Origin of the sequence: Alcanivorax sp. (assembly GCF_019431375.1) — a bacterium.
GTDB classification, from domain to species: Bacteria; Pseudomonadota; Gammaproteobacteria; order Pseudomonadales; family Alcanivoracaceae; genus Alcanivorax; species Alcanivorax jadensis_A.
The window spans coordinates 3,029,533-3,087,203 of the sequence record NZ_CP080267.1 but is presented as its reverse complement, the minus strand read 5'-3'; the positions used below and the strand labels follow the sequence as shown (position 1 = coordinate 3,087,203).

At 60.2% G+C, this 57,671-nt stretch carries 50 protein-coding genes, 1 other RNA gene, 1 pseudogene and 1 riboswitch (2 of these 53 only partly in view); of the genes and pseudogenes, 19 read left to right on the top strand and 33 right to left on the bottom strand.

Features of this window, described 5'->3' with window-relative positions:
- The 18 genes from gcvPB to KZ772_RS14375 all read right to left on the bottom strand — a co-directional run.
- A protein-coding gene (gene gcvPB, locus KZ772_RS14460) for an aminomethyl-transferring glycine dehydrogenase subunit GcvPB (RefSeq protein WP_290537223.1) crosses the window boundary here: on the bottom strand, window positions 1-678 show its start. Its footprint begins 789 nt before the window's first position; the window shows 678 of its 1,467 coding nt (coding positions 1-678); the start codon lies at window positions 676-678; the stop codon falls past the left edge of the window.
- Window positions 675-2,048 carry an aminomethyl-transferring glycine dehydrogenase subunit GcvPA gene (gene gcvPA, locus KZ772_RS14455; protein WP_290537222.1) on the bottom strand — a complete coding sequence of 458 codons (1,374 nt, stop codon included), beginning with the start codon at window positions 2,046-2,048 and terminating at the stop codon, window positions 675-677. Before gcvPA ends, gcvPB begins: the two co-directional genes overlap by 4 nt.
- Window positions 2,049-2,204: 156 nt before the next feature.
- Window positions 2,205-2,591: a glycine cleavage system protein GcvH gene (gene gcvH, locus KZ772_RS14450; protein WP_290537221.1), complete on the bottom strand. Its 387-nt coding sequence runs from the start codon at window positions 2,589-2,591 to the stop codon at window positions 2,205-2,207.
- A gap of 184 nt (window positions 2,592-2,775) precedes the next feature.
- Window positions 2,776-3,855 (bottom strand): glycine cleavage system aminomethyltransferase GcvT, encoded by a 1,080-nt coding sequence (gcvT, locus tag KZ772_RS14445; RefSeq protein ID WP_290537220.1) that lies wholly within the window; start codon window positions 3,853-3,855, stop codon window positions 2,776-2,778.
- 203 nt (window positions 3,856-4,058) lie between these two features.
- A complete protein-coding gene (locus tag KZ772_RS14440) occupies window positions 4,059-7,010 on the bottom strand; it encodes an Ig-like domain-containing protein (RefSeq protein WP_290537219.1) in 2,952 nt (983 codons plus the stop codon).
- A gap of 14 nt (window positions 7,011-7,024) precedes the next feature.
- The gene (locus tag KZ772_RS14435; RefSeq protein WP_290537218.1) at window positions 7,025-8,383 is read right to left on the bottom strand and encodes an outer membrane protein transport protein; all 1,359 of its coding nucleotides are present in this window, start codon (window positions 8,381-8,383) and stop codon (window positions 7,025-7,027) included.
- A 603-nt stretch (window positions 8,384-8,986) separates the two neighbouring features.
- A complete protein-coding gene (locus tag KZ772_RS14430) occupies window positions 8,987-9,646 on the bottom strand; it encodes a hypothetical protein (protein WP_290537217.1) in 660 nt (219 codons plus the stop codon).
- Complete coding sequence (locus KZ772_RS14425) at window positions 9,637-12,198, bottom strand: Ig-like domain-containing protein (protein WP_290537216.1); 2,562 nt, start codon at window positions 12,196-12,198, stop codon at window positions 9,637-9,639. The genes KZ772_RS14430 and KZ772_RS14425 overlap by 10 nt, the downstream gene beginning before the upstream one ends.
- Window positions 12,199-12,210: 12 nt before the next feature.
- Complete coding sequence (locus KZ772_RS14420; protein WP_290537215.1) at window positions 12,211-13,566, bottom strand: outer membrane protein transport protein; 1,356 nt, start codon at window positions 13,564-13,566, stop codon at window positions 12,211-12,213.
- 319 nt (window positions 13,567-13,885) lie between these two features.
- Entirely contained in the window at window positions 13,886-17,062 is a 3,177-nt protein-coding gene (locus KZ772_RS14415; RefSeq protein ID WP_290537214.1) for an Ig-like domain-containing protein, read from the bottom strand.
- 10 nt (window positions 17,063-17,072) lie between these two features.
- Complete coding sequence (locus tag KZ772_RS14410) at window positions 17,073-18,437, bottom strand: outer membrane protein transport protein (RefSeq protein WP_290537213.1); 1,365 nt, start codon at window positions 18,435-18,437, stop codon at window positions 17,073-17,075.
- A gap of 259 nt (window positions 18,438-18,696) precedes the next feature.
- Window positions 18,697-19,008 (bottom strand): ABC transporter permease subunit, encoded by a 312-nt coding sequence (locus tag KZ772_RS14405; RefSeq protein ID WP_290537212.1) that lies wholly within the window; start codon window positions 19,006-19,008, stop codon window positions 18,697-18,699.
- Window positions 18,942-20,306 (bottom strand): iron ABC transporter permease, encoded by a 1,365-nt coding sequence (locus KZ772_RS14400; protein WP_290537211.1) that lies wholly within the window; start codon window positions 20,304-20,306, stop codon window positions 18,942-18,944. Before KZ772_RS14400 ends, KZ772_RS14405 begins: the two co-directional genes overlap by 67 nt.
- 3 nt (window positions 20,307-20,309) lie before the next feature.
- Window positions 20,310-21,335 (bottom strand): extracellular solute-binding protein, encoded by a 1,026-nt coding sequence (locus KZ772_RS14395; protein WP_290537210.1) that lies wholly within the window; start codon window positions 21,333-21,335, stop codon window positions 20,310-20,312.
- Between the two features lie 110 nt (window positions 21,336-21,445).
- Window positions 21,446-22,693, bottom strand: a complete 1,248-nt coding sequence (locus KZ772_RS14390) for an FAD-dependent monooxygenase (RefSeq protein ID WP_290537209.1) — start codon at window positions 22,691-22,693, stop codon at window positions 21,446-21,448.
- 226 nt (window positions 22,694-22,919) lie between these two features.
- Window positions 22,920-24,101 (bottom strand): FAD-dependent monooxygenase, encoded by a 1,182-nt coding sequence (locus KZ772_RS14385; RefSeq protein WP_290537208.1) that lies wholly within the window; start codon window positions 24,099-24,101, stop codon window positions 22,920-22,922.
- Window positions 24,102-24,167: 66 nt separating this feature from the next.
- A complete protein-coding gene (gene pepP / locus KZ772_RS14380; protein WP_290537207.1) occupies window positions 24,168-25,493 on the bottom strand; it encodes a Xaa-Pro aminopeptidase in 1,326 nt (441 codons plus the stop codon).
- A gap of 35 nt (window positions 25,494-25,528) precedes the next feature.
- Window positions 25,529-26,113, bottom strand: coding sequence for a UPF0149 family protein (locus KZ772_RS14375; protein ID WP_290537206.1), 585 nt, complete (start codon window positions 26,111-26,113; stop codon window positions 25,529-25,531).
- Between the two features lie 229 nt (window positions 26,114-26,342).
- On the opposite strand from KZ772_RS14375, the gene KZ772_RS14370 reads away from it, so the two are divergent.
- The 4 genes from KZ772_RS14370 (at window position 26,343) to KZ772_RS14355 (ending at window position 28,028) form a co-directional block, all read left to right on the top strand.
- The gene (locus KZ772_RS14370; RefSeq protein WP_035246082.1) at window positions 26,343-26,555 is read left to right on the top strand and encodes a TIGR02449 family protein; all 213 of its coding nucleotides are present in this window, start codon (window positions 26,343-26,345) and stop codon (window positions 26,553-26,555) included.
- A gap of 51 nt (window positions 26,556-26,606) precedes the next feature.
- Complete coding sequence (locus tag KZ772_RS14365; RefSeq protein ID WP_035246081.1) at window positions 26,607-26,918, top strand: cell division protein ZapA; 312 nt, start codon at window positions 26,607-26,609, stop codon at window positions 26,916-26,918.
- 279 nt (window positions 26,919-27,197) lie between these two features.
- Window positions 27,198-27,381: non-coding RNA, 6S RNA (gene ssrS / locus KZ772_RS14360), on the top strand.
- A gap of 65 nt (window positions 27,382-27,446) precedes the next feature.
- On the top strand, window positions 27,447-28,028 hold the full coding sequence (locus KZ772_RS14355; protein WP_290537205.1) for a 5-formyltetrahydrofolate cyclo-ligase: 582 nt from the start codon (window positions 27,447-27,449) through the stop codon (window positions 28,026-28,028).
- On the opposite strand, the gene KZ772_RS14350 is transcribed toward KZ772_RS14355, so the two are convergent.
- Both KZ772_RS14350 and ilvA (KZ772_RS14345) read right to left on the bottom strand, forming a co-directional pair.
- Window positions 28,012-28,158 (bottom strand): hypothetical protein, encoded by a 147-nt coding sequence (locus tag KZ772_RS14350; protein ID WP_290510286.1) that lies wholly within the window; start codon window positions 28,156-28,158, stop codon window positions 28,012-28,014. The two genes, KZ772_RS14355 and KZ772_RS14350, sit on opposite strands and share 17 nt — an antisense overlap.
- A 293-nt stretch (window positions 28,159-28,451) precedes the next feature.
- Window positions 28,452-29,969: a threonine ammonia-lyase, biosynthetic gene (gene ilvA / locus KZ772_RS14345; RefSeq protein WP_290537204.1), complete on the bottom strand. Its 1,518-nt coding sequence runs from the start codon at window positions 29,967-29,969 to the stop codon at window positions 28,452-28,454.
- A gap of 154 nt (window positions 29,970-30,123) precedes the next feature.
- On the opposite strand from ilvA (KZ772_RS14345), the pseudogene KZ772_RS14340 reads away from it, so the two are divergent.
- Window positions 30,124-30,261: pseudogene (locus KZ772_RS14340) on the top strand (ribose 5-phosphate isomerase A); the annotation flags it as partial.
- A gap of 466 nt (window positions 30,262-30,727) precedes the next feature.
- Here KZ772_RS14340 and ilvA (KZ772_RS14335) read toward each other — a convergent pair.
- Window positions 30,728-32,023, bottom strand: a complete 1,296-nt coding sequence (gene ilvA / locus KZ772_RS14335) for a threonine ammonia-lyase, biosynthetic (protein ID WP_290537203.1) — start codon at window positions 32,021-32,023, stop codon at window positions 30,728-30,730.
- A gap of 154 nt (window positions 32,024-32,177) precedes the next feature.
- Between ilvA (KZ772_RS14335) and rpiA the strand changes: the two genes are divergently transcribed.
- Complete coding sequence (gene rpiA, locus KZ772_RS14330) at window positions 32,178-32,831, top strand: ribose-5-phosphate isomerase RpiA (RefSeq protein WP_290537202.1); 654 nt, start codon at window positions 32,178-32,180, stop codon at window positions 32,829-32,831.
- Between the two features lie 78 nt (window positions 32,832-32,909).
- Here the strand turns inward: rpiA and KZ772_RS14325 are convergent, their stop codons facing one another.
- Together KZ772_RS14325 and KZ772_RS14320 are read right to left on the bottom strand one after the other, a co-directional pair.
- Window positions 32,910-33,371: a hypothetical protein gene (locus tag KZ772_RS14325; protein ID WP_290537201.1), complete on the bottom strand. Its 462-nt coding sequence runs from the start codon at window positions 33,369-33,371 to the stop codon at window positions 32,910-32,912.
- A gap of 105 nt (window positions 33,372-33,476) precedes the next feature.
- Complete coding sequence (locus tag KZ772_RS14320; protein ID WP_290537200.1) at window positions 33,477-34,427, bottom strand: alpha/beta hydrolase; 951 nt, start codon at window positions 34,425-34,427, stop codon at window positions 33,477-33,479.
- Window positions 34,428-34,497: 70 nt separating this feature from the next.
- On the opposite strand from KZ772_RS14320, the gene KZ772_RS14315 reads away from it, so the two are divergent.
- Together KZ772_RS14315 and KZ772_RS14310 are read left to right on the top strand one after the other, a co-directional pair.
- Window positions 34,498-35,151, top strand: a complete 654-nt coding sequence (locus tag KZ772_RS14315) for a flavin reductase (protein ID WP_290537199.1) — start codon at window positions 34,498-34,500, stop codon at window positions 35,149-35,151.
- 85 nt (window positions 35,152-35,236) lie between these two features.
- Entirely contained in the window at window positions 35,237-35,665 is a 429-nt protein-coding gene (locus tag KZ772_RS14310) for an META domain-containing protein (RefSeq protein ID WP_290537198.1), read from the top strand.
- Window positions 35,666-35,725: 60 nt separating this feature from the next.
- Here the strand turns inward: KZ772_RS14310 and fba are convergent, their stop codons facing one another.
- The 4 genes from fba to tkt all read right to left on the bottom strand — a co-directional run bounded on the left by fba (window position 35,726) and on the right by tkt (window position 41,103).
- Window positions 35,726-36,790, bottom strand: coding sequence for a class II fructose-bisphosphate aldolase (fba, locus tag KZ772_RS14305; protein WP_290537197.1), 1,065 nt, complete (start codon window positions 36,788-36,790; stop codon window positions 35,726-35,728).
- An 83-nt stretch (window positions 36,791-36,873) separates the two neighbouring features.
- The gene (locus KZ772_RS14300; protein WP_290537196.1) at window positions 36,874-38,037 is read right to left on the bottom strand and encodes a phosphoglycerate kinase; all 1,164 of its coding nucleotides are present in this window, start codon (window positions 38,035-38,037) and stop codon (window positions 36,874-36,876) included.
- A 48-nt stretch (window positions 38,038-38,085) separates the two neighbouring features.
- Window positions 38,086-39,102 (bottom strand): glyceraldehyde 3-phosphate dehydrogenase NAD-binding domain-containing protein, encoded by a 1,017-nt coding sequence (locus KZ772_RS14295; protein ID WP_290537195.1) that lies wholly within the window; start codon window positions 39,100-39,102, stop codon window positions 38,086-38,088.
- Complete coding sequence (tkt, locus tag KZ772_RS14290; RefSeq protein WP_290537194.1) at window positions 39,103-41,103, bottom strand: transketolase; 2,001 nt, start codon at window positions 41,101-41,103, stop codon at window positions 39,103-39,105.
- 217 nt (window positions 41,104-41,320) lie between these two features.
- On the opposite strand from tkt, the gene KZ772_RS14285 reads away from it, so the two are divergent.
- The 9 genes from KZ772_RS14285 to KZ772_RS14245 all read left to right on the top strand — a co-directional run bounded on the left by KZ772_RS14285 (window position 41,321) and on the right by KZ772_RS14245 (window position 51,544).
- Window positions 41,321-42,301, top strand: coding sequence for a metalloregulator ArsR/SmtB family transcription factor (locus tag KZ772_RS14285; RefSeq protein WP_290537193.1), 981 nt, complete (start codon window positions 41,321-41,323; stop codon window positions 42,299-42,301).
- A 214-nt stretch (window positions 42,302-42,515) separates the two neighbouring features.
- Entirely contained in the window at window positions 42,516-43,664 is a 1,149-nt protein-coding gene (metK, locus tag KZ772_RS14280) for a methionine adenosyltransferase (protein WP_290537192.1), read from the top strand.
- Between the two features lie 117 nt (window positions 43,665-43,781).
- Window positions 43,782-43,859: riboswitch (S-adenosyl-L-homocysteine riboswitch) on the top strand.
- A 20-nt stretch (window positions 43,860-43,879) separates the two neighbouring features.
- On the top strand, window positions 43,880-45,268 hold the full coding sequence (gene ahcY / locus KZ772_RS14275) for an adenosylhomocysteinase (protein WP_290537191.1): 1,389 nt from the start codon (window positions 43,880-43,882) through the stop codon (window positions 45,266-45,268).
- A 128-nt stretch (window positions 45,269-45,396) separates the two neighbouring features.
- Complete coding sequence (gene metF / locus KZ772_RS14270; RefSeq protein ID WP_290537190.1) at window positions 45,397-46,227, top strand: methylenetetrahydrofolate reductase [NAD(P)H]; 831 nt, start codon at window positions 45,397-45,399, stop codon at window positions 46,225-46,227.
- Window positions 46,228-46,511: 284 nt separating this feature from the next.
- On the top strand, window positions 46,512-46,979 hold the full coding sequence (locus KZ772_RS14265) for a YbaK/EbsC family protein (protein ID WP_290537189.1): 468 nt from the start codon (window positions 46,512-46,514) through the stop codon (window positions 46,977-46,979).
- Window positions 46,980-47,118: 139 nt separating this feature from the next.
- A complete protein-coding gene (gene pyk / locus KZ772_RS14260) occupies window positions 47,119-48,579 on the top strand; it encodes a pyruvate kinase (RefSeq protein WP_290537188.1) in 1,461 nt (486 codons plus the stop codon).
- 410 nt (window positions 48,580-48,989) lie between these two features.
- The gene (locus KZ772_RS14255) at window positions 48,990-49,931 is read left to right on the top strand and encodes a DegV family protein (RefSeq protein WP_290537187.1); all 942 of its coding nucleotides are present in this window, start codon (window positions 48,990-48,992) and stop codon (window positions 49,929-49,931) included.
- Between the two features lie 229 nt (window positions 49,932-50,160).
- Entirely contained in the window at window positions 50,161-50,379 is a 219-nt protein-coding gene (locus tag KZ772_RS14250; RefSeq protein WP_007151188.1) for a hypothetical protein, read from the top strand.
- Between the two features lie 10 nt (window positions 50,380-50,389).
- Window positions 50,390-51,544, top strand: a complete 1,155-nt coding sequence (locus KZ772_RS14245; RefSeq protein ID WP_290537186.1) for a hypothetical protein — start codon at window positions 50,390-50,392, stop codon at window positions 51,542-51,544.
- 32 nt (window positions 51,545-51,576) lie between these two features.
- On the opposite strand, the gene KZ772_RS14240 is transcribed toward KZ772_RS14245, so the two are convergent.
- The 3 genes from KZ772_RS14240 to KZ772_RS14230 all read right to left on the bottom strand — a co-directional run bounded on the left by KZ772_RS14240 (window position 51,577) and on the right by KZ772_RS14230 (window position 53,005).
- Window positions 51,577-51,846: a GFA family protein gene (locus tag KZ772_RS14240; RefSeq protein WP_290537185.1), complete on the bottom strand. Its 270-nt coding sequence runs from the start codon at window positions 51,844-51,846 to the stop codon at window positions 51,577-51,579.
- The gene (locus KZ772_RS14235) at window positions 51,812-51,976 is read right to left on the bottom strand and encodes a hypothetical protein (protein ID WP_290537184.1); all 165 of its coding nucleotides are present in this window, start codon (window positions 51,974-51,976) and stop codon (window positions 51,812-51,814) included. Before KZ772_RS14235 ends, KZ772_RS14240 begins: the two co-directional genes overlap by 35 nt.
- A gap of 156 nt (window positions 51,977-52,132) precedes the next feature.
- Complete coding sequence (locus KZ772_RS14230) at window positions 52,133-53,005, bottom strand: LysR family transcriptional regulator (RefSeq protein ID WP_290537183.1); 873 nt, start codon at window positions 53,003-53,005, stop codon at window positions 52,133-52,135.
- Between the two features lie 107 nt (window positions 53,006-53,112).
- On the opposite strand from KZ772_RS14230, the gene KZ772_RS14225 reads away from it, so the two are divergent.
- Window positions 53,113-54,222, top strand: a complete 1,110-nt coding sequence (locus tag KZ772_RS14225; protein WP_290537182.1) for an S-(hydroxymethyl)glutathione dehydrogenase/class III alcohol dehydrogenase — start codon at window positions 53,113-53,115, stop codon at window positions 54,220-54,222.
- A gap of 121 nt (window positions 54,223-54,343) precedes the next feature.
- Window positions 54,344-55,189, top strand: a complete 846-nt coding sequence (gene fghA / locus KZ772_RS14220) for an S-formylglutathione hydrolase (protein WP_290537181.1) — start codon at window positions 54,344-54,346, stop codon at window positions 55,187-55,189.
- 146 nt (window positions 55,190-55,335) lie between these two features.
- Here the strand turns inward: fghA and KZ772_RS14215 are convergent, their stop codons facing one another.
- The 3 genes from KZ772_RS14215 to KZ772_RS14205 all read right to left on the bottom strand — a co-directional run.
- Complete coding sequence (locus tag KZ772_RS14215; protein WP_290537180.1) at window positions 55,336-55,938, bottom strand: glutathione S-transferase family protein; 603 nt, start codon at window positions 55,936-55,938, stop codon at window positions 55,336-55,338.
- Between the two features lie 26 nt (window positions 55,939-55,964).
- Window positions 55,965-56,414, bottom strand: coding sequence for a glutaredoxin family protein (locus KZ772_RS14210; protein WP_290537179.1), 450 nt, complete (start codon window positions 56,412-56,414; stop codon window positions 55,965-55,967).
- A 249-nt stretch (window positions 56,415-56,663) separates the two neighbouring features.
- A protein-coding gene (locus KZ772_RS14205) for a nitronate monooxygenase family protein (RefSeq protein WP_365871141.1) crosses the window boundary here: on the bottom strand, window positions 56,664-57,671 show its 3' portion. The gene runs 12 nt beyond the window's last position; only the last 1,008 of its 1,020 coding nucleotides appear in the window; its start codon lies off the right edge, out of view — the gene reads right to left on this strand; it ends in the stop codon at window positions 56,664-56,666.

Genomic DNA, 57,671 nt, shown 5'->3' with positions numbered 1-57,671 from the left:
AATCTGCCGTTCGAACACGCCGCAGGTGCTGGGGTTGGTCATCATCAGGCCGGCGGTTTGCGGGCCGCAGGCTTCTTTCAAGGCTTCCAGGTCCACGTCGCCATCTTTGCCGACCGGCACTTCGCGCACCTTGTAGCCACACATGACGGCGGTGGCCGGGTTGGTGCCGTGGGCGGCTTCCGGGATCAGGATCTCGGTACGGCCTTCATCACCGCGGGCATCGTGGTAGGCGCGGATCATGGCCACGCCGGCGAATTCGCCCTGGGCGCCGGCCATGGGAGCCAGGGACACACCCTTCATGCCGGTGACTTCCTTGAGGAAGTTCTGCAGCTCGAACATGCAGCTGAGGAAACCCTGGCTGTGGCTTTCCGGTGCCAGCGGGTGGCGGTTGAGAAAGCCCGGCAGCATGGCGGCACGGTTGGCGCCGCGCGGGTTGTACTTCATGGTGCAGGAGCCCAGCGGGTAGAACTGCTTGTCGATGGCGAAGTTCTTGCTGGACAGGTTGGTGTAGTGACGCACCACCTGCATTTCGGACACTTCCGGCAGGCCCGGCTTCTGCTTGCGACGCAGGTGCGCAGGGATCGCTGACAGCTTGTCGTCGCCCAGCGCTTTCGGTGCCTGGGAGGTGGCGCTGCGGCCCGGGTGAGACAGTTGGAAGATCAGTTGTGTCTCGCTCATGCCAGCACCTCCTTCAGGGCTTGTTCGAAGAGCTGCAAATCCTGCTCGGAATGGACTTCGGTGGCGTTCACCAGGATCGCGTTCTCAAACTTTGGAGAGACCATACCGTAATCGTTCGCCAGGCTGACGCCGCCCAGCACATCTTTCTCGGCCAGGGCCGCCAGCACCTCAGCCGCCGGTTTCGGCAGGGTGAGTACCACTTCGTGGAAGGTGGGTGCGGTAAAGGCGCGCTCCACGCCGTCGATGGCGATGAGTTTGTCGGCCAGTGCCTGGGTGTTGGCGTGGCAGTGGGCGGCCACGTTGGTGAGGCCGTCCGGCCCCAGCAGGGAGGTGTAGATGGTGGCCGCAGTCATGGCCAGGCCCTGGTTGGTACAGATGTTACTGGTGGCCTTGGAACGGCGAATGTGCTGTTCGCGGGCCTGCAGGGTGAGGGTGAAGCCCTGCTTGCCTTCCATGTCCACGGTGCGGCCGATGATACGGCCCGGCATCTGGCGAACGTGTTTTTGTTTGCAGCACATGAAACCGAAGTAGGGACCGCCAGAGGAGAGCGGCACGCCCAGCGGCTGGCCTTCGCCCACCACGATATCGGCACCCTGCTCGCCCCATTCACCGGGCGGGGTAATCAGCGCCATGGCGGTGGGGTTAACCACGGCGATCACCAGCATGCCGTTGGCGTGGGCCCAGTCGGTGAGCGCATCCACCTCTTCCAGGCTGCCGAAGTAGTTGGGCTGACTGATGACCAGGGCCGCGTAGTCGTCGCCTTCGTGGTGCTTGAGGGCGTCGATCAGCGTCTGCCCTTTTTCCTGACAGAAGGGCACGGTTTCCAGGGCCACGTCCTGGTTCTCGACGATGGCCTGGGTGGCGCTGGCGTAGCGCGGGTTCAGGGCCGCCGGCACCAGCACCTTGCGGGACTTGCTCTTGCGGTTGGCACGCAGGCTCATCAGCACCGCTTCCGCCAGACCGGAGGCGCCGTCGTAGACGGAGGCGTTACTCACGTCCATGGCGGTGAGCCGGGTCATCAGGGTCTGGAATTCGTAGATCACCTGCAGGGTGCCCTGGCTGGCTTCCGCCTGATATGGCGTGTAGGCGGTGTAGAACTCACCGCGGGTGGCAATCTCCCATACCGCCGCCGGGATGTGGTGCTGATAGGCACCGGCACCGATAAAGCTCACTGCACCGGCGTCCATGGCCGCGCGCTCGTTCATCAGCCGGGTCACGTCCATTTCGCTCAACCTTTCGGGCAGGGCGTCGAGTTTGCCGGCGGCTTTCAGGTGCGCGGGAATTTCATCGAACAGGTCTTCGATGCTGTCGGCGCCGATGGCGTCGAGCATGGCGCGCACGTCATCGGGGGTATGGGGGATATACGGCATTGGTAATACCTGGATAGGTTGGGTGTTGGCTTTGAGTCCACAGCGCAGAAAACGCGCTGAGGACTAGCTACGAGCTACTAGCTTCGAGCTACGAGAAAAGTCTTTTACTCGCAGCTAGCAGCTAGTAGCTTGCAGCTGCGAATAACGGTAATGCCGTTATTCGCTTTCGATCTGCGCCTGGTACTGGTCGGCGGTGAGCAGGTTGTCCAGATCACCGGCTTCGCTCATCTGGATCTTGAACAACCAACCACCTTCATAGGGAACGTTGTTGACCAGTTCCGGTTCGTCTTCCAGAGACTCGTTGATCTCGATGACTTCGCCGGAGACCGGAGCGTAGATGTCGGAGGCGGCTTTCACGGATTCCACCACGCCGGCTTCATCACCGGCGGCCAGCACCTGGCCCACTTCCGGCAGTTCCACGTAGACCAGGTCGCCCATGGCGTCCTGGGCGTGTTCGGTGATGCCCACGGTCACCACGCCATCGTCGTTCTTGGCCCATTCGTGGCTGGCGGCATAACGCAGCTCGGCTGGAATCTCGCTCATTGTTGTCTCCTTGGGTTAACGCTTCACGCGACATGCTGCACGCATGACGCCGGAATTTGTGTGTTCTGCAGGCTTGTCGTTGAAACCATGCCTGGGTGCCAACGTCTTCGTCATGCAAGCATGACTTCCCACAAACCCCGGTCCCGTTGAGACCCGGTGGGAAGCGATGCTTGCATCGCGAATGCTACAGCGCTTTGTACACTGCCTTGCCATTACGCACGAAAGGCGGTTTGACCACCTGGGCGGGCTGGCGCTTGTTGCGGATTTCCACGTCTACCTTGCCGCCGGCGCCGGCGGGCAGCCGGGCCAGGGCGATGGACTTGCCCAGGGTCGGCGAGAAGGTACCGCTGGTGATCTCGCCCTGTTCGCCGTTGGGCAGCAATACTTGCTGATGGGCGCGCAGTACGCCCTTGCCTTCCAGTACCAGGCCGACCAGTTCCCCGTGGCCATGGGCCTGCTGGTTGAGCAGCGGCTGGCGGCCGACGAAATCCCGGTCGTTGAGCGCCAGGGTCCACCCCATGTTGGCTTCCAGGGGGGTGATGCTTTCATCCATGTCGTTGCCGTACAGGTTCATGCCGGCTTCCAGACGCAGGGTATCGCGGGCACCCAGGCCGATGGGGGCCACGCCGGCGTCCAGCAGTTGCTCCCATAATGTCACCGCATCGGCACCGGGCAGCATGATTTCCACGCCGTCTTCCCCGGTGTAGCCGGTGCGGGCGATCATCCAGTCGCCGTCTTCGGCGAAGCCGAACACTTTCAGGGTGTTCACCGCCTCGGCGCGGGCGCCACTGAGCAGGCCGGCCACCAGGCTGCGGGCCTGCGGGCCCTGGATGGCAAGCATGGCCAGATCGGCACGCTCGCGAATATCCACGGCGAAACCGCCGGCCTGCTTTTCCATCCAGTCCAGGTCGGTCTCGCGGGTGGCGCAATTTACCACCACACGGTAGTCATTGTCCCGCTTGTAGGTGATCAGGTCATCGATGACGCCGCCGCTGTCGTTGAGCATGGCACTGTAGAGCGCGCGCCCGGGGGTGACGCGGTCCACGTCGTTGGCCAGCAGGTGACGCAGAAAATCCCGGGCGCCGGCACCGGCGATATCCACCACCGTCATGTGGGAGACATCAAACACGCCGGCGTGCTGGCGTACCGCATGGTGCTCCTCGATCTGGGAACCATAGTTGATCGGCATGTCCCAGCCGCCAAAGTCGACCATCTTGCCGCCGGCTGCCAGATGCGCGTCGTACAGAGCTGTTCGATGACCCATATAAACACCACTATTCAAATGAGCGGCAATTATATCGGCCCGAGGCCGGTGGGCATAGGCTGGCGACATGGACAGGGCCGGATCGGCCGGTTGTTTTGGCAGGACGCGGGGAGGAGATCGCGGTCGCAACCGCACGACCGCTCCCACAGATTCAGCACAGGGCTGATTGCGGGAGCGGCCAGAGGACCGCGACAGGTCGGCGGTTACTTGATGGAACCGCTCTGGAAGGTCAGGTTGACCCCACCGGTGGGGATCTGCAGGTCAATGGTGGCCGCCCCGCCACCGATGCTGACATCGATGCTCTGGGCATTGAGGCTGAGCAGGCCGATCACCAGACGACCGTCCGGCAGGAATTCCACCGGGCCGTTCAGCTGCAGGTCGTTGAGCTCCAGGCTGTGCAGGTTGTGCGGCAGCCCCAGTGGCGCCTCCATTTCCGGGGCATCCAGAAACAGATCCAGGGTGGTGTCGAAGGTCAGCGAATTGCCATCGTGACGGATATAGCCGCGCACCGGCTCGGTGCGGTTGCCATTGCCGTCATCCGCATAGCGGGCCCGCATCACCAGTGGTTCGGTGGGCACTTCCGGCTCCACCAGACCCAGGATCTGGGCATAGACGCTGCTGTTAGTGGTCATCAGTACCGGCGGATAGAGCAGCACTTCCACCGCCTGCTCATCCTCGTTCCAGCCGATGATGTCCGCGTTGATGCCGCCGTTCAGGTAGGTGAATTTCTCCCCGGGGCAATCCTGGTTCAGTGGACAGCCCACGTTGGCACCGGTGGCCAGGCCGCCGGTGCCGGTGACAAACAGGGAGGCGGCATTGGTAGGCGTGGGGTAGTCACCACTGCCCGGCGGGTCTTCCACCGCTTTTTGCTCACCGGCATCCATCTCGAAGTTGGCGTTCACATCCGCCTTGGGCAGGTTGCGCAGCGGCAGGAACACATTGCTGGTGGCCGCGGCACCGGTGAAGGCGATGGCCATGTCCGGGCCGCCAGCATCCGCATCCGGCGCCAGCAACTGGGCGGTCTGCAGGGGCATACCCGCCACCGAGCAGATCACGTCCTGCCCGCAACCGGTGTTTTCATGGGAGCCGAGCACGTACTGGTACAGGGCGCCTTCTTCCCAGGGCTGGGCGGGAATCACCGTCATTGAGCGGGTGTTGCGGGACAGATAACCGGGCACCGCTTCCAGGCAGTTACCGGCGCTGTCGATTTTTTCCACCCGCACACTGCCCTCACCGCAGGCCTGGCCGAGCACCATGCTGCTGGTATCCATGTCCTGGGAGAACTGCACCTCGATGGGCCGGTTGGCGGGCATGGCATCCACCGGCAGCAGGTCGCCGGCCTGATCCTGGAAGGCACTGGCGCACTGGCCCTGAATGCCGTTGCCCAGATCGCGGCTGGCCGGGTCCACGGCGCAGGGGAAGCCCGGGTACACGGTGGTGGTGTAAGGCGTACGCGGGGCATCGGCGCTGTAGGCGGGCATGCTAAACAGCAGGGTTTCCGGGGTGGCCGGGTTACCATGCAGATCCTCCACGCCATCGGTGAGGGTGACCTGATACTCGGTGCCGAACGCCAGCGGCTGTTCCGGGGTGAGGATCAGCGAGGCACCATCCAGCTTCCAGTCGAACGGCACCGCTGCACCCTGATCAGTGAGGGTGACACTGACACCGGCGTCGATGCTGTCCTGATCCGGGGTTTCGCTGAGATTGAGCACAATCGGGTCACCGGGGCGGAAGCGGTCCGCATAGTCACCGGGCTGCCAGCTTTGCAGGCTGGGCCCGGTGATATCCACCGGCGGTTCGGGCACGTTTTCCTGGTCCTGATAAGACTCCATGTGAAAGCTGAGCACGCCAAAGGCGGTTTCGATACCGAGCACTTCCGGCTCCACCACGCCCAGGGCATCGATGACCATGCGCCCCTCTTCGACGATGGCACGCCCCACCAGCTCTACCTGCACAAGGGTCTGGGTGAAGGCGCCGTTGGCACGGGAATCGGCGGTGGAGAAGGCCAGGTCCAGGGTCAGCACGATGCGGCGCGGCGCTTCCGGGCGGGCACTGTAGGGGGTCGGCAACAAGTAACCGGTGGCATCGGACAGGAAATTCACGGTGACCTCGCCGGAATCAAACCCGGCCGGCAGCTGACCACCGATCAGCACCTCCAGCGGCTCCCCTTTCAGCAGTGCCCCCTTGCGAATCCGCAGCGGCGAGGCATCCGGGTAGTTGGGGATAAAGGCCAGGTCGGCGAACACATCCCCGGACAGTTTTGACACCGTGGTGTTACCCAGCAGGCGGGCAATCAGCGGCACGCAGTTGATCGGCGCGCCGGTCAGCGGGGACAGTGTCACGCCCCCCTCATTACAGCCTTTTACCGGGTCGGCGGCCATGGCTTCCAGTGCCAGGGTCTCGCGGGGCTGCGAATCCTGCGGATTCACGGCGAACTCGGTGTCGCCGCTCAGGCCTGTGCCGAAGCGGCTGCTCAGGGCGCCATCCAGTATCAGGGTATAGCTCTGGCCCGGCTGCAGGTCGTCGGTCGGGTCCACGGTGAGGCGGTTGCCGCCGGCCAGGGCACTGGCCTCCACCGGGGTGCCACTGCCATCTTCCAGCCTGACGGTGGTGCCATAGTCCACGGTGCTCACATCCAGCGGCTGGCTGAACTGCACATGCAGGGTGGAGAAATCCATCAGCGGTCGGGTCTCATCACCCGACGGAGAAACCCGGCTGACGGTAAAGGTGTCCGCCTGCTGCTGCTCGCTGAGCGGCCCCTTGCCGGCGGCGCCGGTGGTGAAGGCCAGTTCGCCATCACTGAAACCGGCCAGGGTCATGCCAGCCAGTTGCAGCCGGTACTCGCTGTTGAACGCCAGCGGCGCCTGGGGGGTGACCACCAGGGAACGGTCCTGGTCGGCCCGCGACAGCACCACATCGACCGGGCCATCCGGCCCGATCAGGCTCACGTCCGCGTCAGCCAGCGTCGGCGGTTCGGAAAACTGCACCACCACCGGCGCATGCACCGACACCCCGCCCTGCTCATCCGCCGGATAGCTGTAATAGACCTGCCCTTTTTTTCGGGCACTGTAATCCACCGTCTGTTCGCTGCCACCGCCGCCGCAGGCGACCAGCAGCGACGCGGTGACAACCAGTGAAAGTATTCGCATCATCATACTTGCCTCCGCAATCAGAATTTCAGGGTCAGGGAACCGCTGAAGACGTGAACGTCACCTTCCGCTTCCAGCCGTTCGCTGGGCTGCGGATAAACGGCGGACTGGGTGTCATAGATATCGAATTCCCGGGCGTCCAGCTTCTGATACTGGTAGCCGAAATCCAGGCGCACCGGGTAGGCCAGCAGCCAGGGCTCATTGAACTCGGCGGCCACACCCAGACCCACGATCCACTTGTCGCTATCCAGATAGTTCACATCCACGGAGGCGTCGGAATCCAGCGGTGACTCGCTGAAGGCCACCCCGCCATTGAAGGTGAAGGTGTCGTTGAAGCGGTACTGGGCGCCGACTCGCGGAATCACCACGTCCTTGAAACGCAGCTGGCCCACATCGCCATTAACGGCCTGGTCCTTGATGGTGTCGCGCTCGAACTCCTCTTCCAGCGCCGACCACTCCTGCCACTCCAGGCTCACCCCGGTGCGCCATGGGCCGGACTGGTAATGCAGGCCACCACTGAGAATATTCGGCTGGTAGGAATCCAGGGTATTGATGGCCAGTATCAGGCCCGGGCTGGAAATGACACCGGGGATCACCGCGTTGGCGTTCACTTCGGTTTTGGTATTGGAATAGCCGCGATAGGCCAGCGCGGTTTCCAGGCCGTTGAACCAGCAGTCATCACCCTCGGCGCAGAAGGTGTCGCCCCAGTCCATGTTGATGCCGAAGATTGGGCGGATGGAGGGCTTGGCAGACACTTCCAGCTTTTCGTAACGGGTGTTGCCGGCCAGGTCGGTGGTGGCGGCCAGATCCGCTGACGCGTGCAGGGTGATGCGCGCGGTGGCACCCACGTCGATACCTCGCCACAGCTGGGTGGCACCACCCAGGTTCAGAAACAGCGGCTCACGGCCGTATTCAAAATACTGCCCTTGTTGGGAAGTCTGGGACTCGAACGCGAGCATTTCCTCACCGTATTTTTCCACCCCCAGCATCAGACCCAGGTAGAGGGGGTGGTCGTATTTGGTCAGCGAGGTGAGGTCGGTCTTCATGCCGATCAGCACATGCTGGGAGGGGGAATCCTGAATCACATCACCCTTGCGCACCGGCGCATCGGCGCCGCCCAGGCTGTTGGCACGCAGCTCATGCTCGGCATGCATGAAACCGGCGGTGAGTTCGCCGCGCGGGTCCTTGGCCAGATAGGCCGGGTTGTAATAGGTGGCAGAGGTCTGGCTGTTGAACAGGCTCAGGGCCTGGGCCGTGGCCAGATCAAATGGCAGCACGCCGTAGGTGGTACCGATGTTACCCATACTGCCCAGGGCAATAGAATTCACCAGCAAACCACCGGCAACGGCGGCAGCGCGTCCCTTGAATGAAACAGACATTGTGCACTCCTGGTTTCTTTTTCTGTGTCGCGGGGGTGGCGACGGGGGGATGACACCCTAGTCAGTAGTACACAGGCATTCACATAGGAAGAAAGCGGTAATCGGCGTAATCCGCGAAAGATATTCGTAAAATTGTTGAAAACAGTGATGCACTTGGCAAGGGTTAAGTAGTGCTGCGTCAGGCACGGCTGTGCCAAAAAAACGTTGGGAGCCGCCAGGGCATAAATCAGGACATCCGGGTCGTCCGGGCTTCGCCTTGCAAGCAAGGCTCCAACAGGTCGATCTCCTTCAGGGAAAGCAAAAAAAGCCCCGGGCAAGCTGTAATGCTGTTCACTTAAGCGGAGCAGCATTGCGGTTTACCAGATACCGGGTCTTATTGATCTTAACCGTCCTCGGGCTCGATGGCCTTGGGCGGTCTTCCAGAAATAGATTTCCCAGCCCCGCTCTCAGCTCCGCCAGACGCGCTCCGGGCATAAATCAGGACATCCGAGTCGTCCGGGCTTCGCCTTGCGAGCAAGGCTCCAACAGGTCGATCTCCTTCAGGGAAAGCAAAAAAAGCCCCGGGCAAGCCGGGGCGTATTTCAGGAAACTACTGGAGAGCAATCACTGAATGGACGGGCTCTGGTAGCTGAGGTTGATGCCGCCCGGCGGAATCTGCAGTAGCACCTTGCCACCATCTAAGCCGGCCAGGGTGATTTCCAGATCCACATCCAGGGCTTCCTGGTTCTGCAGGCCGAGGAACAGGCGCCCGTCGGGCAGGAAGTCCAGCGGACCTTCCAGCTGTATGTTGTCGATGGGCAGGCTCTTCACGTTGTGCTCCAGACCCAGCGGCAGGCTCAGGGCCGGGGCATCGAACAGCAGATCGAACTGGATGCGGAACACCGGACCATCCGGGGTATCCACAATGTAGCCCACCGGCGGCACCGTGCGCGGGCTGTCCGGATCATTGGGATCTTCCGGCTCGTAGCGTATCCGCATGATGTTGGGCCCGGTGGCAGTGGGGATTGGTGCCAGGCCGATGTTGTCCAGATTGGTGGCTTCGATGAAGTCACCCAGACCAGTAGCCCCCAGCAGCGCATTCACCACATCCTGGGCCAAATCACCGATCAGCGGGATAGAACCCAGCAGACCATCATCCGCGAGTTTCACCCCAATCACAGCAGTGGTATCCAGATTGGTCAGCGCCACGGTGGTGGGATAGATCACCACCGGCACACCCTGGTTCTCGGCATCGAAATCCAGGATCTCGGTGTTCAGCAACAACCCACGTACATGATCTTGTCGCTGTCACACTGGGTCGGCGTGCCGTCGGCCGGATTATCAAAACCACAACCGGTGTTGGCGTAGGCCACCAGGCCTTCGCCACCGGTGCCACGGGGCACGATGAAGGTGGCGTTGGCGGGCGTATCCGCCGGATCCAGCGTATCGCCGGTGATGACCGGTTCGCCGCTATCAATCTGGAAGTTGTTGTTCACATCTGCGCTGGGCAGGTTGGCCAGTTCCTGGAAGATGGTGTCCGCAGCGACTTCACCACGGAACAGAATCTCCATGTCCGGGCCACCGTCTTTCAGGCCTCCACCGAGCAACGGTGCGGTTTGCAGCGGCAGACCATCGGCGGAACAGATGCCGGCGCAGCCGGGACCACCACCGTTACCCACCATCACATAACGATAGAGGGTGTCGCCGGTGTCATCCCAGGGCTGGTTCGGGGTAAACGTGAAACCGCGCGTTTCCACGGTAAGTTCACCGTCCACGTCCACCCAGGTGCCGTTATCGTCTTCCTGCACCAGTACAGTATCGCCCAGCACCACAGTGTCCGGGTCCATGTTCTGGGAGAAACGCACCTTGACCGGGCGATTGGCGGGCAACCCCACGATGGGCAGCTCATCAATCTCCACCTGCTCGCTCTCCGGGCTGGAAGACATGCACACACCCTGGGTACCGGCATCAATTTCCGCCTGAGAGGCGGCGCTGCTGGCGCAGGGGAAGCCCGGATAGACTGTGGCCGCGAAGGGGCCACGACGGACATCTTCGCCGCCATCATCCACCACGTATTCCGGCAGGGTGAAGTCCAGGGAGTTATCCCCTTCCAGGGAATCGAGCATCTGCAGCGGGTTGCCGGCCAGGTCGGTGATTTCCGGTGTGGTGGTCACCACATATTCCACCCCGTATTCCACCGGGGTGTCCGGGGTGATCACCAGGGCATTACCGCTGTGCTCCCAGCTGAAGGGCTCACTGACACCCCCTTTCGTCAACATCAAGCTTTCCCCCGGTACGATGCTGGAAAGCTCGAGAATCTCATTGAAGTGAATCACGATGGGCTCACCCGGCTCCATGCGGTCAGCCACATTACCCGGCTGCCAGGACAGCTCCGGACCGTTATCGCCATCCAGAACAGGCACAAAAGGATTCACGGAATCCACCGGCGGCAGGGGCGCATTTTCCTGATCCTGGTAGGACTCCATACGGAAACTGAGGATGCCATAGCTGCTTTCCACACCCAGTACCCGCGGCTCCACCACGGTGATGGCATCGGTGTTGAGCTGGCCATCTTCAATCAGGCCGGTGCCCACCAGCTCCAGATGCAGCACGTTCTGGGTGAAAGCACCATTGGCCCGGGCGTCGGTGGTGGAAAAGGCCACATCCATCATCAGCCGCAGCTGCTTGGGGGCGTCATCGCTTTCCGCATTGGGGTTGGGGAAAAGGTAACCGGTGGCATCGGAAATGATCTGCACGGTCACTTCGCCGGAATCAAAGCCCAGCGGCACTTCACCGCCGATCAGCACCTCAAGCGCATCCCCCTTGAGGATGCCGCCTTTCTTGACGCGCAGCGGTGTCACATCGGGGAAGTTGGGAGCAAAGGCGAGCTCGGCATACACATCACCGGTTTGCTTGGATACCGTCTTGTCCTGCAGCAGGGTGCCGATCACCGGCACACAGTTGATCGGCTGGCCGGTCAGGTCCGAGGTGATTACACCTTCATCCTGACAGCCAAGGGAATCATCTGCCGGCGGCGCATTGGTCACCAGCACTGCCCGCTCACCAGTGGTCGGTGAGGTGGTGTCCTTGGGCACGGTGGAGTGTGTAAAGGAAGCAATGCTTTCGCCGGACTGGCTCAACACTTCATTGACCACCAGCTCGTAGGTCTGGCCGGGGGTCATATCTTCCAACGGGTCCACGGTAATAGCGGTGCGCCCCACCAGCAGTTGCGCCGGCACCAGCTCACCATTACTCATCAGGCTGACGGTATCACCGTAAACCGCCGAGGAACCATCAACAGGCTTGGTGGTGCGCAGCCGGAAGCTGGAGAAATCCATGCTTTTGAACTGCTGGTCATCCGGGAACAGGGATTCCACTTCGAAGCTGGCCGCAGTCTGCTGGGTATCCAGCGGACCTTCCAGGGCGGCGCGGGTGGTGAAGTTCAGCTCGCCATCCTTGAAGGTGGTCGCTTCTCCATCCACTGTCACCCCGTTCATGACGACCTTGTATTGGGCGGCGGGCGCCAGCGCATCTACAGGTGTCAGCACCACACCGCGACCATTAGCCACGGATTCCAGGGTAAAGGCCACATCCTCGCCATCCGCATCGGTGAACAAGAAGTTCTCCGCCGACACATTGACCGCATGGCTGAATTGCAGTGCCACAATGGCGCGCGGCGCCAACTGGGTCTGATTATCCAGCGGGTAGGTGTAGTGCAGGTTGCGCGCATTGAAGGTGGGCGTATCGAAACTCACATTGCTGCTGTCTCCGCCGCAGCCGGTTAATACGGCAGCAGTGAGGGCGGTCAGTGTGAGGGCAATGTTGTTCTTTTTCATGGTGCACCTCCTTTAGAACTTCAGCGTCAGTGAGCCGGAGAAAACATGGACTTCTCCGTCGGTGCTCACTCGCTCATAAGGGTTGGCCACGCCGGGACGGGTGGTGGTCAATTCAAACTCACGCTCTTCCAGCTTCTGGAACTGGTAACCGAAATCGAGCCGCATCGGGTATGCCAGAATCGGCGGATTATGAATAATCAGGGAGCTACCCAGACCAACAACAAGCTTGTCATTGTCGAAGTAGTTCACGTCCGGGGTCTGAATGCTTTCCAGTGGGCTTTCCTGATAGGCCACACCACCAAACAGAATGATGTTCTTGTTTACTGTCCATTCCGCACCGATACGCGGCACGATGATGTCCTTGAACTCTGCCTGGGCCTGGTCCTTGACCGTGTCACGCTCCAGCTCTTTTTCCAGGTCTTTCCAGTTTTGCTGCTCGACGGTGACGGAGGCGCGGAAGTTATCGGTAAAGTGATACAACAGGCCGGCACTGAAAATATCAGGCTGATAGGAATCGATGGTGTCGATCAGAACGGTAATGCCGGGATCGATCACGGTGCCAGGAATGGTCAGGTTGGATTCAACCGAGGTGCGGGCCTCGGTATGGCCACGAAAGGCAAAGGCCGTTTCCAGGCCAGTCCAGATACCGCAGTCCTCTTTGCCACAGAACACCTTGTCCCATTCCAGGTTCATGGACAGCACAGGGCGAATCACGGGCTTGGCGGTAACGCTCAGTTCTTCATACTGTGTCTCACCGGCCAGGTCCGCACTGGCAATCAGGGTTGCCTTATTGCGCAGGGAGATGTGCGCCGAGGCCCCCGTGGTAATGCCATTGGCCAACTCCAGACCGCCGCCAAGATTCAGGAACAGGGGTTGGCGGCCATAGTTGAAGGTCTGCCCTTCACGGGAAGTCTTGGAGTCAAACGCCAGCATTTCCTCGCCGTATTTTTCCACACCGGCGATGATTGCGAAGTACAGCGGGTGCTCGAATTTGGTGATATCCGTCAGGTCTGTCTTGAGGGCAATAACCTGCTGCTGGGTATCCGCCACGTTCATGCGGCTACCATCGCGGATCACTGCAGCACCGCCACCACTGGGGTTGCCCAGGCTATTGACGTCCAGTTCATGCTCACCATGAAGCAGGCCTACCGTCAGCTCACCACGGGGATCCCGGGTCAGGTAGGCCGGGTTGTAATAGAGCGCAGACGCTTGCGTGTTGAACAAGGACATGGCCTGTGCAGTGCCCACATCCAGTGGCAGCAGGCCATAGGTATTGGCGGTGTTCCCCATGGCAGCAAAGCCTGGGCTGGACAGGGCAGTGCTGACAATGACAGCAGCTCCCCAGCGGGTCAGGGTCTTGGTAGTCATAGCGTTTCTCCGGCGTTTGTTATTAGGTTTATCGCCCTAGAGTGACACTCTCAGGCGGCAGGAGAACAGCACGTGAAGCTATGCAGCCTCTCGCCTATTCCCCCCTGTGTATATGCAATAAGTCAAACAAAACGCGAGTGCCAGCGCCGTTGGCAAAAAGTTGGGAATAGTTGAGAAAAGTAGGTGGGAGCACCGGTATTGTTAACCGATGTAACCGGGCGGTTTCGGTTTGCCATCAGAAAGGCGGGTATGTGAAGCGCAGGTAGGCTGCCATAAAAAAGCCGGCCCGAAGGCCGGCAAGGTTGTTGCCAGAGAGGCGTTACTGCTTGATGGGCTCTCCCAGGTACTGAAGCTTCACCCCGCCTGCGGGGATCTTCAGATAGATCTTCGGATTCAGGAACAGCACCGACAGGTTTACGTCCACGGCAATGTCATTGCTGTTGAGCTGTTCGATCACCATGCGACCATCTGGCAGGAAGGTCACTGGCCCGGCCAGGTTCATGGTCAACGGGTAGCTATGCTGGTTGTGGGAACCATCCAGCAGGATGTGCATGTAAGGGGCATCCAGATAGAGGTTCACATCGGCACGGAATTCCGGGCCGTCCGGGGTTTGCACAATCCACCCGGGGATCAACCCCTGCCGCTCCCACTCATCGTAGACAAAGCTGCCATCAGGATTCTGTTTGCCACAGAAATTCTCCGCATCTTCCGGCCAGGCCACACAGTTGTAACGCATGCGCATGAACTGGGTTTCCGTGGGGGTATCGCTGTCAAACAGGCCGATAATTTTCACTTTGAGGGTCACTGACGATGCCTGTATCAGGGTGGGATACAGGCCCACCCTGACAGCCGGCCAGGCTTCGACTTCCGGTGTCGACGGATCATCGTAAGGCTCCGCTGCACCAATCACCTCGGAGTTGAGACCACCGACCACGTGAATGCCACATCGCTCCGGCAGATCACAGACCAGCGCCGGATCGGAGACACCGCCCTCGCTGCCGTTGTCGCCTTTGCTTTCATCAATGATCAACGCCGTGGTGTTGGCGCCGGGCTCGCCACCGTTGTAGCCGGGCTCTCCCTGATCAAAGTAGCCGTTACCGTTCAAGTCGGCGGTGGGCAGATTCTTGAGCGGCTGGAAGACACTGGCCACAGGAGCGCCGGCAATGAAGTGCAGATGCATATCTGGCCCGCCCATGTCGCTGTCCGGGGCGCGCAGCATGGCTGTTTGCAGGCGCTTGCCGTCGGTGGAGCAGATGGCTTCGCCGCTGCTGCAATCATCCGGCTGCTGGGCAGAGGTCTGGTTCACGCTCATCAGGATATAGCGGTAATAGGCGTCCTCTTCCCAGGGCTGATCCGGGGTGAACACCAGGCTGCGGTTACCCACTGCCAGCTTGCCGGTGACCCCGGCTTCGCAGCTGTATTTGCGCTTGCCGTCTTCGTCATAACGCAGGGGGCGACCAGTGTTCGGGTCGAGCACCACTTTTTCCACCCGGAAGCTTCCCACGTTGCAGGCATCGGTATTGTCAAAGACCACTGACTCTGCGGCGATATCCTGGGAAAAATTCACCCGGATGGCGCGATCCGCCGGCATTGAGGGCACCGGGTTACGGTCGTCTTCCACCTTGCCCCCCTGACAGAAGCCATGGTTACCCGCTTCGATTTCCCAGTGCTCCTTGTCGGCGGCACAGGGGAAGCCCGGGTAACTGGTCAGAACGATGGGCGGCGCCGTGTCACCCACCCGCTCGGGCAGGCTGAAGGGTTCATTGACCGGGACCACGGCGTTGCCGGCCAGGTCGCTGACCTGGGCGCTGACTATGGCGGTATAACTCTCGCCGAACGCCAGCGGGGTGGTCGGGCGCATCACCAGGGACGCGCCATCCAGGTACCAGTCCACCGCCACATAGCTGCCGCCCTGTTGCAGGCCGAAGGTGTCACCGGCTCGCAGGGTGGAGGGATCCAGGGGCTCATCGAAATTCAGGATCACCGCATCGCCGGGGCGGGCGGTAAGGGCCGTGCCATCGTCTTCCACTGCCGGGACCATGGACTGCAATTGCGGCGCGGTCATATCCGGTACCGGTTGCGGCGCGTTCTCCTGGTCCTCATAGGACTTCATGTGAAAGCTGAGCAGGCCGAAGGCGGTTTCCTGACCGAGCACTTTCGGCTCCACAATGCCCACTGCATCGATTTCCATGCGGCCGTCTTTCACCAGCGCCATGCCATTGAGTTCCACGTGCATGAGGGTCTGGCTGAGGGCGCCATTGGCTTCCGGGTTTTCCGCCGTCATGGACACATCCATATACAGCTTCACCTGCTTGGGCGCTTCATGGGCATCGCTGTAGGGGTTGGGCAACAGATAGCCGGACGCATCGGACAGGAAGGTCACCGAGATGGCACCAGTCTCGATACCGGCCTCCACTTCACCCGCTACTTTGACGGTGACATTGCTGCCAGTGAGCAGACTGTTGCGGGGAATCCGCAACGGCGACACATCCGGGTAGTTGGGCAGAAACGCCAGCTCCGCAAACACATCGCCGGTCTGCATGGTGGCATCCTTGTCGCCCAGCAGGGTGGACTGGATCGGCACACAGTTCATGGTGGCGCCAGTGAGCTTGGCCACCAGGGCATCCGGGGCATTGCACGGGTCGCTCGGGTCATCACTGGCGCTCAGGGCTTCCTGCACCAGGGTAGCCCGGGGCATGGAATTCCGGGCGGTCCAGCTCTGTTCGAACCCGCCGGTCAGTTGGGCCTGATCCACACCCCGTACTGACGAGGTGAACGTCAGGGTGTACTGCTGCCCGGGGGTCAGGTCCTGCAGCGGGTCGATGGTGACCGCATTGCCCTTGACCAGCAGCGCGGCGGGCACGGTGTCGCCCTGGTGCTCCAACTCCACGGAGGCACCACCATCGGTATCACCATACTGCAGGGTTTCCGGGTCGAGCATCTGATTGAAGCGCACCCGCAGGGTGGAGAAATCCATGAACGGCAGCGCATCACCATCGGGAATGATCTGGCTGACAGCCAGATTCGGTGTGGCCATCTGGCTGGACAGGGGGCCGTCTTCACTGAGACGGGTGACGAAATCCAGACCGCCATCCGGGAACACCGGACTGCCCTGCTCCGTTTCAATGCCGTCGATCACCAGCCGGTAATGGCTGTGGGGCTGCAGCGGACTCTGCGGCTGCAGCGTAACGCCCTTGCCGCCATCCAGGGACCTGGGCGTGCTCAACGCGACATGGTTGTCACCAGTATCGTCACAATCGTCACCGGGCTGGTCGCAGTACAACAGGGTGAAATGACCGGCATCCACCTCCATGGCGTGGGAGAAACGCAGCACCAGCGGTGTCTTCGGCGACAGGTTCTGCTGCCCGTCGTAGGGGTAGCTGTAATAGACCTCGGCCTGCTGCCAACCGGCAATGGACGGGGTGTCTCCGGCATCGCCGCCACAGGCGGCCAGGGTCGCGGCGGCGGTGGCCAGCCACAGATTTCTTGTTTTCATCGCCGATCTCCTAGAATTTCAGAGTGATGGAGCCGGAAAACACGTGCACATCCCCTTCCGCTTCCACGCTTTCGTAGGGCTGCGGGAAGGAAGGTGAGCGACGGTCATAAAGATCAAAGGTGCGGGCTTCCAGCTTCTGGTACTGGTAGGCCAGATCCAGGCGCACCGGGAAGGCCAGCACCGGCACCGACTGGTACTGGGCAGTCAGGCCCAGACCCAGGATCCACTTGTCGGTATCCAGATAGTTCACTTCCAGGGAACCGTCGGAATCCAGCGGCGACTCGCTGAACGCCACCCCACCGGTGACCATATAGGTGTCATCCAGGTGGAATTCACCGCCCAGCCGGGGCACCACGATGTCCTTGAATTCCAGGCGATAGTCATCCTGTGCGGCATTGACCGCCTGGTCCTTGATGGTGTCGCGTTCCAGCTCTTCTTCCAGCCGTGACCATTCCTGCATTTCCACGGTCAGACCCACCCGCCAGCGATCACGGCCGTAGGCCAGGCCGGCGGCGTAAATGTTCGGTTGGTAGGAATCCACGGTACTGATGGCCAGGTTGATGCCCGGGTCCAGCACGGTCCCGGGGATGGTGATGGTAGAGTCCACCGTGGTGTTGGTATTGGAATAACCGCGGAAGCTGAAGGCGGTTTCCAGGCCCTTGTACCAGCAGTTATCACCCTCGCCACAGAAGCTCTCACCCCAATCCATGTTCATGCCGAAAATCGGACGGATGGAGGGCTTGGCAGAGACATTCAGGGTTTCGTAGCTGGTTTCCCCACCCAGGGTGGAGGTGGCCACCAGTTCGGCCTCGGAGTGCAAGGTAATGCGAGCAGACAAGCCCATATCCAGGCCACGCCAGATCTTCGTACCACCGCCCAGGTTGAGGAACAGGGGCTGACGGCCGAATTCAAAGTACTGGCCTTCTACGGAAGTCTGGGAATTGAACGCCATCATTTCCTCGCCATACTTCTCCACCCCCAGCATGAAGCCCAGGTACATGGGGTGGTTGTAGCGGGTCAGCGAGGACAGGTCGGTCTTCATGCCTAGCAGGGTATGTTGGGAGGGTGAGTCCTGCAGCGTATCGCTACTGCGCGGCAACGGTGCAGCACCACCCAGACTGCTTCCACGCAGCTCATGGTCCGCATGCAACAGGCCGGTGGTCAGCTCGCCGCGATCGTCATGGGCCAGGTAGGCCGGGTTGTAATAGGTGGCGGAGACCTGGCTGTTGAACAGCGACAGGGCCTGAGCAGAAGCCAGATCAGAGGGCAGCACCCCGTAGGTAGTACCGATATTGCCCATGCTGGCCAGTGCCGGCGACACGCACACAACCCCAATACCCGCCAATATGGCAGGCAGCAGTTTCCGTATTGTCATGAAGCTCTCCAAAAAAGACGCGCCCGGAACGGGACAGTTTTTATTGTTCAGATTGCATACACAGTTATGTGCGCAATAATCTGGCATCAACGTACCAACTTTGGTTCACGAATACATCACGGGAAATGTCTATAAGGTCACCAAAATTACATATATACACAAAAATTAACGACACAATATCGAATCAGATAAGAGGATTTTCGTAGCAATTTCGAGGGAGTTAGGCTTTTTGCAGGAGAAGCACAGGCAGGAGGGTGAATCAGTCTCGGGGGGAGTTCAGCTGCGTGGAACGCCGGCGGGTCAGCACCATCACCGGGATCAGCCCCAACAGCACCAGGGTCAGAGCGGGAGCAGCGGCCCGTTGCCACTCCCCTTCGGCGGTCAGCTCGTAAATGCGCACCGCCAGGGTGTCCCAACCGAAGGGTCTCAGCAGCAGGGTGGCGGGCATTTCCTTCATCACATCAATGCCCACCAGCAGCAAAGCAGTGAGCAGGCCAGGCAGCATCATCGGCACATAGACCCGGCGGCCCACTTCGGAGGAGGACGCCCCCAGAGTCCGGGCCGCTTCCACCAGGCTGGGGCGCACCTGCTGCAGGGCATTCTCCACCGGACGCGGCTGCGTCCGAAGCCCACCGCCATAAACCGCACCACATAGGCCAACAACAACGCCGCCAAAGTGCTGACCAGCACGATGCCCACACCCAGGTCCGCCAGCCAGCCTTCCACGGCGCTGAAGCTGATCATGATACCCACCGCCAGCACCGAGCCCGGCAAGGCATAGCCCAGGGTCGCCAGCCGCACCGCCACGGACACGGCAGGCGACGGCTGATGCCGTTTCACCCAGGCCAGCCAGCCGGCCAAGGTCAGCACCAGCAGGGCCGCCATGGTGCCGAGCAGGAAGGTACGCCAGATCAGGTTGAGGAAACGGGCATCCACCTGCATCAAGCCATTGTCGATGACCCAGTACAGCAGGCGACTGACCGGCAGCAGGAAGGCCAGAAACAGTACCGCAAAGGCAAACAAGGTGACGCCCCAGGCCAGTCGCGGGCGGCTGCGCAAGGTCTGGCGGCCGCCGATCTCACTATAGCGGGCGCGGCTGCGTCCCCGCCGTTCCAGCCACAGGGCCACCACCACGAACAGCAATAACAGGGAGGCGAGCTGGGCGGCGGCCTGCAGGTTGAACAGGCCGTACCAGCTTTTGTAGATGGCCGTGGTAAAGGTATCGAAGTTGAAGATACTCACCGCACCGAAGTCGGCCAGGGTTTCCATCAATGCCAGCGCCAGACCCGCCGCGATGCCGGGTCGTGCCATCGGCAAGGCCACCCGGAAGAAGGCGGAAGAGGCCGTATCGCCAAGGATACGGGCCTGTTCCAGCACCGCCCGCCCCTGGGCCTCGAAGGCCAGCCGGGCGAGCATGTAGACATAGGGATAGAGCACCAGGGACAGGGTAATCACCACCCACAGGGGGTGACGGGCACTGAAATCGAGGGTCGGCAACCATTGGCGCAGGAAGGTCTGGATGGGGCCGGCGTAATCCATCAGGTCCACCATCACGAAGGCGAGCACATAGGCGGGCATGGCCATGGGCAGCAACAGCGCCCATTGCAGCCAGCGCCGACCGGGAAACTCCAGGGTGGCCACACACCAGGCCAGGGACACCCCCAGCAGCAGCACGCCGGCGGTAACCCCCACCATCAGGAACAGGGTGTTGCCCACCAGCCGCCACAGTACCGTATCGAGCAGGTGCTGCCAGGTGGCCCATTGCTCCTGCTGCCAGGCGGCCAGCAGTACCACAATGGGCACCAGCACCAGCAAGGCCAGCAGCAGAACGCTGGCACCGCTGGCGGAAAGGGCTCCCCGTGTTCGCACCGGTTAGCGGTACCCGGCGCGATCCATCAGTTTGACGGCATCCACCTGCAGGGCGCCGGCCACACTGACGTTCAGATCATCGGATTTGAATTTCCCCCAGGAAGCCACCTCTTCGGCGGGCTCCACGGCGGCATTCACCGGGTATTCCATATTGCGATCGGCCAGCAGTTTCTGGGCTTGCGGCTGAGTCATCCATTCCAGCAGGTCGCGGGCCTTTTGCGGGTGCGGCGCATGGCGGGTAATACCGGCGCCGGAGATATTCACGTGCACCCCGCTGGAATCCTGGTTGGCCCAGAACAGGGACAGGGGCAACTGCGGGTTGTCCTGCTTCATGCGGCCGAAGTAGTAAGTATTCACTATGCCTACGTCACATTGTCCGGCGACGATGGCCTCCATCAGAGCGGTGTCGTTGGAGAACACGTCAGTAGCCAGATTCGCCACCCAACCACGCACGACTTCCTCGGTTCTTTCTTCGCCAAGACGCTTGATCATGGTCGCCACCAGGGACTGGTTGTAGACCTTCTTGGAGGTACGCAGGCACAGGCGGCCTTTCCACTCGGGCTCGGCCAGGGCTTCATAGCTGGACAGCGCCGCCGGGTCCACCCGGTCAGTGGAATAGACCAGGGTGCGGGCTCGCACAGTGAGACCGAACCAGCGGTTCTCCGGGTCAGTCAGTTCCGCTGGCACATTGGCGGCCAGCACCGGGGATTCCAGCGGTTGCAGCAGATCCTTGTCCGCCGCATTCCACAGGTTGCCGGCATCCACGGTGATCAGCATATCCGCCGGTGAGCGCTCACCCTCGGCCTGCAAGCGGGCGGTCAGGGCGGCAGCATTATCGGTGATATAGCGGATTTTCACGCCGGTGGCCTCGGTATAGGCATCGAATACCGGCTTGATCAGGTGATCATTACGCGAGGTATAGACCACCAGTTCTTCTTCGGCAGCGGGTTCGGAACAGGCCCACAGCCCGGTGAGCATGACAACGGCGGCGGCCAGCAGGGCAATGGCTCGCATAGTGGTGGACTCCATCAAACGCACAAGGAAACAAGAATGATTCTTAATTGAGCAGCAAGTATGGCAGGAATTTATGCCGAGCTCTAGAGCCTGTGCGCACTATTTCCCGGAGCGCCGCAGGTCACTCACAAACCCGGAGGCTGCGGCCGCGCCCGGCCCGGTAAATCCGCGCCCCGGCCCATAGCCTGGCTGGCAAACAGACGCTTGAGCGGCCCGGCCTGATTGACCCAGCGCATGCCGGTATTACGCAGCCAGCGCACCGGCAAGGCCCGCTGGCCGAACAATTGCTGAAACCCGCGCATGGCGTTCTGCATGATCAGGTTCTCGCCACGGCGGCGCCGCTGGTAACGGGCCAGGGCGGCGCTGTCCGCGCAGGAGCGGCCATTATTGATTGCCCTCTCCACTTCTTCCGCCAGCACCGCCGCATCCAGCAGCCCCAGGTTCACGCCCTGCCCGGCCAGCGGATGGATCACGTGGGCAGCATCACCGACCAGCGCCAGCCCCGCTGCCACATAGCTGCTGGCGTGTCGCTCCTGAATGGGAAAAACCGCCCGCTCGCTGAGCAGGGTCACATCGCCCAATGCCTCGCCAACGGCCGCCTGCAATTCGGCGGCAAAATCCTCAGGCGCCTGCTCGCGCAGATGAGCGATGCGTTCCGGCCAGCCGGACCAGACGATGGAACACTGCCGCTGCTCACCCTGTTGCGGATCGCTGTATAGCGGCAGCAGTGCCAGCGGCCCGGATTCCATAAACACCTGACGGGCGCAGGCATCATGGGGCAAGGCTGTGGCGATGGTCGCCACCAGCGCATGGTGACCACTATCACGGGCACCGCCACTGATGCCGGCCCAGTCACGCACCCGGGAACGGGCGCCATCGGCCCCCACCAGCAGATCCGCTTGCCAGTGTTCATCGCCCGCACGAACCTGCCAGCGTCCTTCCTCGCGGCGAGCACCATCAACCGACACACCACAGCGCCAGTCCAGATTGTCAAAATCCGCCGCACGCCGGTACAAGGCGGCAGCCAGGTGACCATTCTCCAACAAACAGCCCAGCGATTGTGCTCCCACCTCTTCAGCGCGGAACAACACCTCGCCGGTGCCATCCTGATCCCACACCTGCATGGCGTCGTAGGGCTGCACCCGGCCCATGTCCAGATGCGCCCAAACGCCGCTGTTCTGCAGCAACCAGTGACTGGCCTCGGTGAGCGTGGACACCCGCAACTGGGCGGGTCCGGACGGCATCACTGGCGCCGGCGCCCCGTCAAGCACCGTCACATCCAGCCCCTGCTCCGCCAGCAACACCGCCAGCAAGCCCCCGGTCATGCCACCGCCGACGATGACGATGTGTTGGGAATCAGGTTGTTCTGTCATGGGCGCATTCTTCAAAGGTCGATGCTCGCTGTTGATATGTAGGAGTGCCGCTTGAGGCGCGAATATCCACGATCTTTAACGCGAGTGCTGCATTTGCATCGTCAGGTCGCCGGAATCAAGCGCCGAAGCAGCTGCAAGCTCTTCGCGCCTCAAGCGGCGCTCCTACAGCAGCTTCGTAGCATGGCTTTCGCTATTAACTGTTAACTATTAATTATTAACTGCCTTTTCACAGCCCCATGGCCCGACGCGCAAACCCCTGGCGCAGGCCGGGCAGAATATCCATGGCCACCAACCCCAGCTGGCGACTGTGGGCGAACAATGGTTGCTGGACCCGGAACAGTTCCGGCACCCAGCGCGACGCCTGACTGATCAGTGCCTGGTCCTGCTCCCGGCGCTGCACGTATTGCTGCAACAGGGATAGTGCCCCCGGTGCCGACGCATCACCCACGGTGCTTGCCAGCTGAACCAGATCGCGCACGGTCAGATTGAAACCCTGCCCGGCCACCGGGTGCAGGGTGTGGGCGGCATTGCCCACCACCACCCCATAGGGCACCGCCTGGGCACAGGCATGGGTGAGCACCAACGGGTAACGCTGACGTTCTCCGATGCCGGTAATCCTGGGGGCTTCTGCCGGGCATTGCTGCTGCAACTGCTCCAGCAAAGCACCGGATTCCATGGCCATCCAGGCATCCACCTGCTTGCGGGGACCGGTCCAGACCAGGGCAAAACGGCGATCCGGCAGCGGCAACAGCGCCAACGGCCCATCGTTGAGAAAACGTTCGTAGGCAATGCCCTGGTGATCGCTGGCCAATGACAGATTGGCGATCATGGCATCGTGGCCGGTGTCACTATCCCTGGCACTCACGCCCAGCCATTCGCGGGTGCGCGACCTGGCACCATCGGCGGCAATCAGTAACGGCGTGGTCAGGGTGCGACCGGATTCCAGTGAGGCTTGATAACCGTCTTCGAGACGGCGGATGGCGCTGAGCCGTTCCGGTGCCAGCACCTCAATGGCAGCATCCGCATACAGGGCCCGCAACAACACAAAACCCAGCCAGCGGTTTTCCACCACCGCTCCCAGCGCCGGCACACCTTCCTCACTGGCACGCAGGCGGGTGATGCCGAGCCGGGAACGACGCGAGACATGCACGGTATCGATCCGGGCGGCGTGTTGGCGAATGGCCTCGCCCAGCCCCAGCTCATCCAGCACTGCCAGTGTACCGGCAGACAGGGCGGTGCTGCGCGCATCAAAACTGGGCGTCAGCGGCGGCTCTTCAGGCAGGGTAAGCGGATGGCTTTCCACCAGGGTCACGGCTGCGGCACCGTGGTGACGCAACAACACCGCCAGCAACGCCCCGGCCATGCCACCGCCGACGATAAGAATGGAATCTTGCCTCTGTTCCGTCATCCAGGTTTTCCCGAAACCATTAGAGGGTGAGCTGTATTACCGGTTTTCGCTGTTAACTCTTCACTATTAACTGTTAACTGCTTTTTTCATCACCGCTTCGATATCCGCCACTTCCTTGGGCACTTCGTGGCTCAGCACATCGCAGCCGTCTTTCGTTACCACCACATCATCCTCAATACGGATACCGATGCCGCGCCACTGCTCGTCCACGCTGTCGTCGTCCGGTGCCACATAGAGGCCAGGCTCCACGGTCAGCGCCATGCCCGGCTCCAGTTGCCGCCACTGATCCTGTACCCGGTAATCGCCCACGTCATGCACATCCAGCCCCAGCCAGTGACCGGTGCGGTGCATAAAGAAGCGCCGGTAGCCTTCGGTTTCCACCAGCTCGTTGAATTCGCCCTTGAGCAGGCCCAGGTCAATCAACCCCTGGGTGAGGATGTGCACCACCTTTTCATGGGGCACATTCCAGTGGTTGTCCGGATGAGTGGCCTCGATGGCCGCGTGCTGACTGGCCAGCACCAGCTCGTAGAGCGCCTGCTGGGGTTTGCTGAATTTACCGTTCACCGGGAAGGTGCGGGTGATGTCCGAGGCGTAGTGTTCCAGCTCGCAACCGGCATCCACCAGCACCAGGTCACCGTCCTTCAGTTTCTGGCTGTTTTCGATGTAATGCAGGATGCAGCTGTTGGCACCGCCACCGACAATACTCGGGTAGGCGGGGCTGCGTGAGCCGTTGCGCATGAACTCGTGGATATATTCCGCTTCCAGCTGGTATTCCATCATGCCAGGTTTGACCGCCTGCATGGCACGCACATGGGCGCCGGCAGAAATACTGGCGGCGCGGCGCATCAACTTGATTTCGGCAGCGCTCTTGAACAGGCGCATGTCGTGCAGATGATGGGCCAGGGCAACGAACTCCCCGGGCGGCTGGGCACCGGAACGGACCCGCTCGCGGATACTGTTGACCCAGCCCATCAGGCGGCGGTCGAATTCCGCATCATGGCCCAGGTCGTAATAGACTCGCTCGCGCCCTTCGATCAGTCCCGGCAGAATCTCGTCGATATCGCCGATCGGGAAAGCATCATCCGCATCAAAGTCCGTCACCGCGCCATCCGGGCCAGCCCGGTAGCCATTCCAGATTTCCATGGTGCGGTCGCGCTCGCGGCAAAACAGTACATATTCGCCATGCTCACGGCCGGGCAACAGCACCATGATCGCTTCCGGCTCGGCAAACCCGGTGAGATACCAGAAATCGCTGTTCTGCCGGTAGGGGTATTCCACATCCCGGTTACGGGTGCGCTCCGGGGCCGCCGGCAGGATGGCAATGCTGTTGGGCCCCATTATGCCCATCAGTTCCTGACGGCGACGGGCAAATTCCTGGCGATTGATACTCAAGAGCTCTCCTTAATGCTGAAACGATCGCAGCGAAATCAGTGGCGGGTCGGCGGTGCCTGCGGCGCCGGGGCCGGCTTGTCCTGATGGCGCATGACCAGCTCAGTGTAAATCATCAGCGCCGCCATCCGGCAGTGCTCCGCCACCTGCTCGAACATATCTTCCTCTTCGTCCCCGTCTTCTTCCGGGGTAGCCACCTGGCTGATCGCTGCCAGGTCGGACAGGGCTTCCTGGATACCCGGTGACAGATCCTTGTCATGGGTGTTGGCAGAGCCGGTGCCGAACCCCACCAGAAAGCCTTCGCACCACTGGGCCACTGCCGCCACCCGCAGCCCCAGTTCTTCCTCATCCCCGGGTAACAGCAGGGCCAGATCCAGCCCGGTGCCCTGGAACCCTTCGTGAAGCTGGTCGCGCAATGACAGCAGCGCCACCGAGAGGGCGCCGTCAAACCCGCCATCAATATCGGTATGGGCGGCCAATACGCCAAGCACTTCCTCGTCCTGGCCACCATGGCCAGTGGCCAGCAACCCTGCCAACACGCCTTGCAATTCACTGGGGGAATGGGCCACACCGGCAGCAGCCAGGCCCTGGGCCAGCACTTCAAAATCGATCAGGTTGGACATGAATCTATCCGTTATCCGGGGAATTGGGGGTTATCCTCAGGCAGCCTGTGAATAATGTGTGCTAAGTGGCTACCACGGTTGAATTTCGTTGACCCTTGCAAACCCCACACCTATAGTTGAAACAACCTGTAATCCGGGTGGGATGCCATTGCCGGAAAATACCGGCAGGGTATGGGGAACGCCGGGCCGAGAAAGGTCCACACCTTAGGCGAACAGCGTACATTTTGCCATGACGACGGAACAACAACTACGGCAACTGGAAGCCCGCGTCGATGACCTGCTGCGCATCAGTGCGCGCCTGCGTCAGGAAAACCAGTCCTTGCATGAACGCGAGGCAAAGCTGGTGGAAGAACGGGCCCAACTGCTGAAAAAGAACGATGTGGCTCGCAACAAGGTCGAAGCCATTATCTCGCGTCTGAAATCCCTGGAGCAGGAGTCCTGAGCGTGACATCCTGCCTGATACTGATCCACAGCCAATGCGGTGCCCTCGGCCATGTCTAACGAAAACTCCCTGGTAATTCATCTACTGGACAAGGAGTATCGCGTCGCCTGCCCGGCCGGTGAACAGGACAACCTGCTGGCCGCCGCCCGCTATCTGGACAAGCAATTGCGCGAAGTCCGCGATGCCAATGTGATCGGGCTGGAGCGCATTGCCATCATGACCGCGCTGAACATGAGCCACGAACTGCTCAATGCCCGCAAGGCCGTGTCCGAAGATTCCGAAAGCGAGGCCCGGGTCCAGGCCCTGCTTACTCGCCTGGAAGACGAAATCCAGGCCTTCGAAGACGCCCGCCGAAAGCTGTAGTCTTCCCTCACGCTTCTACAGCGCCCCTGTAGGAGCGCCGCTTGAGGCGCGAACCGAGCCTTGGCGAGGAAAAGACCCGACCAACCAGCATTCCTTTCTGGAAAGACCTGTCGAACCCGGCACTCCCGATCGCCCTACGGTCGATTGCCTCGCTGAGGCGAGGTTCGCGCCTCAAGCGGCGCTCCTACAGCAGCCTCGTAGAAAGCAAAAAAATCTACGAAATCACTTCCCTGTCAAGTCCTGACCTGCCCCCGGCACCCCTGTTATAATCCACCCGAGTGCTTCCTGGCCCGTTCGCCAGAGGGTCATGTCCCCGAGCCGATAATGTAATACCCGGGGGCAAACATTGCCCTGCCTGTGTGCATGTCCGCCCATTGAGCGGAAAGCCTGAGGGTGGGGTTGCTGCCTCCACCTTGAACCTACGGTTCAAGGGTCAAGCCCGCAGCGGCGGACCGGGAAGTACCCTTTCTATTTCCTCCTGAGTCGATCATTTCACAATGGACGACTCACGCTTATTGTGGCCTGCCCATGACCGCAGCCTTGCGGCGGCAATTGCGCCGCCAGTTCCGACAGCAACGCCGATCACTGACGCCGGGGCAACGCCGCCGGGCCAGCCATGGTTTCGGCCGCCGGCTGGATCAGGCATTAGGCCATCGCCCTGCCCGCCACCTGGCGCTGTATCTGGCCAATGACGGCGAGTTGGACCTGTTGCCCGGCTTGCACCACAAGCGCTTCCGCCTGGCTACCACCTACCTGCCCCGCCTGGACCCGATCCGCCGTGGCCACCTGCAATTTCGTCTCTGGCAGCGCCACCACCCCATGCGCCCCAACAATTACGGCATTGCCGAACCGGCACACTATTATCGGGGCCGGGCCCTGTGGGCACTGGATGTCATTCTGCTGCCGGCAGTGGCGTTTGACACCTGCGGCTATCGACTGGGCATGGGGGGAGGTTATTACGACCGTACACTGGCAGATCTGGCGCGCAGGCCAAGGCGACCTAGGCTGGTAGCCGTGGGCTATGATTTTCAGAGGGTAGGCAAGGGCACTCTACCGGTGGCCCCATGGGACCAACCGGTAGATCTGACTGTTACTACTGGATGTGACTGACAACAACGCCGGCGCTATCTGCGTAGCGTTGGTAATCATTTTCGTTGCCGCCGTGGGTCAGGCTGCTGATCAGCACCCCCAACCCGAAAATCACAGCCAGTAGCACCAGGGCGTCCGGCTTCTTCTTCATTGTTTCTATCCCCAAAAAGCGGTACAGCAATACAAAAAGTGACCCGAAAGTCGTAATACGAGTGTCACCTTAAACCTATTACAAAATGTAAAATGCCAACCGGGTCAAAATTTGAGCATTTCGACATGTAAAGTCAAGCGGTTAGCAGGCTTTGCTGACGTTTCTTAACAAAAACCGTCGATAACTGGTGGAAAGCGCCTTGTTGATATGAAAGCGCTGTTATACCAATTTTTTTAAACGGATTTCACAGCAACGCCGCCATGGAGGGACAACCCGGGCACCATTTGGTTCCGTTAATTCAGAAACAGGCGGTAGGCCGGGTTATCGCTTTCTTCCACCATGGGGTAGGGGACTTTTTTCAGATCCGCCATCAGCCGGGAATGCTGGCCTGTCTCCACCTGGAAGCCCACCAGCACCCGGCCATAGGCCGCGCCATGGTTACGGTAGTGGAACAGGCTGATATTCCACTTCTCACCCAGGGACTGGAGAAACCTCATCAGAGCCCCCGGCCGCTCGGGAAATTCCACCCGGAACAGTCTTTCCTGCATATCCTGGCGTGGCGCATGCCCCCCTACCATATGACGGATATGCAGCTTGGCCATTTCGTTGCCGCTCATATCCACCACCGGGTAACCGCGCTCTTCCAGGTCCTTCATCAAGGCCTGCAGGGCTTCGCCACCGGGTCGCAGCTGAATGCCCACAAAGATATTGGCATCACGGTCATCGCTGTAACGGTAGTTGAACTCGGTAATGCCACGGCGACCCAGCGCCTGGCAGAAGGCACGGAAGGCACCGGGACGCTCGGGAATGGTTACCGCCAGAATGGCTTCACGCTGTTCACCCAGCTCCGCTCGCTCAGAAACATGTCGCAGGCGATCGAAATTCACATTGGCACCGCTCTGGATCGCCACCAGGGTCTGGTTTTCCACCTGATGTTTGGCCACCCAGTTTTTCAGGCCCGCCAGCGCCAGCGCACCGGCAGGCTCGCAGATGGCCCGGGTATCCTCGAACGCATCCTTGATGGCGGCGCAGATTTCGTCGGTGGTGGCGGTAATCACCTCATCCACGTGATGACGCAGGATCTTGAAGGTTTCCTTGCCGATCTGTTTTACCGCTACACCATCGGCAAACAGGCCCACTTCCGCCAGGGTCACCCGGCGATTCTTCTCCAGCGCCGCCTTCAGGCAGGCCGCATCTTCCGGCTCCACGGCGATCACTTTCACATCCGGGCGCACATATTTCACATAGGCCGCCACCCCGGCGGCCAGACCACCGCCACCTACGGGAATAAAGATGGCATCCAGATCCCGGCTCTGCTGGCGAAGGATCTCCATGCCAACCGTGCCCTGCCCGGCAATCACGTCCGGATCGTCATAGGGGTGTACAAAAGTCAGGTTGTCTCGCGCTTCCAGTTTGCGGGCATGGGCCAGGGCTTCATCGAAGCTGTCACCGTGCAACACCGCCTTGCCGCCGTGGTTACGTACCGAATTCACCTTGATATCCGGCGTGGTCCGCGGCATCACGATGGTGGCCTTGATGCCCATGGAGCTGGCCGCCAGCGCCAGACCCTGGGCATGATTGCCAGCGGAGGCACAGATCACCCCGCGCTGAAGCTGTTCATCGGTAAGCTGACAAAGTTTGTTATAGGCGCCACGGAGCTTGAAGGAAAACACCGGCTGCAGATCTTCCCGCTTGAGCAGCACCCGGTTGCCAATACGCTTGGAAATCAACGGTGCCGCATGGATGGGGGTTTCCACTGCCACGTCGTAGACGCGGGATTGCAGTATCCGTTTGACGTATTTGTCCAGCATGAAGGTTTCCGGGTTGGTGTTTGGTGCGCAGAAGGGACTAGTCTAGGGGGTGGCCGGGATAAATGCGATAGGTCAGCGGCCCCAGGGTCGAGTCATCGCTACGCCTGCCCTATAATTTGCCCCACTTCTTTTACCCGCACGACAGGACAATTTCATGGACCAGGATGCGCTGAAAAAACAGGTCGCCGAGGCGGCGCTCCGCTTTGTACCCGAAGGCGAAGTCATCGGCGTGGGGACCGGCTCCACCGCCAACTTCTTCATCGATGGCCTGGCCAGCCTGAAAGACCGCATCATGACCCTGGCGGAAAGTGGGCCCTGTTTGCCGATGGTGTAGCGGTAAAACGGATCGGCAGAAACCTTCAAGATCCTGCAGCCATCACGTGGATGAGGTGATTACCGCCACCACCGACAGAAATCTGCGCCGCCATCAAGGAGGATGCGTTCGAGGATACCCGGGCCATCTGCGAGCCTGCCGGTGCGCTGGCGCTGGCGAGCCTGAAAAACTGGGTGGCCAAACATCAGGTGGAAAACCAGACCCTGGTGGCGATCAGAGCGGTGCCAATGTGAATTTCGATCGCCTGCGACGTGTTTCTGAGCGAGCAGGCTGGGTGAACAGCGACAAACCATTCTGGCAGTAACCATTCCCGAGCGTCGGTGCCTTCCGTGCCTTCTGCCGGGCGCTGGGTCGCCGTGGCATTACCAGTTCAACTACCGTTACAGCGATGATATGCGTGATGCCGAAATATCTTTGTGGGCATTCAGCTGCGACCCGGTAGCGAAGCCCTGCAGGCCTTGATGAAGGACCAGGAAGGCGCGGTTGCCCGGTGGTGGATGAGCGGCGGCAGGGTGCCGCCGCTCATATCCACCACCGGGTAACCGCGCTCTTCCAGGTCCTTCATCAAGGCCTGCAGGGCTTCGCCACCGGGTCGCAGCTGAATGCCCACAAAGATATTGGCATCACGGTCATCGCTGTAACGGTAGTTGAACTCGGTAATGCCACGGCGACCCAGCGCCTGGCAGAAGGCACGGAAGGCACCGGGACGCTCGGGAATGGTTACCGCCAGAATGGCTTCACGCTGTTCACCCAGCTCCGCTCGCTCAGAAACATGTCGCAGGCGATCGAAATTCACATTGGCACCGCTCTGGATCGCCACCAGGGTCTGGTTTTCCACCTGATGTTTGGCCACCCAGTTTTTCAGGCCCGCCAGCGCCAGCGCACCGGCAGGCTCGCAGATGGCCCGGGTATCCTCGAACGCATCCTTGATGGCGGCGCAGATTTCGTCGGTGGTGGCGGTAATCACCTCATCCACGTGATGACGCAGGATCTTGAAGGTTTCCTTGCCGATCTGTTTTACCGCTACACCATCGGCAAACAGGCCCACTTCCGCCAGGGTCACCCGGCGATTCTTCTCCAGCGCCGCCTTCAGGCAGGCCGCATCTTCCGGCTCCACGGCGATCACTTTCACATCCGGGCGCACATATTTCACATAGGCCGCCACCCCGGCGGCCAGACCACCGCCACCTACGGGAATAAAGATGGCATCCAGATCCCGGCTCTGCTGGCGAAGGATCTCCATGCCAACCGTGCCCTGCCCGGCAATCACGTCCGGATCGTCATAGGGGTGTACAAAAGTCAGGTTGTCTCGCGCTTCCAGTTTGCGGGCATGGGCCAGGGCTTCATCGAAGCTGTCACCGTGCAACACCGCCTTGCCGCCGTGGTTACGTACCGAATTCACCTTGATATCCGGCGTGGTCCGCGGCATCACGATGGTGGCCTTGATGCCCATGGAGCTGGCCGCCAGCGCCAGACCCTGGGCATGATTGCCAGCGGAGGCACAGATCACCCCGCGCTGAAGCTGTTCATCGGTAAGCTGACAAAGTTTGTTATAGGCGCCACGGAGCTTGAAGGAAAACACCGGCTGCAGATCTTCCCGCTTGAGCAGCACCCGGTTGCCAATACGCTTGGAAATCAACGGTGCCGCATGGATGGGGGTTTCCACTGCCACGTCGTAGACGCGGGATTGCAGTATCCGTTTGACGTATTTGTCCAGCATGAAGGTTTCCGGGTTGGTGTTTGGTGCGCAGAAGGGACTAGTCTAGGGGGTGGCCGGGATAAATGCGATAGGTCAGCGGCCCCAGGGTCGAGTCATCGCTACGCCTGCCCTATAATTTGCCCCACTTCTTTTACCCGCACGACAGGACAATTTCATGGACCAGGATGCGCTGAAAAAACAGGTCGCCGAGGCGGCGCTCCGCTTTGTACCCGAAGGCGAAGTCATCGGCGTGGGGACCGGCTCCACCGCCAACTTCTTCATCGATGGCCTGGCCAGCCTGAAAGACCGCATCAAGGGTGCCGTAGCCAGCTCGGATGCCACCGCGGAACGACTCAAGAGCCACGGCATTCCGGTGTTGTCACTGAACGACGTGGACAGCCTGCCGGTATATGTGGACGGCGCGGATGAAGTGAACGGCCACCGGGAAATGATAAAGGGCGGCGGCGGTGCGCTGACCCGGGAAAAAATTGTCGCCGCGGTGGCCAGACAGTTCGTCTGTATCGTGGATGGTTCCAAACAGGTGAAACGGCTGGGGCGCTTTCCGCTCCCCGTGGAAGTGATTCCCATGGCCCGCTCCCACGTGGCCCGCAAGCTGGTTGCCCTGGGCGGTCAGCCAGAGTACCGGGAAGACTTCGTTACCGATAACGGCAACATCATTCTCGACGTGCACAACCTGGAGATCCTCAACCCCATCGAACTGGAAGAAAAGATCAACAATATTGTCGGCGTGGTCACCAACGGCCTGTTTGCCAAACGGCCGGCGGACGTGGTGCTGGTGGGAGAGAACGGCAGCGTCAATCAGTACTGACGACGGACTCGTTAGCACAACAGACAATAAAAAAGGGCCGCAATTTGCGGCCCTTTTTTATCGGCGTAAAGCGAATGCTTAGTCCCAGAAGTTAAACCAGGCTTTCTCGCTGGCATTCTCTTTGGCATTGGCGTTCACTTTTGCGTTGGCCTTGGCACCGTCGCCGTTAACTTCGGCACTGGCATTAACGTCTGCTTCAGCGTTAGCCTTGGCGGCTTCCTTCATGTCTTCCGCAGCTTCACGCTCTGCTTCTGCGCGCTCCTTGGCCGCTTCTTTTTTGGCTTCAGCCTCTTCCTTCATGGCTTCTTTCTTGGCCTTGGCTTCTTCCTTAGCGGCTTCCTTGCGTGCCTTCGCCTCTTCCTTCATTGCTTCAGCGTTGGCTTTCGCCGCGTCACGCTGATCGCGAACAGCCTGCTCGGTTGCCTTGGCATCCGCCTCGGCGTTAACAGCAGCGTTGATACCTGCACTCAGGTCGGCTACAGCTACCTGGCTCATCATCGCAGCACCGGCGGTCATCGCCAGCATCCATTTCTTATCCATGCTTTGTCTCCTTGAAACAACAATCAAAAGGCATATTGCCATTATGTGACGCTACCATCGGGAAATTTGCGCCGCAGCTCAAGTAACAAAGCGTAAAATCGATAATCAGTCGAGATATTGATCAATAATCGCGAATATTTTCCGACGAAACCCCTCATCCTCGTTAACCAGTTGATGGCGGGCCCCTGGCAGCATATGGATATGAGGATCCTGAAACTTTTCCTGAATCACCTTCAGGTTGTAACGCCAATCCACGGTTTCATCCATGTCACCCTGTATCACCACCGGCGACACCTTGATGCGTGATGCTTTTTCAAAGCCCGGCAGCCATTTTTTCAGCGCGGACACCCATACCGCGGAGACCCTCTTTGCCTGTAGCGGGTCCTTGTTTTCCAGAAAATCCAGAAAATCCGGATCATTGGAGTTGATGGTAAAAACCCGTTTGATGCTGCGGGCAAAGGGACGGATAAACGTATGCAGCCAGCGCGCAGAGGACCATTTGAATGGCCGTACCAGTGGCGCCAGCAGAATCACATGCTCAAAGGGGTTAGCATCACCGCCACCGCGACTGAGCAGATAATCCATCACGATGGCGCCACCGGTACTCTGGGCGATTACATGCCAGGGGCGGGGGAAATGGTTGTCTGCCAGGGCCAGACATTGCTCGAGCACATCCCGGTAGGTACGAAAATCATCGATCACCGCCTGGGGACCGGAGCTGAGACCATGGCCGGGCAGATCGTAGGCCAATACCGCATACCCCAGCTCCAGCACATGGCCGATAATATGACGGTACAGACCCACATGATCGAAGTAGCCATGGCAAACCAGCACTGTGCCCCGCGGCTCCTTCGGCCGCCAGGCATGCACCGACAGCTGATGCCCAGCAGCTTCGAAATAGCCAAAGCCGTGCTCGAGGTCCGGTAAGTGCTCGGCGAAATTCAGGCCATAGTAGGCCACATAGCGCCGCGTGGAGTCGCTGAGCGGATCAAACGCCTCCCAGTTGAGTGGCTGCCATTCCTGAACAATGTGATCGCGATCGAAAGGATTTGCCATAGCCGGTAAGAGGTCTCCACGGTTTACTCACGGCGGCTTCTGATAATACGGCGCCAGGAGGACGCACACCATGCACCTGACCGCCGATACTCTCAAGGACCTGCCCCGCCAACAACGGGTCAACCTGATCAACAGCCTGTCCGGCTTCAAGAGCGCCAACCTGCTGGGCACCCGTGCCAGCAATGGCCAGGAGAACCTGTCCATTGTCAGTTCCTGTTTCCATCTGGGCGCCGACCCGGCCCTGCTGGGCATGATCATTCGCCCCCATTCCGTGGATCGCCACAGCCTGGAATACCTGATGGAAACCGGTTTCTACACACTAAATCAGGTGCATGGCGACATGGTCCCTGCCGCCCACCAGACCGCCGCCCGCTACCCCCGTGAGGTGTCCGAGTTTACCGCCACCGGCCTGACCCCGGCTTACCTGCCGGATTTCCCTGCGCCCTTTGTGGAGCAGGCGCGCATCCGCCTGGGCATGGTGCTGCTGGAAACCCACACCCTGCAGGTCAACGATACAGTGATGGTGATCGGCGCCATCGAACATATTCAACTGCCCGGCTATGCGCTGGGCAGCGATGGCTATGTGGATATCGAAAAGGCAGGCACCGTGGCCCTGTCCGGCCTGGACAGCTATCACCTGACCCAGCGCCAGGCCCGCTGGAGCTACGCCAAGCCGGACCAGCCACTCAGCCCTCTGGACGCCACCGGCAGCAGTGACGGTTAGCCTCTGACAGGAAACTATTGCACGCTATCGGGGACTAAATCCGTTCAAGGCGCCCTCAATACCGCGCCATCAAGAAGGACCTGATATGCATAACCTGAAACTTTCCCTGCTGGCAGGCGCCGCCCTGACTTTGGCCGCCTGCAGCAGCAACCCTGCAGGAACCACTGCCATGGTGACAGCCGAACAACTGCAGGGCAGCGCCTGGCAGGTAAGTTATCTCAATGGCTCAGACGTGGGCGACGCGCTGGTGACCCTGAACTTTCATGAGCCCGGCCGACTGGCCGGCAAGGCCGCCTGCAACAACTACATGGCCAGCTATACGCTGAACGATGACAGCTTCACGGTGAAAACCGGTGGCGTCACCATGATGGCCTGCCCGCAGCCGCTGATGAAGCTGGAGCAGCAATTCCTGGATGCCCTGGAAGGGGTGGCGCAGGCCGATATCAACGAGGAGGGAAAATTGATCCTCAGCGGTGCTGACGATGTGAAAATCGAAGCGTCCCGGCAGAAATAACCACGCCAGAAACGACAAAGCCCCGCAGTGCGGGGCTTTGTCGTTTCTGCGAGCGGCCAATTACTTGACGCGCGGATCCAGCTCGCCGGCTTCGTAGCGCTGGAACATGCTTTCCAGGCTGATCGGCTTGATCTTGTCCGCATTGCCGGCAGTACCGAAGGCTTCGTAGCGGGCAATACAGATATCACGCATGGCGGTGATGGATTCTTTCAGGTACTTGCGCGGGTCGAATTCGGCCGGGTTATGGGCCAGGAAACGACGAATCGCGCCCGTGGAGGCCAGGCGCAGGTCGGTATCAATGTTCACCTTGCGCACACCGTGCTTGATGCCTTCCTGAATTTCTTCCACCGGCACCCCGTAGGTCTCCGCAATCTCGCCACCGTACTCGTTGATGATGGCCAGCCAGTCCTGCGGCACGGAGGAGGAACCGTGCATCACCAGGTGGGTATCCGGGATACGCTTGTGGATCGCCTTGATCTGCTCGATGGCCAGGATGTCACCGGTGGGCGGGCGGGTGAACTTGTAGGCACCATGGCTGGTACCGATGGCGATGGCCAGGGCATCCACCTTGGTTTGCTTGACGAAGTCCGCCGCTTCTTCCGGGTCGGTAAGCATCTGGTCGTGGCTCAGGGTGCCTTCGGCACCGATGCCGTCTTCTTCACCGGCCTGACCGGTTTCCAGGGAACCCAGGCAGCCCAGCTCGCCTTCCACGGACACGCCACAGGCGTGGGCCATAGCCACCGCTTTCTGGGTCACGCGCACGTTGTAGTCGTAATCCGTCGGCGTCTTGCCATCTTCCCCCAGGGAACCGTCCATCATCACTGAGGAAAAACCCAGCTGGATGGAACGCTGGCACACGGCGGGGCTGGTGCCGTGATCCTGGTGCATCACCACCGGGATATGCGGAAACTCTTCAGTGGCCGCAAGAATCAGATGACGCAGGAAAGGGGCACCGGCATATTTGCGGGCGCCGGCGGAGGCCTGCACGATCACCGGGGAATTGGTCTGGTCCGCGGCTTCCATGATGGCGCGCATCTGTTCCACGTTATTGACGTTAAAGGCCGGTACGCCGTAGCCGTGTTCGGCGGCGTGGTCCAGCAACTGTCGCATGCTTACGAGTGCCATTGTGTTTCCCCTTCGGTTCCGTGGGCAGCGATGCTGCCCGTTTCCTGTTCAGTCATTGCAAAGGCCGCCGTAGCGACCTCTCTTCAGTCTTTCGCCCGCGCTTCCAGCATGGCTACCGCCGGCAATACCTTGCCTTCCACGAATTCCAGGAAGGCGCCACCACCGGTTGAGATATAGCTGATGCGATCGGTGATACCGTACTTGTCCACCGCCGCCAGGGTGTCACCGCCACCGGCAATGGAGAAGGCATCAGAGTCGGCAATGGCTTCTGCCATTTCCTTGGTGCCTTCGCCGAACTGGTCGAACTCGAACACGCCCAGAGGACCGTTCCAGATAATGGTCTTGGCTTCCTTCATCAGCGCCGCCACGATGTGGGCGGTTTGCGGGCCGATATCCAGAATCAGGTCATCCTCGGCCACGTCGGCCACCTTCTTGGCGGTGGCTTCGGCGGATTCGGCAAATTCCTTGGCGGTAACCACATCTACCGGAATCGGGATATGCACCTTCTCGGCAATTTTCTTCGCCGCCGGGATCAGGTCTTCCTCATAGAGGGACTTGCCCACCGGGTGACCGGCCGCCGCCAGGAAGGTGTTGGCGATACCGCCGCCCACCACCAGCTGGTCGACCACATCGGACAGGGATTCCAGCACTTCCAGTTTGGTGGAAACCTTGGAACCACCCACAATCGCCACCAGCGGTTTCTCCGGCGCGTTCAGGGCCTTGCCCAGGGCGTCCAGCTCGTTGGCCAGCAACGGGCCGGCACAGGCTACCGGAGCAAACTTGCCCACACCATGGGTAGACGCCTGGGCCCGGTGCGCGGTACCGAAGGCATCCATCACATAGATATCACACAGGGCCGCCATCTTTTGTGACAGCGCCTCATCGTCTTTCTTCTCGCCCTTGTTGAAGCGGACGTTCTCGCACAGCACCACCTGGCCTTCCGCCACGTCCACGCCGTCCAGCCAGTCTTTCACCAGCGGCACGTCGCGACCCAGCAGCTTGCCCAGATGATCGGCCACCGGCTGCAGGGAAAACTCCTCGGCGTACTCACCTTCCGTGGGGCGACCCAGGTGAGACATCAGCATCACCCTGGCGCCGGCCTTGAGGGCGTGTTCGATGGTGGGCAGGGAGGCGCGGATACGCGCATCGCTGGTGACCTTGCCGTCTTTCACCGGCACGTTCAGATCTTCACGGATAAGAACGCGCTTGCCTGCCAGATCCAGGTCGGTCATGCGTTTGAAGTTCATGTCGTACTTACCTCATTCACGGCCACCCGCACGGGTGCATCCATTCATTCAAGCTTGATGTGATTCAGCCAGCGTCGCCACCCAGTCGAGCAGTCGGTTCGCATAGCCCCATTCGTTGTCGTACCAGGCCACCACCTGCACCATCTCGCCCTGCACCCGGGTCTGGGTGGCGTCGACGATGGCAGATTCCGGCCGATGGTTGAAATCCACGCTTACCAGCGGCGCGTCATTGTAACCAATCAGCGCACTGGCTTCTTTCGATTGCTGCTGCAGCCACTGGTTCAGATTGTCGCTATCCGGGGTACGCTCCAGCAGCAATGTCAGCTCCACCATGGCCACATTCAGGGTGGGCACACGGATGGAATGGCCGCTGATCTTGCCGGCTAGGGCCGGCAGCACCTGCTGCACCGCGCCGATGGCACTGCTGGTGGTAGGCACAATGTTTTGTGCCCCCGCCCGGCCCCGACGCGGATCCCGATGGACATGGTCCAGCAGGGTCTGGTCCGAGGTGTAGGAGTGGATCTCCTTCATCAGCACCTGGCGAATGCCGTAGGCCTGGTCCAGGCGGGTCAGCAGCGGCGCAATGCAGTGGGTGGTACAGGAAGCCGCCGACAATACCTTACTGTCGTCGCGCACGTCCTCATGGTTCACGCCGTAGACCACGATCTGGTCAGCCTGGTCAAACGGCACCGCACCGATGATGACTCGCCCGGCGCCAGCATCCAGATGCCGTGAGGCACCCGCGTGGCTGCGGAAATGGCCGGAGCATTCCAGCACCAGATCCACGCCCATCTCGGCCCAGGGCAATTGTTCCGGTTTCGGCTGCTGAAGCAACCGCGGGGCCTGCTTGCCGATACGCAGCATGCCTTCGATCAGCTCCGCCGGTTCCGCCAGACGACCATGGGTGGTGTCGTAGCGGGTCAGGTAGAGCAGATCTTCCGGGCGGCCCTTGTCATTGATCGCCGCCAGCGTGAAAGGCGCCTGCCAGCCGGCGCCTTCGCGCTCGGCCAGGGCACGGACAAAAGAACGTCCGATACGGCCGTAGCCGTTAATCGCGACTTTCACTTAGAGCAGGCTCTCCACGGCCTGCTGCACTGCCTCGGCAGTGATATTGAAGTGCTTGAACAGATCACCAGCCGGGGCCGAAGCACCGAAGCTGTTCATGCCCACCACCTTGCCGTCCAGGCCCACGAAGCGGTACCAGTAATCGGCGATGGCCGCTTCCACCGCAACCCGGGCACGCACATCGGAGGGCAGTACGCTTTCCTGGTAATCACGGTCCTGGGCCAGAAACTCTTCCACGCAGGGCATGGACACCACACGGACATTTTTGCCGGTCAGGGCCTTGGCCGCATTCACCGCCAATTCCACTTCAGAGCCGGTGGCAATGATGATGGCGTCCGGGGTGCCTTCACCGGTTTGCAGCAGGGTGTAGCCACCTTTCTCGATCTCGGCCAGCTGTGCCTCACCACGCTCCATGCAGGGCAGACCCTGACGGGAGAAAATCAGCGCGGAAGGGCCGTCCTGGCGGACAATGGCTTTCTTCCAGGCCACCGCGGATTCCACCGTGTCACAGGGGCGCCAGGTGCGCATGTTCGGCGTCAGGCGAAGGTTGGCCATTTGCTCGATGGGCTGGTGAGTCGGGCCATCTTCACCCAGGCCGATGGAATCGTGGGTGTAGACCAGAATGTTGGGCTGGTGCATCAGCGCCGCCATGCGCACTGCGTTGCGGGCGTATTCCATGAACACCAGGAAGGTGCCGCCGTAGGGCCGCAGACCGCCGTGCAGGCACAGGCCATTCTGGATCGCGGTCATGGCGAACTCGCGGACCCCGTAATGGATGTAGTTGCCGCTGGCATCCTCGGCGGTGACCGATTTGCAGCCTTTCCAGATGGTGTTGTTGGAGCCGGCCAGGTCGGCGGAGCCGCCGGCCAGTTCCGGCAGCAACGGGCCGAAGGCGTCCAGGGTGTTCTGGCTGGCCTTGCGGGTGGCCACCTTGTCGCCTTTCTCCTGACACTCGCGGATATAGGCATCCGCCTGCTCCAGGAAGTTGGCGGGCAGCTCACCGGCCTGACGGCGCAGGAAGTCCGCCGCCAGCTCCGGATAGGCAGCTTTGTAGGCGTCGAAACGCTGCTGCCAGTCACTCTGGGCGGCGGCACCTTTTTCGCTACCATCCCAGGCTTGCTTGATCTCGGCGGGAATCTCGAAGGGGCCATGTTTCCAACCCAGGGATTCGCGGGTCAGGGCAATTTCGTCTTCACCCAGGGCGGCACCGTGGGACTCTTCCTTGCCCTGCTTGTTGGGGCTGCCGAAACCGATCACGGTCTTGCAACAGATCAGGGTGGGCTGATTGGTATTGGCGCGGGCGTTCTCGATGGCCACCTGCACCTCTTCCGCGCTGTGGCCATCCACATTGGGGATCACCTGCCAGCCGTAGGCGCGGAAGCGCTCCACAGTATCATCGGTAAACCAGCCTTCCACCTCGCCATCAATGGAAATGCCGTTGTCGTCGTAGAAGGCCACCAGCTTGCCCAGGCCCAGGGTGCCGGCCAGGGAGCAGGCTTCGTGGGAGATCCCTTCCATCATGCAGCCATCACCCAGGAAGCAGTAGGTGTAGTGGTCAACGATGGCGTGCCCTTCACGGTTGAACTGCGCAGCCAGCATTTTTTCCGCCAGCGCCATGCCCACCGCATTGGCAATACCCTGGCCCAGCGGCCCGGTGGTGGTTTCGATGCCCGGGGCATCGCCATATTCCGGGTGACCGGCGGTGGGGCTGCCCAGCTGGCGGAAGTTTTTGATGTCGTCCAGGCTGACGCCGTAACCGCTCAGGTGCAGCAGGCTGTAAAGCAGCATGGAGCCGTGACCATTGGACAGCACGAAGCGGTCCCGGTCGGGCCAGGTGGGGTCCTGCGGGTTGTGCTTGAGGAAGCCGCGCCATAGTACCTCGGCGATATCCGCCATTCCCATAGGCGCACCGGGGTGCCCGGAATTGGCTTTCTGTACCGCATCCATGCTCAGGGCACGGATAGCGTTGGCGAGTTCACGGCGGGCGGGGGCACTGGACATGCAGGGCTCCAAACTGGCTGGTGGCTGAAAAGGGGCGCTATTGTCCCTCAAGGGGATAACCGCTACAAGCGCAAGCACCCGCCCCACGCCGTCTGCACCTTGTTCTTCCCCGTTTGCGTGCATCGTGGTACCTGCCGCATGCAGCGGATTGCGGCAACACCGAAAGCTATATCAATTTATTTTGATTTAGCTTTTTGTTGCGCTAGAATCCACCCCTATGAATGCACAAGCACCCGACGCACCGGAGATCACCGATCATCTGGCGGGCTTTCTCAAGGCCGCTGGCGACCCGCTACGTCTTCAGGTATTGCAGGTGCTGGGCCAGAACAGCTTCGGGGTACTGGAGCTGTGCGACATCATGGCCATGAAGCAATCCGGCATGAGCCACCACCTTAAGGTGCTGGCCCAGGGTGGTCTGGTGGAGAAGCGCCGGGAAGGCAATTCCATCTTCTACCGCCGGCGCTTACCGCAGGCAGACAGCGTAGAAGGCGCGCTTCACGAGGCCTTGTTGGCCGAGCTGGATGATGGGCACCTGGACCCCGGGGTTGCCGAGCGGCTGGAACAGGTACAAAGCCAGCGCGCAGAGCAGAGCCGGGCCTATTTTGCTCGCCATGCGGAACAGGTCGACCACCAGCAGGAGCTAATCGCCGACTACGAGCAGTACGCCGAACAGGCCCTGGAACTCCTTACCAGAGCCTGCCCGGAAGGTGGCACGGCCCTGGAAATCGGCCCCGGCGACGGCCAGTTTCTGCTGGAACTGGCCGCGCGCTTCGACTCCGTGCTGGGTCTGGATAACGCCGAGGCCATGCTGGAGCGGGCGCGTCAGAGCCTGGCCGTCGCCAAGCGGCAAAATGTGCAACTGATACTGGGTGAGTGGCCCGCCAGCGCCACCACCCTGCCCACGGCGGATGCCGTGGTGCTGAACATGGTGCTACATCACCTGCCGGCCCCCGCCAGCGCCATCAGCGCGGCGGCCCGGCAATTGAATGACGGCGGCACCCTGCTGATCACCGATCTCTGTCGGCATGACCAGCACTGGGCCCACGAGGCCTGTGGTGATTTCTGGCTCGGCTTTGAAGAAGCCGATCTGGTGGACTGGGCCGGCCGCGCCGGCCTGGAATTGCAGGAAAGCCAGTTTCTGGCCCTGCGTAATGGTTTTCAGGTGCAGGTACGCACCTTCAGGAAGAGTAGCAAGTAACAAGCTTCAAGTTACAAGGCGCGGACAAGGTCAGTGGCATCGGCAAAGGCTCTGCCCGCGCTTCACCCTGCGACAGGTCGCGGAGTGAAGCCACCGGAACCGGCCACCTCAGCGGCCCCGCGTTGCAACTTGTCACTTGAAACCTGCAACTAAAAAATTTGGCGCCTGTTGAAGGCAACGTAACGCACACTTGAATAACGGGAGCACTCCAGTAATGAGTGAATATTCCATCTTTACCTCCGAATCTGTGTCCGAAGGCCATCCGGACAAAATGGCCGACCAGATCTCGGACGCCGTTCTGGATGCCATCATCAAGGATGACCCCCATGCACGGGTGGCGGTGGAAACCATGGTGAAAACCGGCATGGCCATCGTCGCCGGTGAAGTCCGTACCAGCACCTATGTGGAACTGGAAGACATCGTTCGCCAGGTCATTCTGGATATCGGCTATGACAGCTCCGACAAGGGCTTCGACGGTGCCAGCTGTGCGGTACTCAACGGCATCGGCAAGCAGTCTGCCGATATCGCCATCGGTGTGGATGAAGCCGAAAACAAGGAAATGGGTGCTGGCGACCAGGGCCTGATGTTCGGCTTTGCCACCAATGAAACCGATACCCTGATGCCCGCACCGGTTTACTACTCCCACCGCCTGGTAGAACGTCAGGCCCAGCTGCGCAAGAACGGCACCCTGCCCTGGTTGCGCCCGGATGCGAAAAGCCAGGTTACCCTGCGCTATGAAAACGGTATGCCGGTGGCCGTGGATGCGGTGGTGTTATCCACCCAGCACTCCCCGGATATCAAGCTGGCAGACCTGCGCGAAGCGGTGATGGAAGAAATCATCAAGCCGGTCCTACCGGAAGAGTGGCTGCACAAGGACACCCTGTACCACGTGAACCCCACAGGGATTTTCGTGATCGGCGGCCCCATGGGTGACTGCGGCCTGACCGGTCGCAAAATCATCGTGGACACCTATGGCGGCATGGCCCGTCACGGTGGCGGCGCTTTCTCTGGCAAGGATCCGTCCAAGGTAGACCGCTCAGCTGCCTACGCTGGCCGTTATGTGGCCAAGAACATCGTTGCCGCTGGCCTGGCCAGCAAGTGCGAGATTCAGGTGAGCTATGCCATTGGCGTGGCCGAACCCACCTCCATCTCCGTGAACACTTTCGGCACCGGCAAAATCAGCGACAACGCCATTGTCGACCTGGTTCGCGAGCACTTTGACCTGCGCCCGCGCGGCATCATTGAAATGCTCGACCTGCGCAAGCCGATCTACCGGCCCACTGCCAGCTACGGCCACTTCGGCCGCGAAGGCTTCAGCTGGGAGAAAACCGACAAGGCCGCAGATCTGGCCAAGGCGCTTTAAAGGCTAAAGCGATTTAGCCACAGAGAGCACAGAGATCACTGAGGAAAAACAAAACGCACCATGTGTGCGATGGGTTCAGCTCTGTGACCTCTGTGGTGAAGAAAAGATTTTGACCTGTCCCGTGAGGGGCGCTGCAGCGGCATGACCGCGAGGCTCGCGGGGCAGGTTCACAAGGTACAACGGCGCCCATTCGTCAAAAACGAATGGAGAACACCATGAACGCAAAAGCGGACACTTTTACCGACTTTAAAGTCGCCGATATTTCCCTGGCCGCCTATGGCCGCTCTGAAATCCATATTGCCGAAACCGAAATGCCGGCACTGATCACCATCCGCGAGAAATATCGAGCCGAGCAGCCGCTGAAAGGCGCCAAAATCATCGGCTGTATCCACATGACCATTCAAACCGCCGTGCTGATCGAAACCCTGGTCGCACTGGGCGCGGAAGTGCGCTGGTCAAGCTGCAACATCTTCTCCACCCAGGACCACGCCGCCGCTGCCATTGCCGCCGCCGGCATACCGGTATTCGCCTGGAAAGGAGAAACCGAAGAAGAGTACATGTGGTGCATCGAGCAAACCTGCCGTGACGGTAATGGCGAGCTGTGGGATGCCAACATGATCCTGGATGATGGTGGCGACCTGACCGGTTACATCCACGACACCTACCCGCAGATGCTCGACAACATCCACGGCATCACCGAAGAAACCACCACCGGTGTCCACCGTCTTTACGAGATGCTCAACAAGGGCACCCTGAAAGTTCCGGCGGTGAACGTGAACGACTCCGTCACCAAGAGCAAGAACGACAACAAGTACGGTTGTCGTCACTCCCTCAATGATGCCATCAAGCGCGGCACCGACCACCTGCTGTCCGGCAAGAAAGCGCTGGTGATCGGCTATGGCGACGTGGGCAAGGGTTCCGCCCAGTCCCTCCGTCAGGAAGGCATGATCGTGAAGGTCACCGAGGCGGATCCGATCTGCGCCATGCAGGCCTGCATGGACGGCTTTGAGGTAGTCAGCCAGTACAAGGACGGCATTAATGATGGCACCGAAGCGTCCATCAACACCGAGCTACTGGGCACCACGGATCTGTTGGTCACCACCACCGGCAACTTCAATGTCTGTGACGCCAATATGCTCAAGGCCATCAAGAAAGGCGCCGTGGTCTGCAACATCGGTCACTTCGACAACGAAGTGGACACTGCCTTCATGCGCAAGACCTGGGAATGGGAAGAGGTCAAGCCGCAGGTGCACAAGGTATGGCGCAACAAGGCCGAGGGCGACTTCCTGCTGCTGCTCTCTGAAGGCCGCCTGGTAAACCTGGGCAACGCCACTGGCCACCCCAGCCGCATCATGGATGGCTCCTTCGCCAACCAGGTGCTGGCGCAGATGTACCTGTTCGATCAGGGTTATGCCAAGCACTCCGACACCGTGAAGGAAAAAATGCTCAAGGTGGAAGTGCTTCCCAAACACCTGGACGAAGAAGTGGCCCGTTACATGGTGCAGGGTTTCGGTGGCGTGATCACCAAGCTCACCAAAGAGCAGGCAGACTACATCGGCGTGGACGTGAACGGCCCGTACAAGCCCGAGCACTACAAGTACTAAAAGCAACCAACCACAGAGGGCACAGAGAACACTGAGGGAAAAACCGCACAATTCATCTATTGGTTTTAACTCTGATGCTTCTGTGTCTCTGTGGTGACATTGCTTTTGATCGAAAAGGCACAAGCCAAATGAGCAAACGAATCAGTTTTGAATTTTTCCCGCCGAAAACCGATGCGGGGAAAGAAAAGCTGCTGGCTACCCAGCAGAAACTTCTGGCCAAGAAACCGGAGTTTTTTTCCTGCACCTTTGGTGCCGGCGGCTCCACCCGGGACAACACCCGTGACATGGTCAATCAGCTGCGCCAGCAACACGGTGACACCGCCCCGCACCTGAGCTGCATCGGTCAGAGCCGCGACGAAATCCTGGAGCTGGTCAACGGTTACAAGGATGCCGGCGTGACCCGCATCGTCGCCCTGCGCGGCGACCTGCCTTCCGGCATGGGCTATGCCCAGAGCGAGATCAAGTACGCCGACGAACTGGTGCAGCTAATACGCGAGGAAACCGGCAATCACTTTACCCTGGAAGTAGCCGCCTACCCGGAAATGCACCCCCAGGCGCGCAGCTTCGAGGACGACATTGCCCACTTCAAGCGCAAGATCGACGCTGGCGCCAACAGCGGCCTGACCCAGTATTTCTACAACGCCGACGCCTACGGTTACTACCTGGACGCGCTGCAGAAAATCGGCTGCGACGCCCCGGTTTACCCGGGCATCATGCCGATCCTCAACGTGGCCAACCTGGTGCGCTTCTCCAGCACCTGTGGCGCCGACATCCCCCGCTGGCTGCACAGCAAGCTCAACGACATCAAGGATGATGACGCGGCAGTGAAAGCCTTCGGCGAGGAAGTGGTCACCCGTCTGTGCGAACGCCTGCTGGCCATGGGCGCACCGGGCCTGCACTTCTACACCATGAACCAGGCCGGTCCGAATCTGCGGATTCTGGATAATCTGGGGATGTGACAGGCAGTGAACAGTGAACAGTGAACAGTGAACAGGATAGGCTGGTGTAGCTGCCTATCTTGTCAATTTTTTGGCTCTTGATTTTCGCTATTAACTGTTAACTATTCACTGTTAACTATTATGCCTTTCCGCTATTTCCCTTAGCGTATAACCGTATTTCCCCACCCGCCTCCCTCTCCCTAAGCTGGATATGAACATTCACGGAGCCAGCCTTGGGCCGGTCACAAACTGTCCCTGCGGCGGCTCCCTATTCCCGGCTTATCATCACCGGGAGGAGGTCTATCATGCCTGCCCGCGCATTGGCTGATTTTCTCGACAACAACAATGTGAACTATCATTGCTATAACCACCCGCCCGCCGTTACTGCTTCCGAGGTGGCCCAGTCCAGCCATATTCCCGGACGTCACATGGCCAAGACGGTGATCGTGGATGTGGACGGCGAGCTGGCCATGGCGGTGCTGCCCTCCGATCAATACCTGGACCCGGAACGGTTGCGCCAGGCCTTGAATGCGGAGAGCGTCCGGCTGGCTCCGGAGGAGGATTTCAAGGATCGCTTCCCTCTTTGCGAACCCGGCGGCGAGCCACCGTTCGGCAACCTCTACGACATGAAGGTGTATGTGGACGACACCATGATCAGCGAAGACTGGCTGGCCTTTAATGCCGGCACCCACACCGAAGTGATCAAGATGGGCATGGGTGATTTCCTTCGCCTCAGCGAAGCCCAGTCCTGCTCCTTCGCGATGCTGCATTGATTTTTGCCAACACGACTACCTCCTTATTCCCCCGCTTTCGCGGGGGAGTTTTTTGTCTGATTTCTGGTGACCCCCTGTCATCCCTCCGCCAAGTCAGCATGGTATGCTGGTCAAAAATCAGCTGATGGAAATGCCTCGAATGTCCCGCTCTCCCCTGCGTCGCACCAAGATTGTCGCCACCGTTGGCCCTGCCTCTTCCTCCGAATCCCGACTGAACGCCCTGATCCAGGCCGGCGTGAATGTGTTCCGGCTGAATTTTTCCCATGGCAGTGCTGACACTCACCGGGAAACCGCAGACACCATTCGCCGCTGTGCTGAGCAGTGTGGCGAACATGTGGCGATCCTGGCGGACCTGCAGGGACCAAAGATCCGTATCGGCAGCTTTCCCGATGGCCCTATCCTGCTGAAAGCCGGCCAGCCTTTTACCCTGGATACCGCCCTGGCGGATGACGCCGGCAATGCCCAGCAGGTAGGCGTGAGCTACCCGCCGCTGCCGGATGACTGCCGGCCCGGCGATGTGCTGCTGCTCAATGACGGCCTGCTGGAACTGAAAGTGGACGCCATCAGCGGCACCCGGGTGGAATGCACCGTACTGGTGGGCGGCGAGCTGTCCGATCACAAAGGGGTCAATCGCAAGGGCGGCGGCCTCAGCGCCCGGGCACTCACCGACAAGGACCTGGCCGACATCGTCACCGCCGCCGACATGGAAGTGGATTTTCTTGCCCTGTCTTTCCCCCGCGACGCCGAAGACGTGGAAGAAGCCCGCCGCCGTTACCGGCAGGCCGGTGGCCAGGGCGGCATCGTGGCCAAGATCGAACGAGCTGAAGCGGTGGCGGATGATGCCACCCTGGATGCCATCATTGAAGCGTCCGACGGCGTCATGGTGGCGCGGGGTGATCTGGCCGTGGAGATCGGCGATGCGGAGCTGGTGGGGGTGCAAAAGCACATCATTCGGCGCGCCCGGGCCCTCAACCGTTTCGTGATCACCGCCACCCAGATGATGGAATCCATGATTCACAGTCCCCAGCCCACCCGGGCAGAAGTGTCCGATGTGGCCAATGCGGTGCTGGACGGCACTGACGCGGTGATGCTGTCGGCGGAAACCGCAGTGGGCGAATACCCGGTGGAAACCGTACAGGCCATGGACCGCATCATTCTCGGCGCCGAGCGTACCTGGCAGGAAAGACGCACCGACCGCCCCATCAACGACAACACTGACAACATTGATGAAGTGATTGCCATGGCGGCCATGCAGGCCGCCAACCGGCTCAGCAAGGTCACCGCCATCATTGCCATGACAGAAAGCGGCAACACTCCGCGGCTGATGTCCCGGCTGCGCTCCGGCATCCCCATCTATGCCTTCACCCCCTACCCCAGCAGCCAGCGCCGGGTGGCCATCCTGCGCGGCGTGCGTGCCATCCCCTTTGACAGCCATGCCATCGCCAGCGACGCAGTCAACCGCCGCGCAGTCGCCATTCTGGAGGAAATGGGCGCCGTACAGGACGGCGACCGGGTTCTGATCACCAAGGGCAACTACAACGATGCCCATGGCGGCACCAACACCCTGAAAGTGGTCCAGGTTGGCGGCAATATTCAGTAACGCCCCACCATCACGTTAACGGCTGGCGTCTTGTAACAGCACCTAACCAATCCCATACGCAAAAAGACGCCAGTAACGGAACGGCAGTACTAGACTGGTTCTAAAGGAGCCTCTGAATAACTCCTTGCATGCTCAGTCTTTCAGGCTGGCTCGCCCCCTCGGCCAAGGTAAAGAGTGGCGCGATTTTGAAGGCATGCTGGTTGCCTGTGGAAAAAGCGCAACAACGAGTGCGGGCCAGCCTGGAAGACCCGAAGGGCGCGTCCTGAAGGGCCCATCTGCTGCGCTTTGCCGCTAGGAAAGGGAACCACCCTGTCCGTCGCGACAAAACACAACAGCTGCACCCTTCAGGCCACGCTGAGTATGCAAGGAGTTATCCAGAGGCTCCTCAACTTCCCACAGGAAGCATAACAATGAGAATCGGTCTGGTTGTGGACTCGGGTTGTGATCTGCCCAAGGAATTTATTGACGCTAACAACATCCTGGTAATGCCGGTGCCCATCCGCATCGGCAAGGAAATTTTTGTGGACGACCGCGACCCGCAACGGGCCCGGGAGTTTTACGCCCGCCACGAAGTGGACAAGAACCACGACGCGGAAACCGCGCCGCCAACGGTGGACCAGATCCGTACCCTGTTCCTGGAGCAGGCGGTGGGAGAATTCGACTACGCCCTGGTGCAGACGGTACCGAAGAGTCGCAGCCCGATCTTCGAAAACGCCACCGAGGCGGCCCATGCCATCCTCGGCGACTACAGAAAATACCGTGAAGCCGCCGGTCGTGAAGGGCCGTTCCGCATCCGTGTCAGTGACAGCCAGACACTGTTTGCCGGCCAGGGAGTACTGGCGGCAGAGACCATGCGGCTTATCAATGCCGGCATGAAAGTCGGCGACATCCGCCAGCGCATCAGCGACCTGACCCCGAAAACCTCGGGTTACGCTGTGGTGCCAGATCTCTATTACGTGCACAAACGCGCCCGCAAGAAAGGAGACAAGAGCGTGGGCTTTGTTGGCGCGCTGATGGGCTCGGCCCTGGACATCAAACCCATCCTCTGCGCTCGCCAGGACCAAACCTTTCCGGTGGCCAAGGTACGCGGCTTCGAAACCGCCGTGGAAAAGATGTTCACCCACGCCTGCGCCTGCGTGGAACAGGGGCTATTGACCCCCATTGTCTGCGTCAGCTATGCCGGCGACCCGGATGCGGTTTACCAGATGCCCGGCTTTAGTGAACTGAAAGCCACCACAGAGAAACATGGGGTAGACCTGCTTATCAGCCACATGGGGCTCACCGGGGGGGTCAATATCGGCCCCGGCGCCATCAGCGTGGGCTTTATCAGTGACCAGATGGACTTTGCCTGACCCCGACACGGCGGGTTAAATCCGGGGCGCGGGCACCCCGGCGAGCCTGCCAGGCAAACCAAACCGGCTGTTACGCTTTCTTGAGCGCCGCCAGACAACGGCTTTTCGGCAACACCCATCCTCCCTCATTGCTGGCATAGTAGCGCCAGCCATAGGCAGGCTGGGTCCGACAGCCTGTATCCAGGGCGTCCGGGAATGTGCTCCGGGACGCTGTAGTGAAGGAGAAACCATGTCTGATTCCATCAGTACCTTGAAGAACAAGGGGCTGCCAGCGGACGCGCTGGCCTTTATTGAGTCCCTGCCCGCGGATCAGGCCAGCAAGCTGGCCGATACCGTCCTTGCCGCTCTGGAAACCAAAGACGCCAGAGTCGAAAAAGCCATGAATAACGCACTGAATGTGGTGCCCGGGCCCTTCCGCCGCCCGGTGAAAAAGATGCTGTTCGGTTAAGGAGACAGACATGCACATTGAAACCCAGGCCGAACTACTCAAACTCAGCCGCCTGCTGGAAACCGACGAGACAAACCTGGCCTTTCTGGATGGTCAGGATCTGACTGCCATTGCCCACTTCCGCAGTGCCGTCTCCGGCTTCTTTTACGAACAGCATCAGGACAGCTATCAGCGCCTGGCCGGCATCAGCAAACTGGTTCCCACCGGCGCCAGCGCCAAGCTGGCCACTACCGTTCTGGGCTCCGTGCTCGCCGCCGGCATTGCTTCCGAGCTGCCTCCGGAGCGCGCCATCAAGCTGGCCGAGAAACTGCCGGAAGACTTTCTCGCCAAGCTGTGCATCCATCTTGAGCCCAGGCACTCCCGTGACCTGCTGTCTGCCATGCCCGACAAGATTGTCGCCTCCGTGGCCAAGACCCTGCTGGCCATGGGCGAGCACATTACCCTGGCCCGTTTTGTCGCGGTGATTCAGCCCTCCGCTCTGCAAGCCGTTACCAGCAGCATCGACGATGGCGAAGCCATGGTGAAGATCGCCCTTTACCTGGAAGACAAGAGCAAACTGGACACCGTGCTGGCATTGCTCAGCGAAGCACAGCAACGGGCCACACTGAAAGCCGCCACCGACCATGAACTGTGGTCGGCAGTACTGTCCCTGAACGGGCACCTGAACACCGAACTGCGCGGCCAGATGGGCAACCTGGTGGCCGAGCAGGGCGAAGCCGTCATCAGTCACATTATCGAAGTGGCCAGCGAACAGCGCTTGTGGACCAACCTGCTGCAGGCGGTGAACGCCATGGACAATCAGCATCAGCAAATGGTGGTGAATGTGCCCAAGTTGCGCGAAGCCTCAGTGATGGAAAGCCTGATCAGCACCGTGGCCAGTGAAAACAGCTGGGATGAATTGCTCACCCTGTTGCCACTGCTGGATCAGGAACACCTGACACCAGCGGTGGACGTGCTCACCCAAAGCCAGCCAGAGGCACTGGGGCAGGCATTGGGCCAGGCCCATGACAGCAAGCTGTTGGGCCTGTTCGGCCACTTGCCGGAGACGGAGTTGCCCCGTGTGGCCAAGGTGCTCAAGAGCCAGGCCGCCGACAACTGGCAGGCCTTCGTGGCACGCAACGGCGATGCCCACGAAATCGAGGCACTGAAAGCACAGATGGCGTAACAGGAAATGCCGGGCGATGGCCCGGCATTTTTTTATCCCGCGCCTTCGGGATACTGCGGCAAGCCATCATCGATGGCCCACCAGTTACAGGCCGAATCCGTGTAGATATGAAATGCCGGCCGTGTCGCCAGCGGCTCATTCACCAGCCCCGCCCGGATGCGCACCACGCCCGGCTTGCTCTCATGGCAGCTGTAAACCGGCGAACCACACTCGCGACAGAACACCCGCTGCTTGCCCGGCGAGGACGCATAGCTTTTCAGTAATTTCTCACCACTCACCCAGTGCAGCTTGCCGGTTTCCACCGGAAATATTGGTCACCAGCGCGGTGCCCTGTGCCTTGCGGCATTGCTGACAATGGCAGACCTGTATCGGCGCCAGCTCACCGGCGATCTCAAAAGTGACACCGCCACAAAGACAACTTCCTGTGTACATATCCACTCCATTTTATTGCTGTAGGACCGTACCGAGACCAGCGCGGGCTCATACTTTTCTGACCATTAAGCTTTCTTCGCGTTGTTCCTTGTAACTTGCAACTGACCTCTACCGCGCCACCAGCGACGCTCCTACAAAAGAAGGTATCAGCCTCTTTCAACGCACCATACCTTCCACCAGAAAATCCACAAACTGACGCACCTTGGGCGACAGGTGACGATGGCGAGGATAGACCACCCATACCGCCGTATGAGTACAGGCATACTGATCCAGTACGGAAATCAGACGCCCCTGATGCAAATCGTCTTCCACGTAATAATCCGGTAGCTGCACCAATCCCAGCCCCTTGCGGGCGGCATCCAGCAGGGCCATGCCGGAATTGCCCTTCCAGTTACCCTGCACTTTCCATTGCCGATGCTGGCCGTCCACATCCACCGCCCACTGGTCCGCAGAGCCGAGCAGGCAGTTATGCTGATTCAGTTCTCCCAGGGTATGGGGCCGGGCATGGCGCTGGAAATAGTCCACAGAGCCGACGATGTATTCCCGACGCGGGCAGAGTTTGCGGGCGATCAGCGACGAGTCCGGCAGGGCCCCGGTACGGATGGCCACATCAAAGCCTTCATCGATGATATCCACCCGCCGGTTGGTGAAATCCAGCTGTATCGACAATTGCGGATGGCGAGCCAGAAAATCATTTACCAACGGCGCGATATAGCGCTCGCCAAAGGTGGTGGCGCAGGTCAGCTTCAGCACCCCGGTGGGCCGTTGCTGGTAGTCGCTGATGGCCGACAGCGCTTCCTGAAAACCATCAAACAACTGGCCACAGTGATCGAAGTAGACGGCACCCGCATCGGTGAGCTTCAGGCGCCGGGTGGTGCGGTAAAGCAACTGGGTACCGAGCTGGGTCTCCAGCCGTGACACCAGCCGACTCACGTGGGAACTGGACACCCCCAGGTGCCGGGCGGCATCCGCAAAAGAGCCACGACGCACCACTTCCACAAAAGCCTCAATACGATCCCAGTGCTGCATTATTGCTTACCTGACAATAATCTCTTGCCGAATTGTGCCTTATAGCGGTATTCGTGTCTGCGTATAGTGAATACATCCCTCAATACCGGATTCATCAAGGAGCCCCAATGAAATCCCGTGCCGCGGTCGCCTGGGAAGCAGGCAAACCCCTACAGATTGAAGAAGTGGAAGTGGCCGGCCCCAAGGCCGGGGAAGTGCTGGTGCAGATCGTCGCCACCGGCGTTTGTCACACCGATGCCTACACCCTGTCCGGCAAGGACCCGGAAGGGATCTTTCCCTCCATTCTTGGCCATGAGGGCGCCGGTATCGTGCAGGAAGTCGGCGAAGGTGTGACCAGCCTGAAACCCGGCGACCATGTGATTCCGCTCTATACCGCCGAGTGTCGCAAGTGCAAATTCTGCCTGAGCGGCAAGACCAATCTGTGCCAGGCGGTGCGCGCTACTCAGGGCCAGGGCCTGATGCCTGACAGCACCAGCCGCTTTTCCCTAAACGGCAAACTGCTGCACCACTACATGGGTACCAGCACCTTCTCCGAATACACCGTGGTGCCGGAAATTTCCCTGGCCAAGGTCAGCAAGGAAGCCCCGCTGGACAAGATCTGCCTGCTTGGCTGTGGCGTCACCACCGGCATCGGCGCGGTGCTCAATACCGCCAAGGTGGAGCCCGGGTCCACGGTGGCCGTGTTCGGACTCGGCGGCATTGGTCTGTCGGTAATTCAGGGCGCGGTGATGGCCAAGGCAGAACGCATCATCGCCATCGATACCAACCCGGCCAAGGAAACCCTGGCCCGGCAGTTCGGCGCCACCGATTTCATCAACCCCAAGGATTACAACAATTCCATTCAGGAAGTGATTGTCGAACTCACCGACGGTGGTGTGGATTATTCCTTCGAGTGCATCGGCAACGTGAATGTGATGCGCTCGGCGCTGGAGTGCTGTCACAAGGGCTGGGGCGAATCCATCATCATCGGCGTGGCCGGCGCCGGTGAAGAAATCTCTACTCGTCCTTTCCAGCTAGTCACCGGCCGGGTCTGGAAAGGCTCCGCCTTCGGCGGCGTCAAAGGCCGCACCGAACTTCCCGGCTATGTGGATCGTTACATGAAAGGCGAAATCAAGATCGACGAGTTCGTTACCCACACCATGGGGCTGGACGAGATCAATACCGCCTTTGACCTGCTCCACGAAGGCAAGAGCATTCGTTCGGTGATTCTTTTTTAAGGCGTACTAATTCCGACTGAAGGAGCACCTATTGAGGTACGAATCTACTTGCGAACCTTGCCAGGCAAGGTTCGCATCTCAAGAGGTGCTCCTACAGCAGCTTCGTTAGAAAGGTTGAATCATGTCTGATATCGAACTGGTTTCTGCCACCAAATCCTTTGGCGGCTGGTTGAAGCGCTACCGGCATCGCAGCCGGGTGCTCAACTGCGAGATGATCTTTGCCATCTATCTGCCACCGGCGGCAGAGGAACGTTCTGTCCCGTTGTTGTGGTGGCTGTCCGGGCTTACCTGCACCGATGAAAACTTCATGCAGAAAGCCGGCAGCCAACGCACTGCCGCGGAACTGGGCCTGGCCATTGTCTGCCCGGATACCAGCCCGCGCGGCACCGACCTGCCCGGTGAGCACGACAGCTATGATTTCGGTTCCGGCGCCGGCTTCTATGTGAACGCCACCCGCGCGCCCTGGAGCCAGCACTACCGCATGTACGACTACGTGACCTATGAGTTGCCGGCATTACTGCGCGCCCATTTCCCGCTCAACGGTCGCGAAGCCATCAGCGGTCATTCCATGGGTGGCCATGGCGCCCTGATCTGCGCACTGAAAAACCCCGGGCGCTACACTTCCGTCTCCGCTTTCGCACCGATCAGCAACCCGATGCAATGCCCCTGGGGCGAAAAAGCCCTCGAAGGCTACCTGGGTCATAACCGGGAAAGCTGGGAAGCCTGGGATGCCTGCGAGTTGATCAAGGCCAACGGCAGCGCCCTGGCCTTGATGGTAGATCAAGGTGATGCGGATAATTTCTACCAGGACGGCCAACTACAACCGGAATCTCTTACCGCCGCCTGCGAGGAAGCCGGCGTGCCAATTACCTTGCGCATGCAGCCCGGCTATGACCATTCCTATTTCTTTATCGCCAGCTTTATTGATGATCATCTGAAATATCACTTCCACCACCTGACGCAATAATCTCTTCTAGCCGAGTGCTATCACGTAGGGTGGGTTAGCCGAAGGCGTAACCCACCGCCAAACCACGGCGCAGGTCGATGGTGGATTACGCCTTAGGCTAATCCACCCTACCGTTCTACCGCTTGGTCATCCGCTGTTGTGGATTTTCACGCTTCCATGGCAACGTAACCCGGTTGCTGTTCAACCCGTTTCAGCCAGGCCTGAATCGCCGGGTAATCCTCCAAAGAAAAACCGCCCTGCCCGGCAACGTGGGTGTAGGCATACAGGGCAATGTCGGCAATGGAATAATCACTGCCGACAAAGAAGTCCCGGCCTGATAAATGACTTTCCATGACACGTAGGGCGTCGTGGCCCTTTTGCTGTTTTTCCGCCAAGGCTTCGGCGTATTTTTCCTTTTCTCCCAGCACATGAATCCAGTAGCGAGAGGTAGCGATATTGGGTTCGTGGTTATACTGCTCGAAGAACATCCATTGCAGCACCTGGGCCTGCTCGAACGCCTCTTCAGGCATCAGCTTGCTGTCCCTGGCCAGATACCAGAGCGCCGCATTGGATTCAGGGAGCATCTTGTTATCCTGCGTCACCAGCACCGGGATACGACCATTGGGATTGATAGCGAGGAATTCTGCGGTGCGGGTTTCACCGCGGGTTATATCCTTTTCGATACGCCGAAAGGGTATTCCCAACTGGGTCATGGCCAACCGCAACTTGTAGCAGTTACCGGACGAGGCAAATTCATAAAGCGTAAACATCACTGTTCCTTGTGACAGAAAAAAGATTACCGGTATATTCTTTCAAACCCCTCGACGCTGAAACCGTTCATGCGTCGCTTGCCCACCACAATCACCGGCACCCCCTTGCCATTGAGTGCATCAAAGCGTTTACGGGCTTTCGGGTTGTTATCAATATCGTATTCGGTAAAGGGAATGTTATTGTCGTTGAAGTAGCGGCGGGCTTTTTTACAGACCCCACACCACTGAGTGGCATACATGACCACCTTGCCGGCACGTGCCGCCGGTTCCGGCACACCCTTGCCGAGACTTTCGTAGCTCACGCTCTCGAACGTATTGATGCGAACGTTGACGGCTTCCGCCCTGTCATTCTCGGCAGGCTTGTCACCAAAATGGACTCGCCCCTGCGCGTCCGTCCAGGTGTAGATCTCTGCGCTGGCCAGCCCCGATAATAATATGGCACCGGCAAACAGCAGTCGCGATATGCATCCCTTCATGATCCCCCTCCTTGTGCGTGGACAGCTTACCGGCAAGTCTCCCGCCGAGAAACCCGCACAGGCACCAGACATAGCGTAGGGAGGATTCGCCGAAGGCGTAATCCACCATTGAGCGGAGGGGTGATAGGAGGCGTCTGGTTGGTAGATTACGGCCTTCGGGCTAATCCACCCTACGGTCACGAGCATCAAAAAAAGCCAGGGCATTGCCCTGGCTATGGCTCGGGAGAGCGAGACTAAAACCGGAATCCGTCAATCGTTGATAAAACCCGCAAGGCGCTGATTGATGGTTCCCACACACTCGCTGATGATGTCATCAATAATTTCCGCACAACTCGGATAGCTGTCGATCAGCCCCTGGACCATGCCGGCGGTCCAGATGCCACCGTCGATTTCACCGGAGGTCAGCGCCGCCTTGCCTTTTACGCCAGCGACCAGATCCTGGATGTAATCGAACTTCATGTCCGGGCCCTTTTCCCGCTCAATCTCGTTGACCCGGGTGGCCACGGCATTCTTGAAAACGCGAGCGGTATTTTTCAAAGGACGGAAAATCAGGGCGGTATCCAGCTCGGACGCTTCGGCAATGGCGCGCTTCATATTTTCATGCACCGGCGATTCTTTCGAGGCCAGGAAGCGGGTGCCCATGTTGATTCCGTCCGCACCCAGTGCCAGGCAAGCGGCCATCTGCGCACCAGTGCCAATACCGCCGGATGCCAGCATGGGAATCTTGATCACTTTGGCCGCCGCCGGCAGCAACACCAGATTGGGGATGTCGTCTTCCCCCGGGTGACCGGCACATTCGAAGCCGTCCACGGAGACCGCCGCCACACCCACCTTCTCTGCCTTCAGCGCATGGCGGACGGAGGTGCACTTGTGCACCACTTTTACACCGGCGCCTTCAAACAGTGGCATAAAGGGTTCCGGGTTGCGGCCAGCGGTTTCCACCACGGAGATATTGTTTTCGCAGATCACCCGGGCATATTCCTCGTAGGGCACCGGCTTGATGGTGGGTAAGATGGTCAGGTTGACGCCGAAGGGCTTGTCGGTCATTTCCTTGCAGCGTTTGATTTCCTTGTCCAGGTCTTCCGGGCTCGGCTGGGTCAGAGCCGTGATGATGCCCAGGCCGCCGGCGTTGGATACAGCCGCCGCCAGTTCAGCGTAGCCCACATTCTGCATGCCGCCCTGCACAATCGGATACTGGATACCCAGTAATTCGGTAATACGTGTCTTCATGAATGAGGTCCCTTTACTGTATTCAGT

Excerpts from the sequence above, each read along its gene's own strand:
- KZ772_RS14415 (WP_290537214.1), bottom strand. The coding sequence starts at position 17,062 with ATGAAAACAAGAAATCTGTGGCTGGCCACCGCCGCCGCGACCCTGGCC.
- KZ772_RS14255 (WP_290537187.1), top strand. The coding sequence starts at position 48,990 with ATGAGAATCGGTCTGGTTGTGGACTCGGGTTGTGATCTGCCCAAGGAA.
- pyk (WP_290537188.1), top strand. The coding sequence starts at position 47,119 with ATGTCCCGCTCTCCCCTGCGTCGCACCAAGATTGTCGCCACCGTTGGC.
- KZ772_RS14315 (WP_290537199.1), top strand. The coding sequence starts at position 34,498 with ATGCACCTGACCGCCGATACTCTCAAGGACCTGCCCCGCCAACAACGG.
- KZ772_RS14310 (WP_290537198.1), top strand. The coding sequence starts at position 35,237 with ATGCATAACCTGAAACTTTCCCTGCTGGCAGGCGCCGCCCTGACTTTG.
- KZ772_RS14210 (WP_290537179.1), bottom strand. The coding sequence starts at position 56,414 with ATGAAGGGATGCATATCGCGACTGCTGTTTGCCGGTGCCATATTATTA.
- KZ772_RS14435 (WP_290537218.1), bottom strand. The coding sequence starts at position 8,383 with ATGTCTGTTTCATTCAAGGGACGCGCTGCCGCCGTTGCCGGTGGTTTG.
- KZ772_RS14250 (WP_007151188.1), top strand. The coding sequence starts at position 50,161 with ATGTCTGATTCCATCAGTACCTTGAAGAACAAGGGGCTGCCAGCGGAC.
- KZ772_RS14215 (WP_290537180.1), bottom strand. The coding sequence starts at position 55,938 with ATGTTTACGCTTTATGAATTTGCCTCGTCCGGTAACTGCTACAAGTTG.
- ilvA (WP_290537204.1), bottom strand. The coding sequence starts at position 29,969 with ATGCTGGACAAATACGTCAAACGGATACTGCAATCCCGCGTCTACGAC.
- KZ772_RS14230 (WP_290537183.1), bottom strand. The coding sequence starts at position 53,005 with ATGCAGCACTGGGATCGTATTGAGGCTTTTGTGGAAGTGGTGCGTCGT.
- rpiA (WP_290537202.1), top strand. The coding sequence starts at position 32,178 with ATGGACCAGGATGCGCTGAAAAAACAGGTCGCCGAGGCGGCGCTCCGC.
- KZ772_RS14225 (WP_290537182.1), top strand. The coding sequence starts at position 53,113 with ATGAAATCCCGTGCCGCGGTCGCCTGGGAAGCAGGCAAACCCCTACAG.
- KZ772_RS14350 (WP_290510286.1), bottom strand. The coding sequence starts at position 28,158 with ATGAAGAAGAAGCCGGACGCCCTGGTGCTACTGGCTGTGATTTTCGGG.
- KZ772_RS14265 (WP_290537189.1), top strand. The coding sequence starts at position 46,512 with ATGCCTGCCCGCGCATTGGCTGATTTTCTCGACAACAACAATGTGAAC.
- KZ772_RS14425 (WP_290537216.1), bottom strand. The coding sequence starts at position 12,198 with ATGAAAAAGAACAACATTGCCCTCACACTGACCGCCCTCACTGCTGCC.
- KZ772_RS14300 (WP_290537196.1), bottom strand. The coding sequence starts at position 38,037 with ATGAACTTCAAACGCATGACCGACCTGGATCTGGCAGGCAAGCGCGTT.
- KZ772_RS14245 (WP_290537186.1), top strand. The coding sequence starts at position 50,390 with ATGCACATTGAAACCCAGGCCGAACTACTCAAACTCAGCCGCCTGCTG.
- KZ772_RS14395 (WP_290537210.1), bottom strand. The coding sequence starts at position 21,335 with ATGGAGTCCACCACTATGCGAGCCATTGCCCTGCTGGCCGCCGCCGTT.
- KZ772_RS14285 (WP_290537193.1), top strand. The coding sequence starts at position 41,321 with ATGAATGCACAAGCACCCGACGCACCGGAGATCACCGATCATCTGGCG.
- gcvT (WP_290537220.1), bottom strand. The coding sequence starts at position 3,855 with ATGGGTCATCGAACAGCTCTGTACGACGCGCATCTGGCAGCCGGCGGC.
- KZ772_RS14365 (WP_035246081.1), top strand. The coding sequence starts at position 26,607 with ATGTCTAACGAAAACTCCCTGGTAATTCATCTACTGGACAAGGAGTAT.
- ahcY (WP_290537191.1), top strand. The coding sequence starts at position 43,880 with ATGAACGCAAAAGCGGACACTTTTACCGACTTTAAAGTCGCCGATATT.
- KZ772_RS14375 (WP_290537206.1), bottom strand. The coding sequence starts at position 26,113 with ATGTCCAACCTGATCGATTTTGAAGTGCTGGCCCAGGGCCTGGCTGCT.
- KZ772_RS14235 (WP_290537184.1), bottom strand. The coding sequence starts at position 51,976 with ATGTACACAGGAAGTTGTCTTTGTGGCGGTGTCACTTTTGAGATCGCC.
- tkt (WP_290537194.1), bottom strand. The coding sequence starts at position 41,103 with ATGTCCAGTGCCCCCGCCCGCCGTGAACTCGCCAACGCTATCCGTGCC.
- gcvPA (WP_290537222.1), bottom strand. The coding sequence starts at position 2,048 with ATGCCGTATATCCCCCATACCCCCGATGACGTGCGCGCCATGCTCGAC.
- metF (WP_290537190.1), top strand. The coding sequence starts at position 45,397 with ATGAGCAAACGAATCAGTTTTGAATTTTTCCCGCCGAAAACCGATGCG.
- gcvH (WP_290537221.1), bottom strand. The coding sequence starts at position 2,591 with ATGAGCGAGATTCCAGCCGAGCTGCGTTATGCCGCCAGCCACGAATGG.
- KZ772_RS14355 (WP_290537205.1), top strand. The coding sequence starts at position 27,447 with ATGACCGCAGCCTTGCGGCGGCAATTGCGCCGCCAGTTCCGACAGCAA.
- fghA (WP_290537181.1), top strand. The coding sequence starts at position 54,344 with ATGTCTGATATCGAACTGGTTTCTGCCACCAAATCCTTTGGCGGCTGG.
- KZ772_RS14440 (WP_290537219.1), bottom strand. The coding sequence starts at position 7,010 with ATGATGATGCGAATACTTTCACTGGTTGTCACCGCGTCGCTGCTGGTC.
- KZ772_RS14385 (WP_290537208.1), bottom strand. The coding sequence starts at position 24,101 with ATGACGGAACAGAGGCAAGATTCCATTCTTATCGTCGGCGGTGGCATG.
- fba (WP_290537197.1), bottom strand. The coding sequence starts at position 36,790 with ATGGCACTCGTAAGCATGCGACAGTTGCTGGACCACGCCGCCGAACAC.
- ilvA (WP_290537203.1), bottom strand. The coding sequence starts at position 32,023 with ATGCTGGACAAATACGTCAAACGGATACTGCAATCCCGCGTCTACGAC.
- KZ772_RS14370 (WP_035246082.1), top strand. The coding sequence starts at position 26,343 with ATGACGACGGAACAACAACTACGGCAACTGGAAGCCCGCGTCGATGAC.
- KZ772_RS14325 (WP_290537201.1), bottom strand. The coding sequence starts at position 33,371 with ATGGATAAGAAATGGATGCTGGCGATGACCGCCGGTGCTGCGATGATG.
- KZ772_RS14390 (WP_290537209.1), bottom strand. The coding sequence starts at position 22,693 with ATGACAGAACAACCTGATTCCCAACACATCGTCATCGTCGGCGGTGGC.
- KZ772_RS14320 (WP_290537200.1), bottom strand. The coding sequence starts at position 34,427 with ATGGCAAATCCTTTCGATCGCGATCACATTGTTCAGGAATGGCAGCCA.
- KZ772_RS14420 (WP_290537215.1), bottom strand. The coding sequence starts at position 13,566 with ATGACTACCAAGACCCTGACCCGCTGGGGAGCTGCTGTCATTGTCAGC.
- KZ772_RS14410 (WP_290537213.1), bottom strand. The coding sequence starts at position 18,437 with ATGACAATACGGAAACTGCTGCCTGCCATATTGGCGGGTATTGGGGTT.
- metK (WP_290537192.1), top strand. The coding sequence starts at position 42,516 with ATGAGTGAATATTCCATCTTTACCTCCGAATCTGTGTCCGAAGGCCAT.